General features: G+C 72.5%; 43 protein-coding genes and 1 pseudogene (1 of these 44 running past the window's edge). 16 read left to right on the top strand and 28 right to left on the bottom strand.

All coding sequences use genetic code 11. The features are described from left to right. Positions 1–118: 118 nt before the first annotated feature. Positions 119–1,558: a cytosine permease gene (locus ABEE00_RS27505; RefSeq protein ID WP_345748391.1), complete on the bottom strand. Its 1,440-nt coding sequence runs from the start codon at positions 1,556–1,558 to the stop codon at positions 119–121. Between the two features lie 194 nt (positions 1,559–1,752). Here ABEE00_RS27505 and ureA point away from each other — a divergent pair, with 194 nt between their 5' ends. From ureA to ABEE00_RS27520, 3 genes are all read left to right on the top strand, one after another. Then, a complete protein-coding gene (ureA, locus tag ABEE00_RS27510) occupies positions 1,753–2,505 on the top strand; it encodes an urease subunit gamma (RefSeq protein WP_345748392.1) in 753 nt (250 codons plus the stop codon). Continuing rightward, positions 2,502–4,232: an urease subunit alpha gene (locus ABEE00_RS27515; RefSeq protein ID WP_345748393.1), complete on the top strand. Its 1,731-nt coding sequence runs from the start codon at positions 2,502–2,504 to the stop codon at positions 4,230–4,232. The genes ureA and ABEE00_RS27515 overlap by 4 nt, the downstream gene beginning before the upstream one ends. 101 nt (positions 4,233–4,333) lie before the next feature. Further along, the gene (locus tag ABEE00_RS27520) at positions 4,334–5,374 is read left to right on the top strand and encodes an agmatine deiminase family protein (RefSeq protein WP_345748394.1); all 1,041 of its coding nucleotides are present in this window, start codon (positions 4,334–4,336) and stop codon (positions 5,372–5,374) included. 109 nt (positions 5,375–5,483) lie between these two features. On the opposite strand, the gene ABEE00_RS27525 is transcribed toward ABEE00_RS27520, so the two are convergent. Further along, positions 5,484–5,720 (bottom strand): hypothetical protein, encoded by a 237-nt coding sequence (locus ABEE00_RS27525; RefSeq protein WP_345748395.1) that lies wholly within the window; start codon positions 5,718–5,720, stop codon positions 5,484–5,486. A 150-nt stretch (positions 5,721–5,870) separates the two neighbouring features. On the opposite strand from ABEE00_RS27525, the gene ABEE00_RS27530 reads away from it, so the two are divergent. Together ABEE00_RS27530 and ABEE00_RS27535 are read left to right on the top strand one after the other, a co-directional pair. Continuing rightward, on the top strand, positions 5,871–6,833 hold the full coding sequence (locus tag ABEE00_RS27530; RefSeq protein WP_345748396.1) for an LLM class F420-dependent oxidoreductase: 963 nt from the start codon (positions 5,871–5,873) through the stop codon (positions 6,831–6,833). 69 nt (positions 6,834–6,902) lie between these two features. After that, a complete protein-coding gene (locus tag ABEE00_RS27535) occupies positions 6,903–7,517 on the top strand; it encodes a TetR/AcrR family transcriptional regulator (RefSeq protein WP_345748397.1) in 615 nt (204 codons plus the stop codon). Positions 7,518–7,596: 79 nt separating this feature from the next. Here ABEE00_RS27535 and cimA read toward each other — a convergent pair whose 3' ends face one another. From cimA to ABEE00_RS27560, 5 genes and pseudogenes are all read right to left on the bottom strand, one after another. Beyond that, positions 7,597–9,189 carry a citramalate synthase gene (cimA, locus tag ABEE00_RS27540; RefSeq protein WP_345748398.1) on the bottom strand — a complete coding sequence of 531 codons (1,593 nt, stop codon included), beginning with the start codon at positions 9,187–9,189 and terminating at the stop codon, positions 7,597–7,599. A 323-nt stretch (positions 9,190–9,512) separates the two neighbouring features. Then, positions 9,513–9,713 (bottom strand): DUF397 domain-containing protein, encoded by a 201-nt coding sequence (locus ABEE00_RS27545; RefSeq protein ID WP_345748399.1) that lies wholly within the window; start codon positions 9,711–9,713, stop codon positions 9,513–9,515. Then, a pseudogene (locus ABEE00_RS27550) lies at positions 9,710–10,500 on the bottom strand (helix-turn-helix domain-containing protein). Before ABEE00_RS27550 ends, ABEE00_RS27545 begins: the two are co-directional and overlap by 4 nt. A gap of 101 nt (positions 10,501–10,601) precedes the next feature. Continuing rightward, positions 10,602–11,699, bottom strand: coding sequence for a branched-chain amino acid aminotransferase (locus ABEE00_RS27555; RefSeq protein ID WP_345748401.1), 1,098 nt, complete (start codon positions 11,697–11,699; stop codon positions 10,602–10,604). Between the two features lie 223 nt (positions 11,700–11,922). Then, positions 11,923–12,963: a 3-isopropylmalate dehydrogenase gene (locus tag ABEE00_RS27560; protein WP_345748402.1), complete on the bottom strand. Its 1,041-nt coding sequence runs from the start codon at positions 12,961–12,963 to the stop codon at positions 11,923–11,925. Positions 12,964–13,129: 166 nt separating this feature from the next. Here ABEE00_RS27560 and ABEE00_RS27565 point away from each other — a divergent pair, with 166 nt between their 5' ends. Next, positions 13,130–14,755, top strand: a complete 1,626-nt coding sequence (locus tag ABEE00_RS27565; RefSeq protein WP_345748403.1) for a purple acid phosphatase family protein — start codon at positions 13,130–13,132, stop codon at positions 14,753–14,755. Between the two features lie 120 nt (positions 14,756–14,875). Here the strand turns inward: ABEE00_RS27565 and ABEE00_RS27570 are convergent, their stop codons facing one another. After that, positions 14,876–15,034, bottom strand: a complete 159-nt coding sequence (locus tag ABEE00_RS27570) for a hypothetical protein (RefSeq protein ID WP_345748404.1) — start codon at positions 15,032–15,034, stop codon at positions 14,876–14,878. 353 nt (positions 15,035–15,387) lie between these two features. Between ABEE00_RS27570 and ABEE00_RS27575 the strand changes: the two genes are divergently transcribed. After that, positions 15,388–16,053 (top strand): nitroreductase family protein, encoded by a 666-nt coding sequence (locus tag ABEE00_RS27575; protein WP_345748557.1) that lies wholly within the window; start codon positions 15,388–15,390, stop codon positions 16,051–16,053. Positions 16,054–16,107: 54 nt separating this feature from the next. Here ABEE00_RS27575 and pruA read toward each other — a convergent pair whose 3' ends face one another. Together pruA and ABEE00_RS27585 are read right to left on the bottom strand one after the other, a co-directional pair. Further along, on the bottom strand, positions 16,108–17,739 hold the full coding sequence (gene pruA, locus ABEE00_RS27580; protein WP_345748405.1) for an L-glutamate gamma-semialdehyde dehydrogenase: 1,632 nt from the start codon (positions 17,737–17,739) through the stop codon (positions 16,108–16,110). A 91-nt stretch (positions 17,740–17,830) separates the two neighbouring features. Further along, positions 17,831–18,757 (bottom strand): proline dehydrogenase family protein, encoded by a 927-nt coding sequence (locus ABEE00_RS27585; RefSeq protein ID WP_345748558.1) that lies wholly within the window; start codon positions 18,755–18,757, stop codon positions 17,831–17,833. A gap of 260 nt (positions 18,758–19,017) precedes the next feature. Between ABEE00_RS27585 and ABEE00_RS27590 the strand changes: the two genes are divergently transcribed. Continuing rightward, on the top strand, positions 19,018–20,232 hold the full coding sequence (locus ABEE00_RS27590) for a PucR family transcriptional regulator (RefSeq protein WP_345748406.1): 1,215 nt from the start codon (positions 19,018–19,020) through the stop codon (positions 20,230–20,232). 195 nt (positions 20,233–20,427) lie between these two features. Then, positions 20,428–21,777, top strand: coding sequence for an FAD-dependent oxidoreductase (locus ABEE00_RS27595; RefSeq protein WP_345748407.1), 1,350 nt, complete (start codon positions 20,428–20,430; stop codon positions 21,775–21,777). 141 nt (positions 21,778–21,918) lie between these two features. On the opposite strand, the gene serA is transcribed toward ABEE00_RS27595, so the two are convergent. From serA to ABEE00_RS27625, 6 genes are all read right to left on the bottom strand, one after another. After that, on the bottom strand, positions 21,919–23,508 hold the full coding sequence (gene serA, locus ABEE00_RS27600; protein WP_345748408.1) for a phosphoglycerate dehydrogenase: 1,590 nt from the start codon (positions 23,506–23,508) through the stop codon (positions 21,919–21,921). Between the two features lie 357 nt (positions 23,509–23,865). Next, entirely contained in the window at positions 23,866–24,864 is a 999-nt protein-coding gene (gene ilvC, locus ABEE00_RS27605) for a ketol-acid reductoisomerase (protein ID WP_345748409.1), read from the bottom strand. 83 nt (positions 24,865–24,947) lie between these two features. Next, on the bottom strand, positions 24,948–25,472 hold the full coding sequence (gene ilvN / locus ABEE00_RS27610; protein ID WP_345748410.1) for an acetolactate synthase small subunit: 525 nt from the start codon (positions 25,470–25,472) through the stop codon (positions 24,948–24,950). Between the two features lie 42 nt (positions 25,473–25,514). Beyond that, positions 25,515–27,389 carry an acetolactate synthase large subunit gene (locus ABEE00_RS27615; protein WP_345748411.1) on the bottom strand — a complete coding sequence of 625 codons (1,875 nt, stop codon included), beginning with the start codon at positions 27,387–27,389 and terminating at the stop codon, positions 25,515–25,517. A 207-nt stretch (positions 27,390–27,596) separates the two neighbouring features. Beyond that, on the bottom strand, positions 27,597–30,845 hold the full coding sequence (locus ABEE00_RS27620; protein ID WP_345748412.1) for a putative bifunctional diguanylate cyclase/phosphodiesterase: 3,249 nt from the start codon (positions 30,843–30,845) through the stop codon (positions 27,597–27,599). 399 nt (positions 30,846–31,244) lie between these two features. Further along, positions 31,245–32,207 (bottom strand): 2-hydroxyacid dehydrogenase, encoded by a 963-nt coding sequence (locus tag ABEE00_RS27625; RefSeq protein ID WP_345748413.1) that lies wholly within the window; start codon positions 32,205–32,207, stop codon positions 31,245–31,247. Positions 32,208–32,312: 105 nt separating this feature from the next. Between ABEE00_RS27625 and ABEE00_RS27630 the strand changes: the two genes are divergently transcribed. Beyond that, positions 32,313–33,347, top strand: a complete 1,035-nt coding sequence (locus ABEE00_RS27630) for an aldo/keto reductase (protein WP_345748414.1) — start codon at positions 32,313–32,315, stop codon at positions 33,345–33,347. An 87-nt stretch (positions 33,348–33,434) separates the two neighbouring features. Continuing rightward, complete coding sequence (locus ABEE00_RS27635; protein WP_345748559.1) at positions 33,435–34,544, top strand: PQQ-dependent sugar dehydrogenase; 1,110 nt, start codon at positions 33,435–33,437, stop codon at positions 34,542–34,544. Positions 34,545–34,556: 12 nt separating this feature from the next. Here ABEE00_RS27635 and ABEE00_RS27640 read toward each other — a convergent pair whose 3' ends face one another. The 5 genes from ABEE00_RS27640 to ABEE00_RS27660 form a co-directional block, all read right to left on the bottom strand. After that, positions 34,557–37,718, bottom strand: a complete 3,162-nt coding sequence (locus ABEE00_RS27640) for a helix-turn-helix transcriptional regulator (protein ID WP_345748415.1) — start codon at positions 37,716–37,718, stop codon at positions 34,557–34,559. A gap of 80 nt (positions 37,719–37,798) precedes the next feature. Next, positions 37,799–37,927: a hypothetical protein gene (locus tag ABEE00_RS27645; protein ID WP_345748416.1), complete on the bottom strand. Its 129-nt coding sequence runs from the start codon at positions 37,925–37,927 to the stop codon at positions 37,799–37,801. Positions 37,928–38,103: 176 nt separating this feature from the next. Then, entirely contained in the window at positions 38,104–38,769 is a 666-nt protein-coding gene (locus ABEE00_RS27650; protein ID WP_345748417.1) for a GHMP family kinase ATP-binding protein, read from the bottom strand. Continuing rightward, positions 38,699–41,122 (bottom strand): MMPL family transporter, encoded by a 2,424-nt coding sequence (locus tag ABEE00_RS27655; protein WP_345748418.1) that lies wholly within the window; start codon positions 41,120–41,122, stop codon positions 38,699–38,701. The genes ABEE00_RS27650 and ABEE00_RS27655 overlap by 71 nt, the downstream gene beginning before the upstream one ends. Before the next feature lie 189 nt (positions 41,123–41,311). Next, positions 41,312–43,423, bottom strand: coding sequence for a phosphocholine-specific phospholipase C (locus ABEE00_RS27660; RefSeq protein ID WP_345748419.1), 2,112 nt, complete (start codon positions 43,421–43,423; stop codon positions 41,312–41,314). A 216-nt stretch (positions 43,424–43,639) separates the two neighbouring features. Here ABEE00_RS27660 and ABEE00_RS27665 point away from each other — a divergent pair, with 216 nt between their 5' ends. Then, positions 43,640–44,371: a molybdopterin-dependent oxidoreductase gene (locus tag ABEE00_RS27665; protein ID WP_345748420.1), complete on the top strand. Its 732-nt coding sequence runs from the start codon at positions 43,640–43,642 to the stop codon at positions 44,369–44,371. Beyond that, on the top strand, positions 44,355–45,038 hold the full coding sequence (locus ABEE00_RS27670; RefSeq protein ID WP_345748421.1) for a cytochrome b/b6 domain-containing protein: 684 nt from the start codon (positions 44,355–44,357) through the stop codon (positions 45,036–45,038). Before ABEE00_RS27665 ends, ABEE00_RS27670 begins: the two co-directional genes overlap by 17 nt. Positions 45,039–45,047: 9 nt before the next feature. Here ABEE00_RS27670 and ABEE00_RS27675 read toward each other — a convergent pair whose 3' ends face one another. The 5 genes from ABEE00_RS27675 to gatC form a co-directional block, all read right to left on the bottom strand. Next, entirely contained in the window at positions 45,048–45,959 is a 912-nt protein-coding gene (locus ABEE00_RS27675) for a TIGR03620 family F420-dependent LLM class oxidoreductase (RefSeq protein WP_345748422.1), read from the bottom strand. Positions 45,960–46,151: 192 nt separating this feature from the next. Further along, the gene (gene gatB / locus ABEE00_RS27680) at positions 46,152–47,660 is read right to left on the bottom strand and encodes an Asp-tRNA(Asn)/Glu-tRNA(Gln) amidotransferase subunit GatB (RefSeq protein WP_345748423.1); all 1,509 of its coding nucleotides are present in this window, start codon (positions 47,658–47,660) and stop codon (positions 46,152–46,154) included. 62 nt (positions 47,661–47,722) lie between these two features. Continuing rightward, positions 47,723–47,968 carry a hypothetical protein gene (locus ABEE00_RS27685; RefSeq protein WP_345748424.1) on the bottom strand — a complete coding sequence of 82 codons (246 nt, stop codon included), beginning with the start codon at positions 47,966–47,968 and terminating at the stop codon, positions 47,723–47,725. Further along, complete coding sequence (gene gatA, locus ABEE00_RS27690) at positions 47,965–49,470, bottom strand: Asp-tRNA(Asn)/Glu-tRNA(Gln) amidotransferase subunit GatA (RefSeq protein ID WP_345748425.1); 1,506 nt, start codon at positions 49,468–49,470, stop codon at positions 47,965–47,967. The genes ABEE00_RS27685 and gatA overlap by 4 nt, the downstream gene beginning before the upstream one ends. Before the next feature lie 5 nt (positions 49,471–49,475). Continuing rightward, on the bottom strand, positions 49,476–49,772 hold the full coding sequence (gene gatC, locus ABEE00_RS27695; protein ID WP_345748426.1) for an Asp-tRNA(Asn)/Glu-tRNA(Gln) amidotransferase subunit GatC: 297 nt from the start codon (positions 49,770–49,772) through the stop codon (positions 49,476–49,478). 251 nt (positions 49,773–50,023) lie between these two features. On the opposite strand from gatC, the gene ABEE00_RS27700 reads away from it, so the two are divergent. From ABEE00_RS27700 to ABEE00_RS27710, 3 genes are all read left to right on the top strand, one after another. Further along, positions 50,024–50,725, top strand: a complete 702-nt coding sequence (locus ABEE00_RS27700) for a FadR/GntR family transcriptional regulator (protein WP_345748427.1) — start codon at positions 50,024–50,026, stop codon at positions 50,723–50,725. A 209-nt stretch (positions 50,726–50,934) separates the two neighbouring features. Continuing rightward, positions 50,935–52,221 carry an SLC13 family permease gene (locus ABEE00_RS27705; protein WP_345748428.1) on the top strand — a complete coding sequence of 429 codons (1,287 nt, stop codon included), beginning with the start codon at positions 50,935–50,937 and terminating at the stop codon, positions 52,219–52,221. A gap of 70 nt (positions 52,222–52,291) precedes the next feature. Further along, positions 52,292–53,872, top strand: a complete 1,581-nt coding sequence (locus ABEE00_RS27710; RefSeq protein WP_345748429.1) for an amidase — start codon at positions 52,292–52,294, stop codon at positions 53,870–53,872. A 345-nt stretch (positions 53,873–54,217) separates the two neighbouring features. On the opposite strand, the gene ABEE00_RS27715 is transcribed toward ABEE00_RS27710, so the two are convergent. Next, the gene (locus tag ABEE00_RS27715; protein WP_345748560.1) at positions 54,218–56,332 is read right to left on the bottom strand and encodes a putative bifunctional diguanylate cyclase/phosphodiesterase; all 2,115 of its coding nucleotides are present in this window, start codon (positions 56,330–56,332) and stop codon (positions 54,218–54,220) included. Positions 56,333–56,753: 421 nt separating this feature from the next. Further along, on the bottom strand, positions 56,754–57,671 hold the end of the coding sequence (ligA, locus tag ABEE00_RS27720; RefSeq protein WP_345748430.1) for an NAD-dependent DNA ligase LigA. It continues 1,299 nt past the right edge of the window; the window shows 918 of its 2,217 coding nt (coding positions 1,300–2,217); its start codon lies off the right edge, out of view; the stop codon is at positions 56,754–56,756.

Genomic DNA, 57,671 nt, shown 5'->3' on the forward strand with positions numbered 1-57,671 from the left:
GGACGGCGGGGCGGGGCCGGTGGGGCACGGGGGGCCCCCCTCTCCATGTGGCGTGGCCCTCTTGTGGGTGCCCGGTTGTCTCGCCGGGGCGCCGCCCCCCCCCCCCCCCCGGCAATGCTCAGCTCACCGGTTCAGCAACCGCTTTCTCGTCCCATACGGTATCCGGCCCCGGCCCCTTCGGCGGGGCGATCAGCACGTACAGCGCGGCGGTCACGGCGGCGGAGAGCAGGAAGCTGAAGTCGAGGCCGCCGAAGGTGTCCACCAGCGGCCCTGAGTAGAGCGGCGTGTCCACGGCCAGCAGTCCCACGGCCGAGCCGAGGGCCCAGGCGCCGGCGGCGCGCGGGTTCCAGCCGGCGCGGTACCAGTACCTCCCACCGTGCGAGCGGCGGTTCAGCACCTGGAGCGCGTCGGCGTCGTACCGGCCGCGGCAGCGTGCGTGGCCGATCAGCACGATGACCGCCCACGGCGTGCCCACGGCGGTGAGCAGCAGCACGAAGGAGGTCATGGCGTCCTGCGCGTCCCAGATGAAGTGGCCGCAGAAGACCAGCGCCGTGGACACCCCGCCCACCGCCCAGGTGGCCCTGGTCCGCGTCGTGTTCGGCACGATCGCGTCCAGGTCGAGGCCCATGGAGTAGAGCATCAGCCCCGCGTTGCCCACGGATCCGGCCGAGGCCGCGAGGAAGAGCGGCCCGAGGAACCAGAAGGGCGCCCCGGCGACCAGCGGCCCCGCGTAGTCGGTGCTCGCGTGCGCGGCGTACGCGGTGAAGGTGCCGAAGAGCTGCGGCACCAGGAGCCCGCAGACCAGGCCCACGCACGTGGCCAGGTGGACGCGGCGCGAGGTGTGCCGCACCGGGGAGACGTACCGCGTGTAGTCGCCGAGCAGGGTGATGAAGGCCATCGGCCCGCTGAGCCCGGCCGCGACGACGGACAGCAGCCAGGTCGGCCAGAAGCTTCCGAGCAGGTACGGGGTGCCGTGCAGCGGGGCGGTGGTGAAGTGCGGCGCGTACGCGAGGAGTCCGACGAGGAGCAGCGCGCTCATGCCGACCGTCAGCACCTTGGACAGCTTGAGCAGCAGCCGGTATCCGTACACGGCGCCGAGCGCGGTGGCCGCGGCGAGCACCGCGTACGCGAGCGCGTAGCCGGTGCCGGAGCGGATCAGGCCCGGCATGCCGAGCAGGCGTGCGGCCGAGGCGACCATGGCGTCGCCGCCGACCCACAGGGTCAGCGCGGTGTAGCCGAGCGAGAGCAGCAGCCCGATCACCGAGCCGAGCAGCCGCCCGCGCACGCCGAACTGCGCTCCGCTGCTGGTGGAGAGGTTGGTGCCGGTGCGCAGCGAGACCAGCGCGAGCGGCGCGACCAGCACGGTGCCGATCAGGGTGCCGAGCACCAGTGAGCTGGCCGAGGCCCAGAAGCCGAGCCCGAAGGAGACCGGCAGCCAGCCGAAGATGATCACGCCGAGCGCGAGGTTGGAGCCGAGCAGGAAGGTCACCACATCGCGGGGCCTGCCGGTGCGCTCCTTCTCGGGGATGGTGTCGACGCCGTGTTGCTCTGTGTGCATGCGCTGCACTCCCTTGTGCTGGGGCCGCGGGCCTGTACCCGGTCGCGAGCCCTGACGTTCTTAGAGCAGCGCTCAATGTGAACCAGTCGCGCTGGCGGGTCAATACTTCGCGCTCTTTCCTTGACCGTGCTTGACTCTTTGAGCAGCGTTCTAAAGCATGGGGCGGACACGTACAGGAAGGCGGGTGGAGCGGAATGCGGCTGACCCCGACCGAGCGCGACCGGCTGCTGATCTTCGGCACGGCCGAGCTGGCCCGGGCCAGGAGGGCGCGCGGGCTGCGTCTCAACGTCCCCGAGGCCACGGCGCTGATCGCCGACACGGTCTGCGAGGCGGCCAGGGACGGGCTGCGGCTCGCTGAGGCCGTGGCGGCGGCGCGGTCCGTGCTGGGCCCCGACGACGTGCTGCCGGGTGTGGCCGAGGTGGTCACGGAGGTGCAGGTGGAGGCGGTCTTCGAGGACGGTTCGCGGCTGGCGGTGGTGGAGTCGCCGATCGCCTCGTCACCGGATGCGGAAGCGCCCGGCGCCGTGCTGCCGCGCACCGGGCCGGGGCCCGGACCCCGTACGGACGCGGTCGCCCTGCACGTGCGCAACACCGCGGCCGTGCCGGTCAGCGTCACCTCGCACTTCCACTTCTTCGAGGCCAACCCGCGGCTGGACTTCGACCGCGCTGCCGCGTACGGCATGCGGCTGGAGATCCCCGCAGGATCCTCGGTGCGCTTCGACCCGGGCGGCGAGCGCGAGGTGCGGGTGGTGCCCATCGGCGGCGACCGCGTCGCGATCGGCTTCGCGGGCCTGGTCGACGGCCCGCTGGACGCGCCGGGCGCGCGGGACGAGGCGCTGCGGAGGGCCGCGGCCTGCGGCTATCTCGGCGTACGAGGAGGCACGGGAGCACGCGACGAGCAGGGCCCCCACGGCGGGACCGGAGGAGTCGAGGGAGCGCAGCCATGAGGACGCCGCACGGAGCACACCGCGAGAAGGACACGAGCGCGCCCGCCGACGCGGCCGAGTACGCGAAGGTGCACGGCCCGCGCACCGGCGACCGGGTGCGGCTGGGCGACACCGGTCTTGTCGTGCGCGTGGAGTCGGACGCGCAGCGCGAGGGCGAGGAGTTCCTGGCCGGATTCGGCAAGACCGCGCGCGACGGACTGCACCTGAAGGCCGCCTCCGTGCGCGAGACCTGCGACGTCGTGATCAGCAACGTGCTGGTGATCGATGCGGCGCAGGGCATCCGCAAGACCTCGGTCGGCATCCGCGAGGGCCGCATCCACGCGATCGGCCGCGCGGGGAACCCGGACACCCTGGACGGCGTGGACGTGGTCGTCGGCACCGGCACGTCGATCGTGTCCGGCGAGGGCATGATCTGCACCGCGGGCGCCATCGACACCCACGTGCACCTGCTCTCTCCCCGGATCATGGAGGCCTCGCTGTCCTCCGGGACGACGACGGTCATCGGCCAGGAGTTCGGCCCGGTCTGGGGCGTGGGCGTCAACTCGCCCTGGGCGCTGGGCCACGCCTTCGGCGCCTTCGACGCGTGGCCGGTCAACATCGGCTTCCTGGGCCGCGGTTCGTCCTCGCACCCGGCGCCGCTGGTGGAGGCCCTGGCCGAGGGAGGGGCATGCGGCTTCAAGGTGCACGAGGACATGGGCGCGCACTCCCGCGCCCTGGACACGGCGCTGCGGGTGGCCGAGGAGCACGACGTACAGGTCGCGCTGCACAGCGACGGGCTGAACGAGTGCCTGGCGGTGGAGGACACACTCTCGGTGCTGGACGGGCGCACCATCCACGCCTTCCACATCGAGGGCTGCGGCGGCGGTCATGTGCCGAACGTCCTCAAGATGGCGGGCGTCCCCAACGTCATCGGCTCCTCCACCAACCCCACGCTGCCCTTCGGGCGCGACGCGGTCGCCGAGCACTACGGGATGATCGTCTCGGTCCACGACCTCAAGCCGGACCTGCCGGGCGACGCCGCGATGGCCCGCGACCGCATCCGCGAGGGCACGATGGGCGCCGAGGACGTGCTGCACGACCTGGGCGCGATCGGCATCACCTCGTCCGACGCGCAGGGCATGGGCCGCGCGGGAGAGACCGTGCGCCGCACCTTCCAGATGGCGGCCAAGCTCAAGGCCGAGACCGGCCCCGTGGAGGGCGACGGTGACGGCGACGACAACGCGCGGGTGCTGCGCTACATCGCCAAGCTGACCCTCAACCCGGCCATCGCGCACGGCCTCTCGCACGAGGTGGGCTCCATCGAGGTCGGCAAGATGGCCGACCTCGTCCTGTGGGACCCGGCCTCCTTCGGCGCCAAGCCGCAGCTCGTCCTCAAGTCCGGCTTCCCCGCCTGGGGCGTCACCGGCGACCCGAACGCGGCGACCGACACGAGCCAGCCGCTGGTGTACGGGCCCCAGTTCGGCGCACACGGCGCGGCTCCGGCCGAGCTCTCGGTCGCCTTCACCGCGGCGGCCGCCGCCGAGCAGGGCGGCGACTCGATGCCCACCAGGCGCCGCCGCGTGGCGGTGCGCGGCACCCGCGGCATCGGCCCGGCCGACCTGGTGCACAACTCCCGCATCGGCGCGGTGGACGTGGACGAGCGCACCGGCCTGGTCACCCTCGACGGCGACCCGCTCCGCTCCTCCCCCGCGGACTCCGTGTCCCTGAACCGCCTGTACTTCCTTTGAATCCAGCACGGCCCGCGAAGCCAGCACGGCCTGTGAATCCAGCGCAGCCCGCGACCCGCAGGGGTCCGCACACCTCCACGACTCCCGAGGAGCCGCACACCATGAGCACACCCGCCCAGGACGGGTTCCGCATGCCGCCCGAGTGGGCGCCGCACGAGCGGACCTGGATGGCGTGGCCTTCGCCCAACCCCACCTTCGACTGCGCCGAGTCCCTGCGCGACGCCCAGCACGCCTGGGCCAGGGTGGCCCGCGCGGTACGCCGCTTCGAACCGGTCACCGTGGTCGCCCCGCCCACCGAGGCCGCCGCGGCCCGCGAGCTGCTGGGCGCGGACATCGACGTGGTGGAGCAGCCGCTGAACGACGCGTGGATGCGGGACATCGGCCCGACCTTCCTCACCGGCCGGGGCGGCCGCCTCGCCGCCGCCGACTGGACCTTCAACGGCTGGGGCGCCCAGGAGTGGGCCCGCTGGGACCTGGACGCCAAGGCCGGCGCGTACGTCGCCGATGCCGCCGGCGCCCGTACGTACGCCTCGCACCTGGTCAACGAGGGCGGCGGCATCCACGTCGACGGAGAGGGCACGGTGCTGCTGACCGACACCGTGCAGCTCGGGCCCGAGCGCAACCCCGGCTGGACCCGCGCAGAGGTCGAGGCGGAGATCCACGCGCACCTCGGCACCAGCAAGGCGATCTGGCTCCCGCGCGGCCTGACCGCCGACAACGGCACCTTCGGCACCCGCGGGCACGTGGACCTGGTCGCCGCGTTCGCCCGCCCCGGCGTGGTCGTCGCCCATGTGCAGCCCGACCCCGCGCACCCCGACCACGCGCTCTCCCGCACCAACGTGGAGATCCTGCGCGCCTCCACCGACGCGCGGGGCCGCCCCCTGGAGGTCGTCGAGCTGCCCGCGCCGACCGTGACCGAGGTGGACGGCGAGCCCGTCGACTACTCCTACGTCAACCACTACCTGTGCAATCGCGGCGTCGTGCTCTGCGCCTTCGACGACCCGATGGACGAGCACAACGCGGGCGTCTTCCGGCGCCTGTTCCCCGAGCGGACGGTCACCCTGGTCGACGCCCGCACGATCTTCGCGGCCGGCGGCGGGATCCACTGCATCACGCAGCAGCAGCCGCGTACGGACGGCTGAGCGCCGGGCCCGTACGGCCAGCAGCCCCCCGACCGGCCGGAAGGCCGTGCGGGGGGCTGCCGCGCTTCTACGCTTCCGCGCTTCGGCGCTGCGCTTCCGTAGTGGAGCGTCAGCCGTCGAAGCCGGCGTGGTCGAAGCCGCCGTCCTGGTAGTTGCCCGAGGGGCTGCCGAAGGCCGGGCCCTGGTCGGTGTTGCTGGTGTCACCGGTCACGATGTCCGAGCCGTTGATGCCGCTCCCGTCGTGGAAGCTGCCCCCGCCCGGCTCGTTCGCGATGGCGGTGGCGGCGCCACCGAGGACGGCCGTGGTGGCCAGAGCGGCGGCGGCGAGTGTGGTGCGAATACGCATTTACTCTCCTTAGTCGAGGTTTGTGCCCAAGCACTCTCTAGCCACATCACGGAGCGAGAAATCATATTTACTGTGCGGTCCACCCGGACGGCCCAGCCCCTACGGGAACACCCGTGTTATTCGCCCGGGTCTACGGGCAATCCGGGACATATGACTCTCTGGGGATACACGATGATGACCGAGCAGGCCGGACCCCGGCAGCTCGTGGACGACGTCGTCGGCGCCGAGCGCGCCGGCTTCGACTTCTCGGTGACCTCCGACCACTACTTCCCCTGGCTGGAGAGCCAGGGCCACTCCCCGTACGCCTGGTCCGTGCTCGGCGCCGCCGCGCAGGCCACCGAGCGCATCCCGCTGATGACGTACGTGACCTGCCCGACCTTCCGCTACCACCCGGCGGTGGTGGCGCAGAAGGCGGCGACGCTCCAGCTCCTGTCCGAGGGCAGGTTCCGGCTCGGCCTCGGCTCCGGCGAGAAGCTCAACGAGCATGTGGTGGGCGGCGACTGGCCCACCTCGGCCGTGCGCCAGGACATGCTCGGCGAGGCCGTCGACATCATCCGCGCGCTGTGGAAGGGCGGCTACGTCACCCACCACGGCGACCACTACGAGGTCGAGGCGGCCAAGCTCTGGGACCCGCCGGAGCAGGCGCCGCCCATCGGGATCGCCACCTCGGGCGAGCGGTCCTGCGCGCTGGCCGCCGAGAAGGGCGATGTGCTGATCGCCACCGAGCCCAAGTCCGAGCTGGTCGAGGCGTACCGGCGGCACGGCGGCACCGGCGCGCGGATGGGCCAGATCCCGGTCTGCTACGACCCCGACAGGGACGCGGCGGTGGCCAGGGCGCACGATCAGTTCCGCTGGTTCGGGCTGGGCTGGCGCGTGATGTCGGAGCTGCCGGCGCCCCCGGCCTTCGCCGGCGCCACCTCCTTCGTACGCGAGGAGGACGTGACCGGGACCATTCCGTGCGGCGACGACGTGGGCGAATTCGTCGAGAAGATCCGCCCGTTCGCGGACGCGGGCTTCACCGAGGTGGCGCTCGTGCAGATCGGCGGCGCGCACCAGCGGCCGTTCTTCGAGTGGGCGGAGCGGAAGCTGCTGCCGGCGCTGCGCGAGCTGTAACCGGCGCCCGTCGGTGCCCGCCTTACGGATATCCTGCTGGCCTGCGACGACGGAGGAGGCGAGCAGGCAGTGCCGGCACGCACCGGGGGAGGGCGACCGCGCCGGTCGGCGCAGCCGCGCGAGCGGCTGCTGGCCACCGCGATGGAGACGATCGCGGAACACGGCCTGGAGCGGCTGACGATGGCCGGGCTCGGCCGCCGCGTCGGGATGAGCAGCGGCCATCTCCTCTACTACTTCAAGAGCAAGGACGAGCTGCTGCTCCAGACCCTCCAGTGGAGCGAGGAGCAGCTCGGCGCCGACCGCCGCGCCGCGCTGGCCCGCCGGGTGCCGGCGCGGGAACGCCTGGACACCTTCGTCGACCTCTACCTCCCCGAGGGCCACCGCGACCCGGCCTGGGCGCTGTGGCTGGAGGTGTGGAACAGGTCGGTCACCGCCGACGACGAAGTGCGCGCCCGCCAGCTGGAGTTGGAGCTCGCCTGGCACCGCGACCTGGTGGCGCTGCTGGTGGAGGGCGCGACGCGGGGCGAGTTCCGCGCGGTGGACGCCGACGCGTACGCGACCCGGGTGCGGGCCCTGCTCGACGGCTTCGGCACCCACCTGGTGGTGGGGCTGCCCGGCACCGGCAGGGCCGAGGTGGACGGCCACGTACGGGAGTTCTTCGACGAGACCCTGATGTCCCGCTGACTTCCTCCCGTACGGGGCCGGGGCGCCGGTCCGTGGGCGGCCGTCGTCGTACGCGGCCGGGGGCGGCCGTCGTCCGGCGTTACTCGGGCGGGTTCACACCCGCGCGGAGCAGGCCGTACGTGTAGCCGTCGTCCAGCGCGTGCCAGGACGCGGCGATGACGTTGTCCGCGACGCCGACGGTGGACCACTCGGCCGAGCCGTCGCTCATGGACACCAGGACCCGGGTCGTGGACTGGGTGCCGTGGGCGCCCTCCAGGATGCGGACCTTGTAGTCCACGAGGGAGAGCTTGGCGAGCTCGGGGTAGATGCGCTCGAGCCCGGCGCGCAGCGCGCGGTCCAGCGCGTGCACGGGGCCGTTGCCCTCCCCCGTCGTGACCAGGCGCTCGCCCTTGGCCCACATCTTCACGGTGGCCTCGTTGGCCTGCTCGCCGTCGGGGCGCTGCTCGACGATGGTCCGCCACGACTCCACCTCGAAGAACCGCCGCGCGCCGCGCTGCACCTCGTCCCGCAGCAGGAGCTCGAAGGAGGCGTCGGCGGCCTCGTACGTGTAGCCCTTGAGCTCCTGCTCCTTGACCCGCTCGACGATCCGGCCGACCAGCTCGCGGTCCCCGGCCAGGTCGTAGCCGAGCTCCTTGCCCTTGAGCTCGACGGTGGCGCGGCCCGCCATGTCGGACACCAGCATCCGCATGGTGTTGCCGACCAGCTCGGGGTCGATGTGCTGGTAGAGGTCGGGGTCCACCTTGATCGCGGACGCGTGCAGGCCGGCCTTGTGCGCGAAGGCCGAGGTGCCGACGTACGGCTGGTGCGTGGACGGCGTCAGGTTCACGACCTCGGCGATGGCGTGCGAGATGCGGGTGGTCTCGCGGAGCGCGCCCTCGGGCAGCACGTTCTTGCCGTACTTCAGCTCCAGCGCGGCCACCACGGGGAAGAGGTTGGCGTTGCCGACCCGCTCGCCGTACCCGTTCGCGGTGCACTGCACGTGGGTCGCGCCCGCGTCCACGGCGGCGAGGGTGTTGGCGACCGCGCAGCCGGTGTCGTCCTGGGCGTGGATGCCGAGCCGCGCACCGGTGTCCGCGATCACGGTGCGGACCACGGCCTGCACCTGCGCGGGGAGCATGCCGCCGTTGGTGTCGCAGAGGATCACGACCTCGGCGCCCGCCTCGTGCGCGGCGCTCACCACGCGCTTCGCGTAGGCCGGATTCGCCTGGTAGCCGTCGAAGAAGTGCTCGCAGTCGACGAAGACCCTGCGGCCCTGCTCGCGCAGGAAGGCGACGGTGTCCCGCACCATCGCCAGGTTCTCGTCCAGCGTGGTGCGCAGGGCCTTCTCGACGTGCTCGTCGTGCGACTTCGCCACCAGCGTCACGACGGGGGCGCCGGAGTCGAGCAGGGCCCGCACCTGCGGGTCGGTCTGCGCCGGTACGCCCGCCCTGCGGGTGGAGCCGAAGGCGACGAGCCGCGCGTGCTTGAAGTCGATCTCCTTGGGGGCGCGCTCGAAGAACTCGGTGTCCCGCGGGTTCGCCCCCGGCCAGCCGCCCTCGATGTAGCCGACGCCGTAGTCGTCGAGGTGGCGGGCGATGGTGAGCTTGTCCGCTACGGAGAGGTTGATGCCCTCACGCTGGGCGCCGTCGCGCAGCGTGGTGTCGAAGACGTGGAAGGCGTCGCTACTGCTCATGTCTGGTGGCTCTCCTGGGTCAGTGGTTCCGGAAGGAATCGCTCCACTTGCCCCCATCTTCCCGCGCCGCCTCGCCCCCGGCCGTGGTGGGGCCAGAAAACGAAAAAACCCCTCGCGGGTGCGAGAGGTCTGCGCGCGGGTCTGGGACACGGTTTCCGTTCGCCGCCTGGGTCTGCGGCAGACGGTCACTGCGGACCGGCGCGCCTGCGGCCAATAATGGTGGCGTACGAGGGCACGGCTGGAGTCTTCCACACGGGGGGCACACCCCGTGACGCCCGTCTCACGATGCGGATGTGAGCTTCACGACAGGTGGGGCTTTTGCGTCACCGCGTACGCAATCGCCCGCCCTTGACTCCGCCGATGAACGCACCCCACGCATCCGCCCCGAAGACGACCTCGGGCCCCGCAGACCGCTTACTGTCCCGGACGGGGAGTACGCCGGGGAGGCCGTCGGCGACCTCGACACAGCTGTTGTCCGAGGACGCGCTGTAGCTGGATTTGCGCCACTGCAGAGTGCGGTTCACGAGTATCCCTCCTTCAACACCTTGCGGATCAGCGTCGCGGACGCGTGCGGGGACAACGCCTTGCCTTGCAGTCGCGAGTAGAGCACGGCGTACCGCGTCACTCTGTCAGGTTCCTCGAACATCTCCCCGGAGTGAATACCTTCGGTGTACGCGATGCGCTCCCCCCTCCGGACAGCACGGCCAGTTCCGTGCAGTCGAACGTGAGCACCTGGACCTCGCAGCGCGGCCTCTCCCCCAAGTCCAAGAGGCGCACGAGCTGTTCCCCCATGACCTCGGCGGAGCCGACGACCTTGTACAGCACCGATTCGTCGACGATCACGGAGAACCACGGGGGCTGCTCGCGGGACAGCACCTCCTGGCGGTCCATGCGGGCCGCCACCACTTCGTCCAAGGCCCCATCGGCGAACACCCGGCCGGCGGCCATCAAGTGCCGCGCGTAAGGCTCGGTTTGGACCAGGCCGGGAATCACCTGCCCGAACTCCTGGATCGAAAGGGCCTCTTGCTGCAGCACCATGAAGCGCTGCGCCCATTCCATGTACGGCGACCTGCTGATGAGCCGCCAAAGCTCCATCAGCACATCCGTCACTCCCAGCGCTGCTTCCAGGCGCTGGGTCAGGTCCTTGCCTGGCGGCACGGTGGCCAGTTCGACCTGGGCGATGCGGGCGTGCGAGGTGTACGCCTTTCTGCCCAGCTCCCCCTGCGTCAGTCCCGCCGCCTCGCGGAGCCTGCGCACCTTGCAGCCGAGCAGCGCGGCCACGCTCGCCGTGGGGTCGAGTTCCTTGGGCACGGGCCGAGGCTAGACCGCCGGAGGACGCCGGGTGACGGCGTGCGGGTGTCACACCCGGGGCGCGGGCCCCATGCCCGCGCCCCGTACAACAGTCTGTCCGCTCAGGCCAGCCTGTGCATCCAGCCGTGGACGTCCTCCGCGCGGCCCGTCTGGACGTTCAGCAGCGCCTCGCGGAGTTGCATCGTGATCGGGCCCGGCTCTCCGTCGCCGACCTTCCACGCGCCGCGGGCCGACTTCACGTCGCCGACCGGGGTGATCACTGCCGCCGTGCCGCAGGCGAAGACCTCGGTGAGGGTGCCGTCGGCGTTGCCCTGGCGCCAGTCCTCGGTGGAGATGCGGGCCTCGGCGGTCTCGTAGCCCAGGTCGGAGGCGATGCGCAGGAGGGAGTCGCGGGTGATGCCGGGGAGCAGGGTGCCGGTCAGCTCGGGGGTCACGATGCGGGCCCCGGAGCCCGACCCGTACACGAAGTACAGGTTCATGCCGCCCATCTCCTCGATCCAGCGGCGCTCGTTCGCGTCCAGCCAGACCACCTGGTCGCAGCCCTGCGCGGCGGCCTCCTTCTGCGCGACGAGGGAGGCGGCGTAGTTGCCGGCGCACTTGGCCTCGCCCGTGCCGCCCGGCGCGGCGCGCACGTACTCCTCGGACAGCCAGACCGAGACCGGCTTGATGCCGCCGGAGAAGTACGGGCCGGCGGGGGACGCGATGACCATGAAGGTGTACTCGTTGGCGGGCTTCACGCCGAGGCCGACCTCGGTCGCGAACATGAAGGGGCGCAGGTAGAGGGACTCCTCGCCGACGCCGGGCACCCACTCCTTGTCCTGCGCGACCAGCAGGTCGCAGGCCTCGATGAAGGTCTCGACGGGCAGCTCGGGCATCGCGAGGCGGCGGGCGCTGTTCTGGAAGCGGCGGGCGTTGGCGTCCGGGCGGAAGACCGCGACCGAGCCGTCCGGCTGCCGGTACGCCTTGAGCCCCTCGAAGATCGACTGGGCGTAGTGCAGCGTCATGTTGGCCGGGTCGATCTGCAGCGGCGCGTACGGCTGGAGCTGCGCGTCGTGCCACCCGCGGCCCTCGGTCCACTTGATCGTGACCATGTGGTCGGTGAAGTGGCGGCCGAAGCCCGGGCTGGCCAGCACCGCCTCGCGCTCCGCCGCGGGCAGCGGCTGGGCCGAGGGCTTGAGGTCGAAGTCGATTCCGGTCATGTGAGCGCGTCCTCCGCTGAGTGTGATGTCGGACCGCGCTCCCGTGCCCGCAGTACGTGGACGTCCGAGCGTTGCCTCATATCGCGGTCCCACGTTCGATTATCGCGCGCGGGAGGCTGCGCCGGGGCGGGCGGTCCTGGGTTCGATGGTCGCACCCGGCCGCCGCACAGCACAGCGGCCGGGCACGGGGCCCGGCCGCTGAGGGATCAGCGAGTGTCCGGGCCTAGCCGGATACTCGTACGGCGATGGCGTCGCCGATCTCGTCGGTGCTGCGGGTCGTGCCCGCACGCTCGGCGAGGTCCGCCGAGACGGCCTCCTCGATGCGGCCCGCCTCGGCCTCGTACCCGAGGTGCCGCAGCAGGAGCGCGGTGGAGAGCACCGTCGCGGTGGGGTCGGCCTTGCCGCTGCCCGCGATGTCCGGGGCCGAGCCGTGCACCGGCTCGAACATGGACGGGAACTCGCGGGTCGGGTTGATGTTCCCCGACGCGGCCAGGCCGATGCCGCCGGTGACGGCGGCGGCGAGGTCGGTGAGGATGTCGCCGAAGAGGTTGTCGGTGACGATCACGTCGAACCGCTCCGGGTCGGTGACCATGAAGATGGTCGCCGCGTCCACGTGCAGGTAGTCGGTGGTGACCTCGGGGTACTCCGCGCCGACCTTGTCGAAGAGGTTCTTCCACAGGTGGCCGGCGTGCACCAGCACGTTGTTCTTGTGGACGAGGGTCAGCTTCTTGCGGGGCCGGTTGTTCGCGCGCTCGAAGGCGTCACGGACGACCCGCTCGACGCCGTACGCGGTGTTCACGCTGACCTCGTTGGCGACCTCGTGCGGGGTACCGGTGCGGATCGAGCCGCCGTTGCCCACGTACGGGCCCTCGGTGCCCTCGCGGACGACCACGAAGTCGATGTCCGGGCGGCCCTCCAGCGGCGTCTCCGTGTTGGGGAACAGCTTGGAGGGGCGCAGGTTCACGAAGTGGTCGAAGGCGAAGCGGAGCTTCAGCAGCAGGCCGCGCTCCAGCACCCCGGAGGGCACGCCCGGGTCGCCGATGGCGCCCAGCAGGATCGCGTTGTGCTCCTTGAGCTGCTCCAGCTCGGCGTCGGTGAGGGTCTCCCCCGTCGCGTGCCAGCGCTTCGCGCCGAGGTCGTAGTGCGTGGTCTCCAGCTTCACGTCCTGCGGCAGCACCGCGGACAGGACCTTGAGTCCCTGGGACACGACTTCCGGGCCGATTCCGTCACCGGGGATCACTGCGAGGCTGATGCTGCGAGACATGCCGTGGACACTACTCCTCGTCCCAGGCCATGACACAACCCCGTCCATATTGCGGACGCCCGGACCGGTGGGCGTGTGGGCGAACGGACCGGCAGACGGGTGCAGTTCACCGCGTGTATGACGCAGATACTTCCCGTCGTCGCCGCCCGCTGCGACCTTGCAGGTCATGACGACTGCGCGCGATCTACCGAACATGGGGATTCCCGCCCGGCTCGCCGAGCGGATGACCATGGCCGAACAACACGCGTACCTGCGCGAGAAGTTGACCCGCAACAAGGTCTCGCGGCGCGGGGTGCTGCGCACCGGGAGCATCGTCGGCGCGGGCGCGCTGGGCGGCGCCGGCCTGGTGGCGGCGGGCGACGCGGCGATGGGCGCCCCGGAGTCAGGGCCAGGACCCGCGCCGGCCGCCTCCCCCACGCGCGAGGTGGACGGCGCGCTGGTCGCGCCCTTCGGCCGCCACCTGGCCTTCGGCGCCGACCCGAAGACCCAGATGCGGATCTCCTGGCAGGTCCCCTTCGCGGTGCGCAAGCCGTACGTACGGGTCGGGCTGCGGCCCTGGGAGCTGAGCCAGAAGATCGAGGCCGAGGTGCGGGAGCTCAGGACGCCCTCGCTGTCGAAGAAGCTCCCGGAGGTCGAGCAGTTCTACCTGCACGCCGCGCTGGACGGGCTGCGGCCCGGCACCACGTACTACTACGGCGTGGGCCACGAGGGCTTCGACCCCGCCTCGGCCGAGCGGCTCTCCACCATCGGCTCGTTCACCACGGCGCCGGCCGCGGCGGATGGCGCCTTCGTCTTCACGGCCTTCGGCGACCAGGGCGTCAGCTACGACGCGCTGGCGAACGACCAGCTCATCCTGGGCCAGAACCCGGCGTTCCACCTGCACGCGGGCGACATCTGCTACGCGGACGACGACGGCCAGGGCAAGGAGTCCGACCACTACGACGCGCGGGTGTGGGACCAGTTCCTCGCGCAGACCGAGTCGGTGGCGGCGCGGGTGCCGTGGATGGTGACGACCGGCAACCACGACATGGAGGCCTGGTACTCGCCGGACGGCTACGGCGGGCAGGCCGCGCGCTGGACCCTCCCGGACAACGGCCCGGACGCGAAGAAGGCGCCCGGGGTGTACTCCTTCGTCTACGGCAACGTCGGCGTGATCGCGCTGGACGCCAACGACGTCTCGTACGAGATCCCCGCCAACAAGGGCTACACGGACGGCGCCCAGACGCGGTGGCTGAAGCGGACGCTCAGGGAGATGCGCGATTCGGGGAAGGTCGACTTCGTGGTGGTCTTCTTCCACCACTGCGCCTACTCCACCAGCACGCACGCCTCGGACGGCGGGGTGCGCGACGCGTGGGTCGAGCTCTTCGAGGAGCACCGGGTGGACCTGGTGATCAACGGCCACAACCACGTGTACGAGCGCACCGACCCCGTACGCGGCGGGCAGCCCGGCAGGAAGCTGCCGGTGGGCGGCAGCACGGACCCGGCGCGGGACGGCACGGTGTACGTCACCGCGGGCGGCGCGGGCAAGAAACTCTACGACTTCCCGGTGCCCGACAGCTACGAGGGCCACGTGAAGGACCGCGACAGCGTGCGCACCTTCCACTGGACCGAGGACAAGGCCGAGAAGCCGGAGGAGGTCGAGTGGTCCCGGGTGCGCTACACGGGCTTCTCGTTCATCGGCGTACGGTCCGACCCCGGCGCGCAGGGCCGCTCACCGGCGCTCACGGTCACCGCGCTCGCGGAGAGCGGCGAGCGGGTGGATCACTTCGTGGTCGAGCGCCGGGCTAGCTGAGGCGGCTGGGGGTGCGGGGGTCGGCCCCCGCAGTGCCGCAGCGTGGTCGAGCGCCGGGCTAGCTGAGCGGGCTCAGGGGCTGAGCCGTCTCAGATGAGCCGTCTCAAGGGGCGGACAGGCTCAGTGGCCCGTCTCGCCGCCGTTGTCGCGGCGGTCCAGGGCGCGCTGGAGGGCGGCCGCCGCGTTGCGGCGGTCGTTCTCGCGGGCCGTACGGGCGGCGGAGAGGCGGCGGGCGCGGGGAGCTGAGGTGTGGGCGCGGCTGGTGGTCGCAGCAGTCATGGCGGTCTCCTTAACGCAGGCACGCACCGAAGGACGTGCGGAAGGGAGTGCAACGCGCCGGAAGGGGCGGGGACTTGGGTGCGGCAGGGGTCACCTGCTCCGGGCACCCGTCTCATCCGCCGGTCGCTGGTCGGAGCGAGACGTTCGGCTTCCTACAAAGGTAGAAGCCGAGGGCCATGATGTCTCCCCAATTACTTGGGCTTCCTACTATCTGAGACGAACGCCACTCGCGCGGCGATCGCCGCTCGCACCGCAGACGGCCGAGCCCGGCGTCCCTAGACTGCGCCGCCATGACTGATGATCAACAAGGGCCCGCGGCCCAAACCCCGGAACAGCCCGGCCTGTTCGAGACCATGTCGACGATGCGGGCCATGCGGCGGCTCAAGCCGGACCCCGTACCCGACGAGCTGCTGGAGCGGCTGGTGCAGGCGGCGGTGTGGGCGCCGAGCGGGTCCAACCTCCAGCAGTACCGGTACGTGGTGGTGAAGGACCGGGAGGTGATGGCGCGGCTGGCGCCGCTGTGGAGGCGGTGTGTGAACGCCTATCTGGGCTCGGCGGGCAAGGCCACGCCGCCGACCATGGACCCGGACGCCTACCGGCGGATGGTGGCCGCGATCGAGTACCAGCGTGACCACTTCGAGGACACTCCGGCCCTGGTCATCCCCTGCTACCGCTACCAGCAGCCGAAGGGGAGCCTGGAGGGGCTGCGCGCGATGAAGGACGCGCTGGGCGCGGGGGCGCTGCTGCGGCTGATGCGGAGCAACGTGTTCGGGTCGATCGCGGAGTCCTCCAGCATCTACCCCGGGGTGCAGAACCTGCTGCTCGCGGCGCGCGGGCTGGGGCTCGGGGCGACGATGACCGTCTGGCACCTGATGCTGGAGCGGGAGTGGAAGCAGGCGCTGGGGATTCCGCGGGAGTTCAACACCTTCGCGGTCATTCCGGTGGGGTGGCCGAAGGGGAGGTTCGGGCCGGTGAGCCGGGTGCCGGCGCGGGAGGTCATGCACGTCGACGGGTGGTGACGGGACGGGCCCGGCCCCCGTGGGGAGGCCGGGCCCGTGGCGCACGGAGTGGGCTCAGCCCATGTGCGGGTACGGGTAGTCCGTCGGGGCCACCGCGGTCTCCTTGATGGCGCGCGGGGAGGACCAGCGCAGCAGGTTGAACTTCGAGCCCGCCTTGTCGTTCGTGCCGGAGGCACGCGCGCCGCCGAAGGGCTGCTGGCCGACGATGGAGCCGGTGGGCTTGTCGTTGACGTAGAAGTTGCCGGCGGCGAAGCGCAGCTTCTCCGAGACCTTGTCGACGACGGCCCGGTCCTTGGCCAGGATGGCGCCGGTCAGGGCGTAGGAGGAGACGGACTCCATCTGGTCCACGACCGCGTCGAAGTCGCCGTCCTCGTAGACGTGCACCGCGATGATCGGGCCGAAGTACTCGGTGTGGAACACCTCGTCCTCCGGGTCCGAGCAGGTCAGCACGGTCGGGCGCACGAAGTAGCCGACGCTGTCGTCGTAGGTGCCGCCCGCGACGATCTCGCAGTTGCCGGCGGCCTTCGCGCGGTCGATCGCGGCCTTGTTCTTGGCGAAGGCGCGGTCGTCGATGACGGCCGACATGAAGTGCGACAGGTCGGTCGGGTCGCCCATGGACAGCCCGTCGACCTCGGCGGCCAGCTCCTCCTTGAAGCCGCTGTCCCAGATGGAGCGCGGGATGTAGGCGCGGGATGCGGCCGAGCACTTCTGGCCCTGGAACTCGAAGGCGCCGCGGGTGATCGCGGTCTTCAGGACGGCCGGGTCGGCGGTCGGGTGGGCGACGATGAAGTCCTTGCCGCCGGTCTCGCCGACGATGCGCGGGTAGGACTTGTAGCCCTCGATGTTCTCGCCGACGGTCCGCCACAGGTACTGGAACGTCTTGGTCGAGCCGGTGAAGTGCACGCCGGCCAGGTCCGGGTGCGGCAGCGCGACCTCGGAGACGTCCTTGCCGTCGCCGGTGACCAGGTTGATGACGCCCTTGGGCATCCCGGCCTCCTCCAGCAGCTCCATCAGCAGGATCGCCGAGTGGGTCTGCGTGGGGGACGGCTTCCAGACGACCACGTTACCCATCAGGGCCGGGGCGGTCGGCAGGTTGCCCGCGATCGCGGTGAAGTTGAAGGGCGTGATCGCGTAGACGAAGCCCTCCAGCGGACGGTGGTCCATCCGGTTCCAGACGCCCTTGGGCTGGATGGGCGGCTGCTCCTCCAGGATCTGGCGGCCGAAGTGCACGTTGAAGCGCCAGAAGTCGATGAGCTCGCAGGGCGCGTCGATCTCGGCCTGCTGCGCGGTCTTGGACTGGCCCAGCATCGTGGAGGCGGCGATCCGCTCGCGCCACGGGCCCGACAGCAGCTCGGCGGCCTTGAGGATGATCGCCGCGCGGTCGTCGAAGGACATCGCGCGCCAGGCCGGGGCCGCCGCGAGGGCCGCGTCGATCGCGTCCTGCGCGTCCTGCTTGGTCGCGGTGCCGTAGGTGCCGATGACGGCCTTGTGGTTGTGCGGCTGTACGACGTCGACACGCGCGCCGCCGCCCATGCGCTTCTCGCCGCCGATGGTCATCGGCAGCTCGATCGGGTTCTCCGAGAGCTCCTTGAGCTGCTGCTCCAGACGGGCGCGCTCGGGGCTGCCGGGCGCGTAGGTGTGCACCGGCTCGTTGTACGGGGCGGGGACCTGGGTCACAGCGTCCATGGCTGCCGTGCTCCTTCGGGTTCGGGTGCGGAGGTCTTACGGGGGTTCGTACGGGGTCGTGCGGGGCCTGCGGTGCGCGCGGCCTGGCGGGTCAGCCCTTGGTGGCCAGCGAGCGCAGGAAGAACGCCAGGTTGGCCGGGCGCTCGGCGAGACGGCGCATGAAGTAGCCGTACCAGTCCGTGCCATACGGGACATAGGTCCGCATCCGGTGTCCCTCGGCCACCAGCCGGTCCTGCTCCGCCTCGCGGATCCCGTACAGCATCTGGAACTCGTACTGGTCGGGCTTGCGGCCGGCGCGGTGCGCCAGCTCCTGCGCGATGGCGACCATGCGCGGGTCGTGCGAGCCGACCATCGGGTACCCCTCGCCGGCCATCAGGACCTTGAGGCAGCGCACATAGGCGAGGTCCACCTCGCGCTTGTCCTGGAACGCGACCTCGGCCGGCTCCTTGTACGCGCCCTTCACCAGCCGCACCCGCGAGCCCTCGCCGGCGAGCCTGCGGCAGTCCTCCTCCGTACGGAAGAGGTAGGACTGCAGCACGGCGCCGGTCTGCGGGAAGCGCTCCCGGAGCTTCCCGAGGATCGCCAGCGTGGAGTCGATGGTGGTGTGGTCCTCGGCGTCCAGGGTGACCGTGGTCCCCGCGGCGGCCGCGGCCTCGACGACCGGCAGCACGTTCTCGTACGCCAGGTCCTCGCCGCCGTGCAGCGCCTGCCCGAAGGCGGAGAGCTTCACGGACATCTCGGCGCGCGGACCCAGGTGCTCGCCGGACAGCGCCTCGGCCAGGGCCAGGTAGGCGTCCCTGTTGCGGAGGGCCTCGGCCCGGTCGGTGATGTCCTCGCCCAGATGGTCGAGGGTGACCTCGAGACCGCGGCCGGTCAGCGAGCGGACCGCGTCGAGGCACGGGTCGAGCTCTTCGCCCGCCACGAACCGGTTCACGACGGGGCGGGTAACCGGCGCGGCCGACACGGCGCGGCGGATGCTGTCGCTGCGCGCGGCGGCGAGAAGCACGGGACCCAGCACGGGCACCTCCTCGGATGTTCTTGTCATGGCAGAGAAGCCACCCAGAAGTTAAGGATCGCGCCGTCCCCGCCACCATCGACAGGTGTCACGCATCCGTGGCCCGTATCTCAGACAGCTGTATGAGAATGGTCCACTGATACCGAGGATGTACCTGAGGGTGCCGCCCTGGAAACAGCCGCGGAAGCCTCGTACCCGAACAGGCGGGGCACCTCGGCACATGCCGGGACGGGCCGGGACGGACAGGAGGCGGCACGAGCGCCATGCGCGAGGACTACCAGGCGCTGATCGACGAGGTCAGCACGCTGCTCGGGAAGGCGGCCACGCTGGAGGGCAGGGACTTCGGGCTGATCGCCTTCGGCGCCCACGAGGGCGCGGACGAGGGCGGCGGCGACCCCTCGCTCAGCCTCGACTCGGTGCGCACCCGCACCATCCTCCAGCGCAGGTCGACGGCCGAAGTGCGGGCCTTCTTCGAGAGCTTCGGCATCGCGCGCGCCACGGCCCCCGTACGCATCCCGCCCGACCCGGCGGCGGGACTGCACGGGCGGCTGTGCCTCCCGGTGCGGCACGGCGGGACCGTGTACGGCTACATCTGGCTGCTCGACGACGGCGAACTGGAGCTCACCGACCCGCGCTTGGACGCGGCGATGACGACGGCCGCCCGGATCGGCTCGCTGCTCGCGGGAGAGGCACGCGCCGGTGCGCGCCGCGGCGAGCTCCTGCGCGAGGCGCTGACCGGCCCGGCACGCGAGCGCGAGACCGCGATGGCCGAACTCCGCGGCGCCCTGGGCCCCTCGGGCACCGGACCCGTGGCCCTGGTGGCCGTGCTGCCCTGGACCCCGGCGGAGGGCGAGGAGCACTCGGGCGTCGCCGGCGTCCCCAATGTCGCCGCCGGCAGCGCCGTCGCTGAGGCGCGCGGCGGGACCGACGGCTATGCGGCGCTGGTGCGGCTGCGCTCGGCCGACGGTCTCGGCCCCGCGTGTACGGCGGCCGAGCGGCTGCTCAAGTCGCCCCAGTCACAGGGGCGTTCCCCCTCGGGAGGCCCTGAGGACGGCCGCGCGGGGGCGGGGGTGAGCGCGCCGCGCAACGGGCTCGGCGAACTGGCGGCCGCCTGGCGGGAGGCGACAGCGGCGGCAGCGGCGGCGCGCGCCGAGCCCCGGCTCGGGCCGGTCGCCGAGTGGACCTCCATCGGCCCGTACCGCCTGCTGTCCGCACTGCGCGCCGAGCACGGGGGCAGTGCGGAACAGGACCCCGCGGTGCACACGCTGCTGCGTCCGGCGCACCGCGAAATGGCGCGCACGGCCGAGGTGTTCCTCGACTGCGCGGGCCAGGCGGGGCGTACGGCGGCGGCGCTCGGCGTGCACCGGCAGACCCTCTACTACCGGCTGGCCCGCGTGGAGAAGCTCACCGGACTCGACCTGGACGACGGCGAGCACAGGCTGCTCCTGCACATGGCGCTCAAGTCGGCCCGGCTGTAGGGCGACTGCCGAGACTGCTCCGCGGCGAGACCGCGGCGACACCGCGGCGAACCGGCGAGGACCGCGCGGTGAGCCCCGGCGGAGCCCGGCGCGCCCCGGGCGCGCGCCGCGCCGGGAACGGCTTGGTTGCCCCCTGCCCCTCACCGCTGGTGTGCGCGATGATACGGAGCGCAGTCACCGGAGGAGGGGTTCACGTTGACGACCGAGGCCAGGGGCACTGCGGCGGCGGACGAGGCGGTGGTGGTGGGTGCCGGGATCTCCGGTCTGCTCGCGGCGCACGCGCTGGCCCGGCGCTTCACACGCGTGACGGTGGTCGAGCGGGACGAACTGCCCGACGGCGCGCCCGGGTTCCGCGCGGGAGTACCGCAGTCGAGGCACGTGCACGTGATGTGGTCGCGCGGCGTCCGGGCACTGGAGGAGCTGCTGCCGGGCATCGTCACCGAGCTCAAGGAGGCCGGGGCCGTCATGGTCGGCGCCCCGCAGGAGATGCGCTGGCTCTCCCCCGCCGCGTGGTTCGACGGCGTACGGGGCTCGCACTATCTGTCCGTCTCGCGCGAGGTGCTGGAGTCCACGCTGCGCCGCAGGATCGCGAGCCGGTCAGCCGTCACCTTCCTGCCCCGCCACGAGGTGATCGGCCTCGACCCGGCAGGGGACACGGGCGCGGTCGGCGGCGTACGGCTGCGCGAACGCGGCAGGGAAGGGCGGGAGTCCACGCTGCGTGCGGGGCTGGTGGCGGTCGCCGGCGGGCGCAGCTCCCGGGTCACGGAGTGGGTGCGGCAGCTCGGCTGTCCCGCGCCGCTGACCGAGCGGTTCGACGCGCACCTCGGCTACTCCTCGCGCTACTACAGGCCGCCGGCGGACACGGGTCCGTGGAAGGCGATGTACGTGCAGGGCAATCCGGAGCTGCCGCGCGGCGGCGTGATCGTCCCCATCGACGGCGGGCGGTGGCTGGTCACGCTCATCGGACAGGGCGAGCACAGGCCGCCGACCGAGGAGAAGGAGTGGCTCGCGTTCGCCTCCTCGCTGCGCTCCGAGGAGCTGGCCGAGGCGATCAGCGGTGCCGAGCCGCTGTCGGACGCGGTCTCCTACCGGGCGACGGCGAACGAATGGACCCACTTCGAGCGCGCGAAGCGCTGGCCGCGCGGGCTGCTGGTGACCGGGGACGCGCTGTGCCGCTTCAACCCCGTGTACGGGCACGGCATGACGGTCGCCGCGCTGCAGGTCCAGGTGCTCTCCCGCCGGATCGCGGCGCGCTCGCCCGCGGAGATCGCCGCACGGGCGCGGAAGACGCAGCGGGCCCTGGCGAAGTGCCCGCGCGCCGCCTGGGCGATCGCCACCGGGGAGGACTCCCGCTATCCGGAGACGGACGGGCCGCGCCCCGGCCGGCTCGCCAGGGTGCAGCAGGACTACATGGCACGGGTGCTGACCGCGGCCAACACCGACCCGGTGGTGGCCGAGGCGTTCTTCGCCGTGCTGTCGCTCAACCGCCGCCCCGAGACGCTGCTCGCACCGCGGATCGCGGCAAGGGCCCGCCGCCGCGCCTGACCGGGGCGCCGCCCTGCGCCGGCACACCGGCGTACGCCGCACACGCCGGGCCCGGTCCCGTACGACGGCGGAGTCGCGGACGACGGCGGGCCCGGCCGCCGCGGCAGCCGGGCCCGTCCGTTCCTTGGGGCGACCCGCGGGTCAGTCCGTCAGGTTGACGCTCTTCGCCGAGGTCGCGCCGATCTCGCCCTTGATCTCGGTGAGGGTCGGGGCGGGGATGGTGTCGTCGACGGTGAGGGCCACCAGGGCCTCGCCGCCCACCGTCGCGCGGGAGACCTGCATGCCCGCGATGTTGATGCCCGCCTCGCCGAGGATGCGGCCGACGGTGCCGACCACGCCGGGGCGGTCGCCGTAGCGCAGGAAGGCCATGTGGTCGGTGAGCTGGAGGTCCACGTCGTGGTCGCCGACGCCGACGACCTTCTGGTGGTTCTTCGGGCCCGCCAGGGTGCCGGACACCGAGATCTCCTCGCCGTTGGAGAGGGTGCCGCGCACGGTGACCATGTTGCGGTGCTCGATGGACTCGCTGGAGGTGGTGAGGCGGACCTCGACGCCGCGCTCCTGCGCGAACAGCGGGGCGTTCACATACGAGACGGTGTCGTCCACGACGTCCTCGAACACGCCCTTCAGCGCGGAGAGTTCGAGCACCTTCACGTCGTGCTGGGTGATCTCGCCGTACACCTCGACGTCGAGCCGCACCGCGACCTCGCCCGCGAGCGCGGTGAAGATGCGGCCCAGTTTCTCGGCGAGCGGCAGCGCGGGGCGCACGTCCTCGGCGATGACGCCGCCCTGGACGTTCACGGCGTCCGGGACCAGCTCGCCGGCGAGCGCCAGGCGCACCGACTTGGCGACCGAGATGCCCGCCTTCTCCTGCGCCTCACCGGTGGAGGCGCCCAGGTGCGGGGTGCACACGACCTGGTCGAACTCGAAGAGCGGGGAGTCGGTGCAGGGCTCGCTCGCGTACACGTCGAGACCGGCGCCCGCGACGCGGCCCTCCTTGAGGGCCGAGGCCAGGGCGGCCTCGTCGACGATGCCGCCGCGCGCGGCGTTGATGACCCGCACGTTGGGCTTGACCTTGTGCAGCGCCTCGTCGCCGATCAGGCCGAGCGTCTCCGGGGTCTTGGGGAGGTGCACGGTGATGAAGTCGGAGACCTCGAGCAGCTCGTCGAGGGAGAGCAGCTTCACCCCCATCTGCGCGGCGCGTGCCGGCTGCACGAAGGGGTCGTACGCCGCGACCTTCATGCCGAAGGCGGACATCCGCTGGGCGACGAGCACGCCGATGCGGCCCAGGCCCACGACGCCGAGGGTCTTCTCGCTCAGCTCGACGCCGGTGTACTTGCTGCGCTTCCACTCGCCGTTCTTCAGCGCCGCGTTGGCCTGCGGGATGTTCCGCGCGGTGGCGACGATGAGGCCGCAGGCGAGCTCGGCGGCGGTGACGATGTTGGAGGTCGGGGCGTTGACCACCATCACACCGGCCTTGGTGGCGGCGGGAACGTCGACGTTGTCGAGGCCGACGCCCGCGCGGGCGATGACCTTGAGCTTTCCGGCGGCTCCGATGGCCTCGGCGTCCACCTTGGTGGCGGAGCGGACCAGGATCGCGTCGACCTCGGCGATCGCGGACAGCAGTTCGCCGCGGTCCGCGCCGTTGCATTGGCGGATCTCGAAGTCCGGGCCGAGTGCGTCCACGGTGGCGGGCGAGAGCTCTTCGGCGATCAGTACTACGGGCTTGCTCACGTGGTCTCCAGTCCTGACGGATCACCTCCGCCGCGACAGAGCGGCGGAGCTCGACGGCCGAGTCCCGTACGGCCGTGAGAACGGTGGAGGGTCATCATCCCCGCACACCCCCGATGCGGGGCAGAGGGCACTCTCCCCGTGGGGCGCGCGCAGGGGGCAGACGCACGACGCTGTGAGCCTGTGACGCGCTGCATTGCTTGCGCTGTGCAGTGTATATAGCGACAGCCCTCAGGAAGAGGGGCCCTCAGAAATCGGTCACTCTCGTGCGGGGCCGGGTGCACATCAGTGCACCCGGCCCCTCTTGCGCGGAGTGTCCCGTTACGGACGCCTGTCCCGGCGCCCTTACGGGGTGGAGGCTCAGGCCTCCTCGTCGACCCAGCTCATGAGGCCGCGCAGCTTCTCGCCGGTCTTGGCGAGCGAGCCCTCGGCGTCCTGCTTCTTGTACTCGTTGTACTTCGGCAGGCCCGCCTTGTACTCGGCCATCCAGTTGGTGGCGAAGGAGCCGTCCTGGATCTCGCCGAGGATCTTCTTCATCTCGGCCTTGGTGCCGTCGTTGATGACGCGCGGGCCCGAGACGTAGTCGCCCCACTCGGCGGTCTCGGAGATCGACCAGCGCATCTTCTCCAGGCCGCCCTCGTACATGAGGTCCACGATGAGCTTCAGCTCGTGCAGGCACTCGAAGTAGGCGATCTCCGGCTGGTAGCCCGCCTCGACCAGGGTCTCGTAGCCGGCCTTGACCAGCGCCGAGGTGCCGCCGCAGAGCACGGCCTGCTCGCCGAAGAGGTCGGTCTCGGTCTCCTCGGTGAAGGTGGTCTTGATGACGCCCGCGCGGGTGCCGCCGATGGCCTTGGCGTACGAGAGCGCCAGGTCGAAGGCGCCGCCCGAGGGGTCCTGCTCGACGGCCGCGATGCACGGGACGCCGCGGCCCTCCTCGTACTGCCGGCGCACCAGGTGGCCCGGGCCCTTCGGGGCGACCATGCACACGTCGACGGTCTCCGGGGGCTTGATGAAGCCGAACCGGATGTTGAAGCCGTGGCTGAAGAACAGGGCGTCGCCGTCCTTCAGGTTCGGCGCGATGTCCTTCTCGTACACCTCGCCCTGGATCGGGTCCGGGACCAGCACCATGATGACGCTGGCCTCCTTGACCGCCTCGGCCGGAGTGGCGACCTTGAGCCCCTGCTCCTCGGCCTTGGCGCGGGACTTGGAGCCCTCGTGCAGACCCACCCGGACGTCGACGCCCGAGTCGCGCAGGGACAGCGCGTGGGCGTGGCCCTGGCTGCCGTAGCCGAGAACCGCGACCTTGCGGCCCTGGATGATGGACAGGTCGGCGTCGTCGTCGTAGAACAGCTCGGCCACTTCGGATATCTCCTCAGAAATCAATGGGGGTTGTGCGGCCCAACCTAGTCCGGCCGGGCGGGGTTCGGGGACCTCGGGGCGCCTCAGGCGGAACGCTCTATGGCACGCAGGCTCCGGTCGGTGATGGAGCGGGCGCCGCGCCCTATGGCGATGGTCCCCGACTGGACCAGCTCCTTGATGCCGTACGGCTCCAGCATCTTGAGCATGGCGTCGAGCTTGTCGCTGCTGCCGGTCGCCTCGATGGTGACGGCTTCCGGGGAGACATCCACGGTCTTGGCGCGGAAGAGCTGGACGATCTCGACGATCTGGGAGCGGGTCTCGTTGTCCGAGCGCACCTTCACCAGAACGAGTTCGCGCTGGACCGCCGAACCGGGTTCCAGTTCAACGATCTTGAGCACGTTGACGAGCTTGTTGAGCTGCTTGGTGACCTGCTCCAGCGGCAGGTCCTCGACCTGCACCACGATGGTGATGCGGGAGATGTCGGGGTGCTCGGTGACGCCGACGGCGAGCGAGTCGATGTTGAAGCCGCGGCGGGAGAACAGCGCGGTGATCCTGGCCAGGACGCCGGGGGTGTTCTCCACGAGGACGGAGAGCGTGTGCTTGGACATGGGGTTGGTGGCTCCTCTTCCGTACTGGTCCTCGTCGGCCCGTCAGTCTTCGTCGTTGTCGCCGAAGTCGGGGCGCACCCCGCGGGCCGCCATGACCTCGTCGTTGGAGGTGCCGGCCGCGACCATCGGCCAGACCATCGCGTCCTCGTGGACGATGAAGTCCACCACCACGGGCCGGTCGTTGATCGCGTTCGCCTTCTCGATCACCGCGTCGAGCTGCTCGGGGTCCTCGCAGCGGATGCCGACGCAGCCCATCGCCTCGGCCAGCTTCACGAAGTCGGGGACGCGCGTGCCCTGGCAGCGCTCCCCCTCTTCCCCGTCGTGCAGCTTGGTGTTGGAGTAGCGCTGGTTGTAGAAGAGCGACTGCCACTGGCGGACCATGCCCAGCGCGCCGTTGTTGATGATCGCGACCTTGATCGGCACGTTGTTGAGCGCCGCGGTGACCAGCTCCTGGTTGGTCATCTGGAAGCAGCCGTCGCCGTCGATGGCCCACACCGTGCGCCCCGGCTGCCCGACCTTGGCGCCGAGCGCGGCGGGGACCGCGTAGCCCATGGTCCCCAGCCCGCCGGAGTTCAGCCAGGTCGCGGGCTTCTCGTAGTCGATGAACTGCGCGGCCCACATCTGGTGCTGGCCGACGCCCGCCGCGTACACGGTGTCCGCCGGGGCGAGCTGCCCGATCCGCTGGATGACCTGCTGCGGGGAGAGCGAACCGTCCTCCGGCAGGTCGTAGCCCAGCGGGTAGGTGTCGCGCCAGCGGTTGAGCTGCGTCCACCAGCCCGGGTAGCCGGCCTTGGCCTCCTCGCCCGCGGCGCCCGCCTCCTGGTCGGCCTGGACGGCGACGATCAGGTCGGCCAGCACCTCGCGCGCGTCCCCGACGATCGGCACGTCGGCTGTGCGGTTCTTGCCGATCTCCGCCGGATCGATGTCGGCGTGCACGATCTTCGCGTACGGGGCGAAGCTGTCCAGTTTCCCGGTGACCCGGTCGTCGAACCTGGCGCCCAGCGCGACGATCAGGTCCGCCTTCTGGAGCGAGGTCACCGCGGCCACCGTGCCGTGCATGCCGGGCATCCCCAGGTGCTGCGGGTGGCTGTCGGGGAAGGAGCCCAGACCCATCAGGGTCGTGGTGACCGGGGTCTTGGTGAGCTCGGCCAGCACCTTCAGCTCGGCGGTCGCGCCCGCCTTGAGCACACCGCCGCCGACGTAGAGGACCGGGCGCTGCGCCTCGGCGATCAGCTTGGCGGCCTCACGGATCTGCTTGGCGTGCGGCTTGGTCACCGGGCGGTAGCCGGGCAGCTCGGTGGTGGTGGGGAAGTGGAAGACGGTCTGCCCCTGGAGCGCGTCCTTGGCGATGTCCACCAGGACCGGGCCCGGGCGCCCCGTGGCCGCGATGTGGAACGCCTCCGCGATGGTGCGCGGGATGTCGTCCGGGTCGCGGACCAGGAAGTTGTGCTTGGTGACCGGCATCGAGATGCCGCAGATGTCCGCCTCCTGGAAGGCGTCCGTGCCGATGGTGTGCGAGGCGACCTGCCCGGTGATCGCGACCATCGGCACCGAGTCCATGTGCGCGTCCGCGATCGGGGTGATCAGGTTCGTCGCACCGGGGCCCGAGGTCGCCATGCACACCCCGACCCGCCCGGTGGCCTGCGCGTAACCGGTGGCCGCGTGGCCCGCGCCCTGCTCGTGGCGCACCAGCACGTGACGGACCTTGACCGAGTCCATCATCGGGTCGTACGCGGGGAGAATCGCTCCGCCCGGGAGACCGAATACGGTGTCGGCTCCGACCGCCTCGAGGGAACGGATGAGGGACTGCGCGCCCGTCATCCGCTCGCCGGTGCCGGCCGGTGCGGCCTGCTGCTGGTTTCCGCCGTTACGGGCCCGCGGCTGCGGCTTGGGGGCCCCGGTGGCCTGCTCGGTCATCGCTGTCTCTTCCCGGAGAGTGAGGCGTGAGGTGAGGGTTCGAGAGGTGCTGGTGCAACAAAAAACCCCCCGTGCCGTGAGGCAAGCGAGGGGAGCGCGCCGCTGAGGTCGCGGGGTGATGTGTGACCCCGGTCAGCCGACGCGCTGTCCAAGTACGAGAATTCCGGTGCGCATGGCACTGACCTTCTCCCCGTCAAGTACCGGGTGTCAAGTGGGTGGGACGGGCGTCTCAGTATTCGAGCGCATCGGGGGAATACCGGCCGGTTCCCCCACCGTGGCCGGATCCGGCACTTCTCCCCCATCTCCCGCGGCGACCCACGGGGGCAGCGTCTCGCGCCCCTCCTTGTGCCGTACGGGCAGCGCCCCGGCGACCACGACGGAGCGGCCCTTGTGCTCCTCGGGTACGGGGTAGATGCCGCGGTTCAGCGCGTGCCGCAGACGGTGCTCGTCCAGCGCGCCGGAGAACACCGCGCCCTGCCCGTGCGTGCAGCCCAACTCGCGGAGCGCGCTGACCTGCTCGGGCAGGTCCACGCCGTCCGCCACGGAGGTCAGGCCGAGGTCGCCCGCGATGCGCAGCAGCCCCGAGGTGATCTTCCGCTGGCGCGGCGACTCGGCGAGGCCGTCCACCAGGCCGCGGTCCAGGCGCAGGATGTCCACCGGCAGCTTGCGCAGCGCCGACAGGGCCAGATAGCCGCTGCCGAAGCCGTCCAGCGCCAGGCAGACGCCCATCTTGCGGAGCGCGGCCAGCCGCATCTCCAGCTCGTCGAGCGGGATGCGCGGATCGCTGTCGGACAGCTCCAGTATCAGAGCTCCAGGGGGCAGGTCGTGGCTGCGCAGCATCGCCTCGACCGAACTCAGCGACAGCGAGCGGTCGGTGAGCCTGCGCGCGGGGAACCGCACGATCACCGGGACCGGGTGCCCCGCGCGGTGCCGGGCCGCGGCCTGCGCCGTCGCCTCCTCCAGCAGCCAGCGGCTCACCTCGGCCGCCTTGTCGCCCTGCGCGCGGTCGGCCGGACCGCCCTCGGCGCCCTCGGTGCGCAGGAATTCGGCCGGGGTGAAGAGGATGCCCTGCTGGGAGCGCCAGCGCGGCTGGGCCGCCACGGCGGTCACCTTGCCGCTCGCCAGCTCCACCACCGGCTGGTGCAATAAGGCGAACTCGCCGTCGTGCAGCGCGCTGCGCAGCCTGGTGGCCAGCTCGGTGCGCTTGACCACCTCGGCCTGCATCTGCGGTGCGTACAGCTCGACGCGGCCCTTGCCCGCCTGCTTGGCGCGATACATCGCCAGGTCGGCGTTGCGCATCAGGGCGCTCGGCGAGATGCCGGGCTCGGCGAAGGCGATGCCGATGGAGGCGGCCACCCGCACCTCGGTGTCGCCCTCGACCTTGTACGGCTCGGAGAGGGTCACCCGCAGGCGGTCGGCGATCTCGTGGATGCGCAGCTCGCGCTCGGCGTGCGCGTGCTTGCTGGGGTCGCTGTCGCCGAGGATCAGCACGGCGAACTCGTCGCCGCCGAGACGCGCGGCGGTGTCCCCGGCCCGCACCGACTCCTGGAGCCTGCGCGCGGCGTGCACCAGGAGCTCGTCGCCCGCCTGGTGGCCGACGGTGTCGTTCACCGCCTTGAAGCCGTCCAGGTCGATGTAGAGCACGGCGGCCTCGCTGTCGCCGCCGCGGCGCCCGGAGAGCGCCTTGCGCACCCGCTCGGTGAACAGGGAGCGGTTGGGCAGGTCGGTCAGCGCGTCGTGCGAGGCGTTGTGCTGCAACTGCGCCTGGAGGCGCACGCGTTCGGTCACATCGCGGCTGTTGAAGATCAGCCCGCCCTGATAGCGGTTGACCGTGGACTCGACGTTGAGCCAGTGGCCCGCGCCGTGCCGCACCCGGCACTCGATCCGGGTGGAGGACTCGCTCTCCGGGGCCGCCGCGAGGAACCTGCGCAGCTCGTGCAGCACCCGGCCCAGGTCCTCCGGGTGGATGAGGGAGGCGAGCTCGGAGCCCACCAGGGCGTCGCCGTCCCGTCCGTACACCCCAGCGGCGGCCGGCGAGACATAGCGCAGCACCCCGGTGGACGAGGCGATCATGATGACGTCGCTGGAGCCCTGCACGAGGGAGCGGAAGTGGTTCTCCTTCTGCGCGAGCTCCTGGGTGAGGGTGACGTTGTCGAGCAGCATGATGCCCTGGCGCACCACGAGCGCGAGGACCACGGTGCACCCCGTGAACAGCACCATCCGGTCGATGTCGCGGCCGTCCAGGGAGTTGTAGAGGATCCCCAGCGTGCAGACGGCCGCGGCCAGATACGGGGTGAGCGCGGCGAGCGAGCCCGCGATGGGGCGTCCCGGCAGCGCGGGGTGCCCGCTCCCGGGCCGCGGGGCCGCGGCGGGCGAGGGGTCGCCGGCGCGCAGCACCGCGTCGTGCGAGGCGGCCGAGGCCGCATACCGCAGGCTGCCGTCGGCGCGGCGCGCGGAGTCGCGGCGCCCCGCCTCACGCGAGGCGGCCCACGGCGCATACGCCAGCAGCAGCGAACCGGCGAACCAGCCCGCGTCCAGGAACTGCCCCGAGCTGTAGTGCTGCTGCATCAGCGGCGAGGTGAACAGCGCGTCGCACAGCACGGTCAGCGCCAGCCCGCCGATCGCGGTGTTGACCGCGGTGCGGTGCGCGGACGAGCGCCGGAAGTGCAGCGCGAGCACCATGCTGACCAGCACGATGTCCAGCAGCGGATAGGCCAGGTCGAGGGCGGCTCCGGCCACCGACTCGCCCTGCCCGTACGCGGTGTGCGCGAGGGCGAGGGACCAGGAGAGGGTGAGCAGCGAACCGGCGATCAGCCAGGCGTCCAGGCTCAGGCACACCCAGCCGGCGCGCGTGACGGGCCGCTTGGCCAGGACCAGTAAACCGATGATGGCCGGGGGCGCGAAGAGCAGGAAGCAGAAGTCGGCGGCGGAGGGGCGGGGCAGCGGCTCGTTGAGCACGAGCTCGTACCACCCCCAGATGGCGTTGCCCGCGGCGGCCATCAGCGAGGAGATGCCGAACAGCACCCAGGCGGGGCGCGCTCCGGAACGGGAGCGCGAGCCGGGCCTGCAGCGGGCCCGCGCGAACCACAGGCAGGAGGCGGCGGCCAGCAGCCCCGCGATCGCCAGCCCGAAGTCGCCCATGAACAGCGCGACCTGCCGGGAGCCCCAGCCCACAGCGGCGCCGACGGCATAGCCGCCGCAGAGCACCACGAGGGTCAGCTGCGGGACCAGGGCGGGGCGGCCTCGGCGGCCGCCGCCCTTGCTGCGCCCCGGCCTGCGGCGCGCGGCGGGACCGGGCTCGGGCTCGGCCCCGGGCGCGTCCACGGTGCCGAAGGGCGCCAGGAGTTCACGGGTTTCGCCGGGGCCCCTGGTGTCCCGTGCGGCGGGACGGGGGCCGTGCGGGAGGGTCCGGGTCCGATAGCGGCCCTGCTCGGGGACCGCGCCGTGCACACTCATCGCGCCCCCCGACGGGACGGGGGCTTCCCTGCGCACACCGGCCTCGGCGTGCGCCGCCTGCGCCCCTGCGAAGGCCGTCCCGCGGGCCGTGACACCGCCGCGGCCTGCGGCTTCTTGCGGTGCCGCCGGTGCTCCCCGCGAACGGGCCCGTGCTCTCCACGGAGCCCACGGCGGAGCCGGCGACCGATCCCGTACCGGGTCCGGAGGTTCGTCCATTGGCCGTGCATTCGCCCGCTGCCCCCCTCGTGTCCGGGTAACGCCCCCGTCGGGACGATACACCAGATCCGTCACTCAGGGACATAGTTACGATACGGACCGTGACGACCAGGGCCGTTGCGGGTGCACGGAGCGTCCTGCCGGGCCAAGGGCCGCTTACCGGCTGCCCGTTGGGCCGTCCGCTCACTCCGCGACGGCCACCGTGTGCGCGAGCTCCGCACCGGCCGCCCAGCGCTTCAGCTGCTCCCTGAGCAGCCGCTTGGCGCGGGGCAGGAACGCCGTGGTCGGGCCGCCCACATGCGGGGTGATCAGCGCGTTCGGTGCCTGCCAGAGCGGGTGCCCGGCGGGCAGCGGCTCGGGGTCCGTGACGTCCAGCGCGGCACGCAGCCTGCCCGAATCCAGCTCGGCCAGCAGGGACTTGGTGTCCACGACGCCGCCGCGCGCGACGTTCACCAGCAGGGCGCCGTCCTTCATGCGGGCCAGGAAACCGGCCCCGGCCAGGCCACGCGTCTCCTCGGTCAACGGGGTGCACAGGACCACCACGTCGGCGGCGGGCAGGAGTTCCGGTAGGCGCGCGAGCGCGTGCACGGGCCCGCGCGCGGACTCGCGCGCCGTGCGGGCGACCCGGGTGATCTCCTCGACCTCGAAGGGGAGCAGCCGCTCCTCGACGGCCGCGCCGATCGCTCCGTACCCCACGATCAGCACCGACTTGTCGGCGAGTGCGTCATATGTCCCGGGCGCCCAGCGCCCCTCGTCCTGCGCGCGGACGAAGCCGGGCAGGCCGCGCAGCGAGGCGAGGGTGAGCGTGAGGGCGAGCTCGGCCGTACTCGCGTCGTGCACACCGCGTGCGTTGCACAGCAGGGTCCCACGCGGCAACTGCGGGACCGCCGGGGCGACATCGTCGATGCCGGCGGTGAGGGTCTGCACCACCCGCACCTGCGTCATCCGCTCCAGCGGCCGTACGGAGACGGCCTGTCCCCTCATGTACGGCACGACGTAGAAGGCGCAGCGGGCCGGGTCGGCGGGGAACTCCTCGCCGCCGTCCCAGAAGCGGTACGTGAGCGAGCCGGGGAGCCCGTCGATCTCTTCGGGCGGGATGGGCAGCCAGACCTCGGAGGCGGTGTCTGCGGCGGGCGTGGTGACCATGCCGTCAGGCTATGCCAGAAGCGGAAGCCCGCGCTCCCGGTCCTGTGCTCCGGCTGTCGGAGGCACCCAGTAGTTTGGGGTCCGGTCAGGAGGGAGCTCTTCCAGGTGGAGCGCAGGACAATCGGTGCGGCAGCCCTCGAAGTGGGCGGGGTCGGCCTCGGCTGTATGCCGATGAGCTGGGCGTATTCCGCCTCCGAACAGGACGGCGAGGAGTCGCTGCGCGCGGTGCACACGGCGCTGGACTCCGGGGCGACGCTGCTGGACACGGCCGACATGTATGGGCCGTTCACCAACGAGCTGCTGGTGGGGCGCGTGCTCAAGGAGCGGCGGGGCGAGGCGTTCGTCTCGACCAAGTGCGGGCTGCTCGCGGGGGATCAGCACATCGTCGCCAACGGCAGGCCCGGCTATGTGAAGCGGGCCTGCGACGCCTCGCTGCGCCGCCTCCAGACCGAGACCATCGATCTGTATCAGCTCCACAGGGTCGACCCCGAGGTCCCGGTCGAGGAGACCTGGGGCGCGATGGCCGAGCTGGTCACCGCCGGCAAGGTGCGTGCGCTGGGATTCTGCGCGGTGGGCGCGCGGGCGGAGCGGCGTACGTCGACCGTGACAGGCGCTCCCGGGGGTACGCGGGCGCCGGGCGGCATGCACGAGACGACGATCAGGCGGCTGGAGCGAATACAGCAGGTGTTCCCGGTCAGCGCCGTGCAGGCCGAGCTGTCGGTGTGGTCGCGGGAGGCGCTGGACGGTCTGGTGCCGTGGTGCGAGGCGCGCGGGGTGGGGCTGCTGGCCGCGATGCCCCTGGGTAACGGGTATCTGACCGGGCGGCTGACCACGGGGGGCGGCTTCGAGCCGGAGGACATGCGGGCGCGGCATCCGCGCTTCACCGCGGAGATGATGGCGGCCAACCAGCCGATCGTCGCGGGGCTGCGGCGGGTGGCCGCGCGGCACGGGGAGTCGGTCACGGAGGCTCAGGTGGCGTTGGCCTGGGTGCTGGCCCAGGGGCGGCATGTGGTGCCTGTGCCGGGGGCCAAGAAGGTGCGGTGGGTTGTGGAGAACGCCGCGGCTTCCGAGCTGTTGCTGAGCGCCGAGGACATGAGCGAGATCTCTGCTCTGCCGCGTGCGCAGGGTTCCTGGGACTGAGTTCCGGGGCTTCGGCCCCGGACCTCCTGTGCGGGCGATGACAGCGGAGGGTTCCGCGCTCACCATAGGCACCCGGAGGTGGGGATTGTGTGGAAGCGGGTTGCCGGGGTCGGGCTTGTGGCTGTTCTTGCCGTGGGGTGCTCCGGGGGCGGGTCCGGGAAGAAGGAGGGCGGGGCGGCGTCCAGCCCTCCCCCACACTCGTCGGGGCCCTCGCAGGTGAAGGTGGAGCGCACCGTTGCCAGTGGGCTCAACTCGCCCTGGGGGCTCGTGCCGTTGGGCGGGGGTGATCTGCTGGTCTCCTCACGGGACACCGGGAAGATCCTGCGGGTGGACGGGAAGAGCGGCAAGAAGACGGAGCTCGGCACCGTTCCCGGGGTCTCGCCGGACGACGAGGGCGGGCTGCTCGGCATCGCGATGCGGCCGGGCGACGACCGTACGGTGTATGCGTACTTCACCACCGCGCCGGACAACCGCATCGTGCGGATGTCCTACGACGCGAAGAAGCCGCAGGGCCGGCAGCTCGGCACGCCGGACATCGTGCTCAAGGGCATCCCCAACGGCCCCATCCACAACGGCGGCCGCATCGCCTTCGGTCCGGACGGGATGCTGTACGCGGGGACCGGCGAGTCCGGCAGCCGCGGGCTCGCGCAGGACCGCAAGTCGCTGGGCGGCAAGATCCTGCGGATGACCCCCGAGGGGAAGCCGCCGGCGCAGGGCAATCCCGATCCGCGCTCCGTCGTCTACTCCTACGGGCACCGCAACGTCCAAGGGCTGGACTGGGACGCGGACAACAGGCTGTGGGCCTCCGAGTTCGGGCAGGACACCTGGGACGAGCTGAACCTCATCCGGCCGGGGCGCGACTACGGCTGGCCCGAGGCCGAGGGCAAGGCGGGCAAGCGCGGTCTCACCGACCCGGTCGAGCAGTGGAAGCCGGCCGAGGCCTCGCCGAGCGGGCTGGCCGTGGCGAAGGGCTCGGCGTGGATGGCGGGGCTGCGCGGCGAGCGGCTGTGGCGCATCCCGCTGAAGGGCGCCGAACCGGCCGGGAAGCCCAAGGCGTTCCTGAAGGGCGAGTACGGGCGGCTGCGCACCGTCGTGTCGGACGGCCGCGACGGCCTGTGGCTGGTCACCAGCGAGACCGACGGGCGGGGCTCGCCGGAGGACGGCGACGACCGCATCCTGCACCTCAAGGTTTCGTGATCGGGGACCCGTTCAGGACAGACCAGCGCGGTGCGCCAGCGCCGCCGCCTCGCCGCGTCCCGAGACCCCGAGCTTGGCGAGGATGCCGGAGACGTGGACGCTCGCCGTCTTCGGCGAGATGAACAGCTCCTCGGCGATCTGCCGGTTGCTGCGGCCCGCCGCGACCAGCCGCAGCACCTCGCGCTCCCGCCGCGTCAGCCCGAACTCCTCGGCGGGGGCGGATTCTGGGGCGGCAGGCTCGGGTTCCTCGACGGCGGCGGCGCCCAGGGAAATCCGCGCCCGCGCGGCGAGTTGGCGGATCTCCCGGAGCAGCGGCGCCGCGCCCAGCCGCTCCGCCGTGCCGCGCGCCAGGTCCAGCAGCTCGGCCGCGTACTCCCTCTCGTCCCTGCCGTGCCCGGCGTCCAGCAGCGCCTCCGCCTGGCCGTGCCGGGCCAGCGCGCAGGGGTACGGGCGCGCCAGCGCACCGTGGGCGGCGGCCGCGCGCCCCCACTCCCCCGGCGCTGACCGTCCCTCGGCGCGGCCGAGTTCGGCGCCGGTGAGCAGGGAGTACGCGGACCAGACCGGGGACGGGTGCGGCAGCCGCCTGGCCGTCTCGCGCAGCCGCGCGAGCAGCGCGTCCCTCCCGCTCCTCGCCGCCGGTACGCCGCGCAGCGCTGCCTCGCCGGCGGCCGCCGCGTGCAGCAGTGGCCAGCCGTGCCGGTGCATGCCCGGCGGAAAGCCCAGGTCGAGCTGCTCGGTCAGCAGCCGCCGCGCCTCGGCGACTTCGCCGCGCCGGTACGCCAGGGCCATGCCGTAGTGGCGGAGCGGGATCGCGGACTGCGGCGGCGTCCGTACGCCCGCCGCCTCCTCGGCGGTGGTGTACGCGGCGGCCGCGCGCCCCTCCTCTCCGCGCAACAGGTGCAGCCGCACCGCCAACAGCGCCGCCCACAGGCGGCGGTCGGGAGTGCGGGCCTCCGCCGCGGCCTCCCCCGCGAGGCGCCCGGCCTCCTCCCACTCCCCCAGTTCGGTGAGCGATTCGGCCTTGTTGACCAGCGCGAAAACGGCGTGCGCGGGGCGGCCGTGCGCGCGGGCCGTGCGGAGGGCGCGCTCGGCCGCGCCGATCGCCTCGGGGGAGCGGCCCAGCGACTCCAGCTCGGCCGAGATGTTGATGTCGGCGCGCGCCGCCTCCCCGAACTCGCCCTCGGCCAGCGCCTCTTCGCGCGCCGCCGCCATGTCAGCGAGCCCGCCCCGTACGTCGCCGGCGTCGGCCCGCAGCGTGCCGAGGGTGATCCGGGCGCGCAGGCCCGTGGAGGCGGCGCCGACGACGCGGGCGAGTTCCACGGCGCGCTCCGCCGTCTCCAGCGCCTCGGGCCCGGGGCGGTGCATCATGCCCCAGCCCGCCGCGCCCGCCAGCACCTCGGCGTGCACGGCCGAGGGCGGGAGTCCCCGCACCAACTCCTGCGCGCGGGCCACCTCCTCCCAGCCGTCGCCCCTGCCCAGGTGCTCGGCCAGCAGCGACCGCTGCACCCAGAACCACGCGGCGCGCAGCGGATCGACGCCGCCGTCGGACGCCTCTCCGCTCCCGCTCCGCACCGACCCCTCAGGCCCCAAGCCCTCCGGACCGAAGCCCTCCGCCCCGAAGCCGTCCAGCGCGCGCCGGCTCAGCGCCAGCGCCCGTTCGGGCTCGCCGCCGATGCGCGCGGCCACCACCGCCTCGGCGAGCAGATCCGTGAACGAGAGCGAGGCTGGGGCCTGTTGCGGTGCGCTGACCAGGTCTCCCGTACGGGATTCCGCCGCACGCTGCGGGCGCTCGGCTCGTACGGGATAGACCTCGGCGTGGTCCACGGGCCGCAGACCGGCGCGCACCTCATCGGGCACCTCGTGCCACAGCTCGATGGCGCGCTCCAGCAACTGGTGCTGCTCGGCGTACGCGTGCCGGCGGCGGGCCTCGACGGAGGCGGCGAGCACGGCGGGGAGGGCGCGCGCGGGTTCGCGGCCGTGGTACCAGTGGTGCGCCAGCAGCGTGCGGCGTTCCTCCGCCCGTACCAGCCCGGGTTCCTTCTCCAGCGCGCCCGCGTACAGGCGGCTCAGGCACGCCCCCTCGCCCGGCAGCAGGTCGGCGGCGACGGCCTCGCGGAGCAGCGCGTGGCGGAAGCGGTACCCCTCGCCGTCCTCGGTAGGCCGCAGGACATGGGCGCCGACCGCCGTTCGCAGCGCGGCCAGCAGGTCCTCCTCCGGGAGCCCGCACACGGCGGCCAGCAGGGGGTGCGCCACCCGGGAACCGCCCTGCGCCGCGGCCCGCAGCACCCGCTGGACCTCCTCGGGCAGCGCCTCGACGCGTACGAGCAGCAGGTCGCGGAGCGAATCGCTGAGGGCGCGGGAGGAACGGGCGTCCTGCGCGAGGAGTTCCTCGACGAAGAAGGGGTTGCCGTCCGAGCGCGCGAACACCTCGTCGACCAGGGCGGGTTCGGGCTCGGGTACGCCGCGGATGCCGGCGATCTGGGCGCGCACGGCGTCCCGTCCCAGCGGCGGCAGCTCGATCCTGGCGGCGCCGCGCAGCCGGTCGAGCTCGGCGAGGAAGGGGCGCAGGGGGTGGCCGCGGCCGGTCTCGTCGGTGCGCCAGGTGGCGAGGAGCAGCAGCCGCGCGGGGCGGAGCGAACGGTGCAGGTAGCCGAGCAGTTCGCGGGTCGAGCGGTCGGCCCAGTGCAGGTCCTCCAGGGCGAGGACGACGGTGCGGGAAGCGGCCAGGCGCTCCAGCAGCAGCGCGGTCAGCTCGAAGAGGCGGGCGCGCGCCTCCTCGCCCTCGCCGTCCAGGGGTGGTGCGCCGGAGCGCGGGGCCAGCTCGGGGAGCAGCCGCGCGAGCTCGCGTTCGCGGCCGCCCGCCGCCTCGGCGAGCGCGGCGGGGCCCAGGGTGCGGTGCAGATCGCGGAGCGCGGTGACGAACGGCGCGAACGGGAGCCCGTCGGCGCCGAGGCCGAGGCAGGCGCCGGTCGCGGTGACCGCGCCCCGCGCACGGGCGCCGCTCAGGAACTCCTCCAGCAGCCGGGTCTTGCCCACCCCCGCTTCGCCGCCGAGCAGCAGGGCCTGCGGACCGGCCTCCGCCGCGCGCGCCAAGGCGGCGTCGAGCGCGGCCAGTTCGCCCTCGCGGCCCGCGAAAACGGGGCTGGGCGCGGGGTGTCCGGTACGGAGGGGCACGGTGCCAAGAATGACACCGGGCACACGGGCGGGCACGGGTGCGGGACCGGGCGCGGGCACCGGTACGGGAGCGGGCGCCACTACCCGCGGGGGCTCCGCCGCGCGAGGGCCCGCCGCGCGAGCGCGTGCTCGGCGGCCGATCGCCGCAGGTCGGCGACGCGGAGGCGGGCCACCTCGCGGACGGTGTGCGGCGCGTGCACATGGGTCATCTCCAGCTCCCTGCAACGAAGTCGAGGCACCGCGGAGTGCGGTGCCTCGACTGTCGTGCGCGGGGAGGGAGCGCCACATCGGGCGACTGCCCTGTACGGGGCCGCGTGCGGCCTCAGATCGGGGGCCCGGGGTCCTCAGACGACCACGCCGGGCCGGGCCCGACCCCTTGCTGGCCTTACTGGCCGGGGATCTTGGGCGCGGGGGCGAACAGGTCGAAGAACATGCCGCCGCACACGACCAGCCCGATCACGCCGAGCAGCAGGCCGCCGAGGGCCACGGGGCGGGCCCAGCCGCCGCGGTGCGCGCGGCCGGCGAGCACGCCGAGCAGCACGCCGCCGACGAGCACGGCGGCCAGCGCGAACATGCCGTTGAACAGGGCGGTCATGTGCCAGGGGCCGCCGTACATGGCCTGGATCTGGTCGCCGCCACCGCCGCCGGGGCCGCCCATCTGGGACTCGATCTGGCCCATGAGCTGCTTGCGCGCCTGCATCTGCTCGCTGAGCGAGGTGCCGGTGATCGAGGCGAGGCCGAGGCCCGCGCTGATGATCGCGGCGGCGCCTGCGCCGAGGCCCGTACGGCCCGAGTCCTTCGGCTCGTCCTCCTCGTCGAGGACGTACTCCGGGTAGGCGCCGGAGGGCAGAGCCGCCTCGCGGTCGTCGTGCCGCGCGTCGTCCCCGTCGTCCTCGCGGTCCTGTGACCGGTCCTCGTCGCGGGCCGCCGTGTCCTTCGCGAGGGCGGTGGTCTCCTCCCGCTCCTCCTCGGCCTCCGGCCTATCGGCCTTCGCCTCGTCGGCGGCCTTCGCCGCCTTCTTGTCGGTCTTGGTGTCGCTCTCGGTAGCCATGGGGCCCGACCGTAGAGGCCATACCTGAATTTCCCATGAGAACCGAGGGACGCTGTTCCGGAATCGTGATGTCCGCGTTCGCGAGCCGCTCCCGAGCCCCCTCCGAAGCCCCTTCGGGAGCCGGTCCGGAAGCCGGTTCGGGCGGCTCGATGCTGAACCTCGGCAGCCGCTTCTCCAGCCATCCGGGAAGCCACCAGTTGGCGCCGCCGAGCATGTGCATCAGCGCCGGTACGAGGAGGGTGCGCAGCACGAACGCGTCCAGCGCCACGGCCGCCGCGAGCCCCGTGCCGAACATCGCCACGACCCGGTCGCCGCTCAGCACGAAGGCGCCGAACACCGCGATCATGATGACCGCCGCCGAATTGATCACCCGCCCCGTCTCGGCGAGACCGATGCGGACGGCGCGGGCGTTGTCCCCTGTGCGGCGCCACTCCTCGTACATCCTGCTGACCAGGAAGACCTGGTAGTCCATGGACAGGCCGAAGAGCACCGAGACCATGATCACGGGCAGGAAGGGCTCAATCGGCCCGCCGCCGCCCAGGGTGTCCCCGAGGCCGCCGAGTCCCACGTGCTCCAGCAGCCAACTGCCCCAGCCCCACTGGAAGAGCGCGACCACGATGCCGAACGAGGCGGCCACGGCGAGCACGTTCATCAGCGCCGCCTTGAGCGGTATGCCGACGCTGCGGAAGGCGAGCAGCAGCAGCGCGCAGCCCAGCGCGATCACCACCCCGCCGAACAGCGGCAGCTTGCCGAGGATCAGGTCGGCGAAGTCGTCCTGGCTCGCGGTGAGCCCGCCCACCTCGGTGCGCAGCCCGCTGCCCTCGGCGGCGTCCGGCAGCACCTGGGTGCGCAGCCGCTCCACGAGCTGCGAGGTCCGCTCGTCCTGCGGCGCGCTGTCCGGCACGACGGTGAGGGTGCCGGTGGTGCGGTCGGCGTTCAGCTCGCCCGGGGAGACGGAGGCCACGCCCGGGGTGCCGCGCAGCCGGTCCGGGAGCTCGTCGAAGGCGACCTCGGCGGCCGAGCCGTCGATCTTCGCGACGAGCGTCAGCGGCCCGTTCGAGCCGGGCCCGAAACCCTTCGCCATCAGGTCGTACGCGGCCCGGGTGGTCGATCCGGGGCTGCCGTTGCCCTGGTCCGACGTCCCCAGATGGAGCGCGCCGACGGGCAGCGCGAGCACCAGCATCAGCGCTGCGGCCAGCCCTCCGAGCACCCGTGGCCTGCGCCCCACGAAGGCGGACCAGCGCGCGGCCAGACCCCGCGGGGCGGCCAGGCCCCGGGGCGCGGCGCGCTCGTCCACGCCCTCCGGCGGCACGCTCCGGCGCTCCCTCCGGCTCAGCGCGCGCCGCCCGATCACCCCGAGCAGCGCGGGGAGCAGCGTGACCGAGGCGAGCACGGTGAGCGCGACGGTCAGCGAGGCGGCGACGGCGACCCCGTTGAGGAAGCCGAGCCGCAGCACCAGCATCCCGAGCAGCGCGATGCACACGGTCGTGCCGGCGAAGACCACGGCCCGCCCGGTCGAGCCGACCGCGCGGGCAGCCGCCTCCGGCACGGAGAGCCCGGACTTCAGCCCCGTACGGTGCCGGGTCACGATGAACAGCGCGTAGTCGATGCCCACGCCGAGGCCGATCAGGGTGCCCAGCATCGGCGCGAAGTCGGCGACCGTCATGAAGTGGCTGAGCAGCCCGACGCCCAGGGTCGCCGTGCCCACCGAGACCACCGCGGTGATCAGCGGCAGCAGCATCGCGGCGAACGAGCCGAAGGCGAGCAGCAGCACCACGGCGGCGACGGCCAGGCCGACGCCCTCGCTGAGGTGGCCGCTCACGCCCTCGGTGAGCGCGACGCCCGCGCCGCCGGCCTCGACCCGGAGCTTCTCGGGGCCGCCCTCGGCCGTCTTGGCCTCGGCGACGACCTTGCGCACCTCGGCCTTGTCGAGCTGGTCGGAGGGCTTGGTGAAGGTCACGGTCGCGTACGCGGTGCGCCCGTCGCGGCTGACCTGGCCCTCGCCGCCCTGCTCGTACGGGCTCTGCACGCCGGCGACCCCGGGCAGCCCCTCGATGCGGTCGAGGGCGCGGTGCACACGCTGTTCGACGGTGGCCGAGGTCACCCCGGCGCCGCCGTCCCCGGCTCCGCGCCCGGTGTGCCAGACCACGGTGTCCGCGTCTCCCGCCTGGTCGGGGAAGCCGGACTTGAGCAGGGCGGTCGCGCGGCCCGATTCGGTGCCGGGGGCCTCGTACTCCGCCGAGTAGGCGGAACCGGCGAGTCCCGCGCCCGTTCCGGCCAGCGCGAGGACGGCGAGCCAGAGGGCGATCACGAGGCGGCGGCGCCGCAGGCACCAGCGGGCAAGGGCGGTCACGGAGGCCGTCCTCCTCCCAGGTCGGGGCGTCGAGCGGGTCCGTCCCGGGAGGCGGGCGGGGGCCGAGCGCGGTCGTACGGGGGTGCGTCCGGTGCACGATTGCAGCCCGGGGTGATCCTTTGTGTTTCTTGTGGTGATGCCCACAAAAAGCACGCACCGGACGCATCGCCCCTGTACGGGGGAGTCCGCTCAGCCGGAAACGGATTCCTTGCCGTCCTCGATATGCCCCATCAGACGGCGCCGGAACGAGTCGTCCCCCTCCGCCGTCAGCTCCAGGTCGTACCAGCCGTGCGCATCCGCGGCCGGGTGCGCGACGGTGCGGCTCGCCCCTGCGGAGATCCGCAGGGTGCGCGGCTTGGCGTCGCCGTACGCCAGCGGGCGCAGGACCAGCGCGAGTTCCGCCCTGCCCGTGTTGCGCACGGTCAGGTGGATCTCCCGGCGGCCCGCGTCCACGCGAGTGGACACCCCGGCCGCGGCCGCCGGCCCGTCCGCGCTCCCCTTGAACTCGCGGCGGAATCCGTTCGGCCCGGTCAGCGCGAAGTCGTACGCGCCGTCCTTGACCGGCACCCGCACCTCGGCCCCGGACCCCGCCGCCACGTCGTGGTGCTGCGGCGCCTCGTACTCCTCCGTGTACGGGTAGAGCGCGAAGTGCACGCTCTCGGTGCCGTCGTTGCGCAGCGCGAGCCGGAAGGTCCCGGCCTTCGCGTCGAGCCCGCCGTCGGCGTCCGGCTGGTACGGGAGCGCGCGTGCGGGGCGCGTGCCCTTCTCCTGCTGCGGGAGCTTCTGATCGGCGGGCGGGCGCGGCTTCCAGCGGCGGGTGAACTCCGGGATCTCCCCCGGCTCCTCGACCTCCGGCAGCCTCCTCGTACGGGAGAAGTCGAACGCCGAGGTCAGGTCGCCGGTGACCGCCCGGCGCCAGGCGCTGATGTTGGGCTCGCGCACGCCGGTCCACTTCTCCAGGAAGCGGATCATCGAGGTGTGGTCGAAGACCTGCGAGCACACGTAACCGCCCACGGTCCAGGGCGAGATGACGGTCATCGGCACGCGCATGCCGAGCCCGGTGGGGCTGTCCTCCCAGAACTCGTCCTCGGTCCCCGGCGGCGGAACGGGCGGCGGCACGTGGTCGAAGAAACCGTCGTTCTCGTCGTAGGTGAGGAAGAGCGCGGTGCGCCGCCACACCTCGGGGTGCTTCCCCAGCGCGTCGAGGATCTTGTAGACGAGGGTGGCGCTCTGGATCGGCGAGGAGCCGCCGGGGTGCTCGCAGTCGGCCTCCGAGGCGACGATGTACGAGACCTCGGGCAGCTCGCCCTCTGCGACATCGTCCGCGAACTGCTGCGCGGTGCTGCCCGGTTCGCCGCGGAACAGCGCCCGGTCGAACGTACGGCGCTCGCGCGGGCTCATCGCCTTGAGCCCCTTCTGGAGCTGGGCGTCCAGCTCCTTGCGGCCCGCCTCGTCCGCGTCCTGGAGCTTCTTGTAATAGGCGGTCATGTTGGAGGCGCCGCTCACCCCGGCGAGCGCCTTCTTCATCACCGCCTTGTAGCTCGCGTAGAACTCCAGGTTGTTGTCGGTGAAGTTGTCCCACTCCTGGTAGACGCGGTAACTGTGCCCGGCCTTCTCCAGCCGCTCCGGGTACGTGGTCCAGTCGTAGCCGGGGTGGGTGTCCTCCGCGTAACAGTCGTTGTTGACCGCGCGCCCCTTGCCGCCCGGCTCGAAGCCGGTCCAGCCGCTCACCATGTGGTTGCGGTTCGGGCTGGTCGAGCTGTGGATGGAGGAGTGGTACGCGTCGCAGATCGTGAACGTGTCGGCCAGCTCGTAGTGGAGCGGCACGTCCTTGCGGTCGTAGTACGCCATGGTCGCCGCGGTCTTGGCGGTGACCCAGTTGTCCATCCAGCCCTTGTTCCAGGCGCGCTTGGCGCCGTTCCACGAATGGTCGAGCGCGCCGATGTACTGGAGGTCCTGCTTCTGCTTCTCCGCCGCCTCCCGCACGGAGAAGGGCAGCACACTGCCGATGCCGAGCAGTCCTGGCTGCTCGAACACGCTCTTCCCGCCGGGGAGTTGGACGGCGTTGCGGTCCCCGTAGCCGCGTACCCCGCGCAGAGTGCCCAGGTAGTGGTCGAAGGACCGGTTCTCCTGCATGAGGATGACCACGTGCCGGATGTCCCGCAGACCGCCGCCCGGCGCCGCGGGCTGCTCGGCGATCGCCTCGCGCAGCGAGGGCGGCAGCAGCGAGCCCGCCGCCGCGGCACCGGCGGCGCCCGCGCCCAGGGCGAGGGCGCGGCGGCGCGATATGTCCGTGGCCATATGAGCCTCCTGTGGGGAATGTGGAAAGCGTGGGAAACGTAGCGGCGGCCCGTGCACGCGATCAATCCTCCGGAGGTACGCGGGATGAACGGGGGTGCGGGCGTTCCTGCGCACGTACGCGGCGGCGGTGGCCGTTGGCCGGTTGGCCGGTGACGAAATGCTGACGTCCTCGCGCGAAGGCTGGTCCGCCGCCGGGGACCGTGCTCGACTCGGCGTGTGGGCAGGGAACGTGGAGAGGGCGACGGGCGCGGCACCCCCGTGGGGCGCCGGGTGGTGCTCGGCATGGCCTTCGCGGGTGTCGCCGGAATCGCCGCGGCACCCTCGCTGCAGCGTGCGTACGAGGGCACCGTGGGCGCCCTCGCGCAGCGCGACCCCACGGGGCTGAGCGGACTCGTCCCGGCGGGCGGCGGCTTCCGCTACTACTCCGTCGCCGCCTCGGTACCGCACCGCACCGCCACCGGCTATCGGCTCACCGTGGACGGCCTGGTGGAGCGCCCCGCCTCGTACACCCTCGCCCAACTGCGCGCGCTGCCGCAGACGCGGATCGTGCGGGACGTGCAGTGCGTGACCGGGTGGCGGGTGCCGGGAACGCCCTTCGAGGGCGTACGGCTCTCCCGGCTGCTGGACGCCGCGGGGGTGCGGCCGGAGGCCGGGGCCGTGCGCTTCACCTGCTTCGACGGCACCTACAGCGAGAGCCTCACGCTGGAGCAGGCGCGCCGCGGCGACGTGCTGGTGGCCCTGCGCATGCGGGACGGCCCGCTGCCGCACGCGCACGGCGGCCCGGCGCGCCTCTATGTCGCCCCCATGTACTTCTACAAGTCGGCCAAGTGGCTGTCCGGCATCACCGTCACCGAGCACGCGCGGCCCGGCTACTGGGAGCTGCGCGGCTACGACGTGAACGCCTGGGTCGGCCACTCGAACGGGCGCGACGATGCCCCGACGCTCTGACCTCCGCCGCGAACTCCCGGGCTCCGTACGGCGCTTCACCCGCGCCGAGCGCTGGGTACACAGGTGCACCGCCACCCTCATGGCGGTCTGCGTCCTCACCGCCGGCTTCCTCTACCTGCCGTTCCTCGCCGAACTCGTGGGGCGGCGCGCCCTGATGGTCCGGGTGCACGAGTGGTCGGGGATCCTGCTCCCCGCGCCGCTCCTGCTGGGCCTCGCCTCGCGTGCGCTGCGCGCCGACCTCACGCGGCTCAACCGGTACGGCCCGCACGACCGCCGCTGGCTGCGCGCGGCCCTGCGACGGCGCCCCCGCCTGTCGGGCCGCCCCGCGGGCAAGTTCAACGCCGGGCAGAAGCTGTACGCGGCGTGGATCGCGGGCGCCGTGCTGGTGATGACCGGCACGGGCCTGCTCATGTGGTTCACCCACCTCGCGCCGCTGGTGTGGCGCACGGGCGCGTCCTTCGTGCACGACTGGCTGGCGATGGCGGTCGTGGTGGTCATCGCCGGGCACGTGTGGATGGCGTACGGCGACCCCGAGGCCCGGCACGGCATGCGCACCGGCGAGGTCACCGAGGAGTGGGCGGAACGCGAGCATCCGCTGTGGGAGCACGGCGCGCGGGAGGGCGGAAGGAGGGAGAACGCTGGTTCTCCCTCCGACGGCGACGGCTGACGTACCGCCTCACAGCAAGGCCGCCCCCAGCTCCGCGAGCTGCCCCGCGCCCAGGTCTCCCTCCCCCGGCGCGACCAGCGGCTGGACCGCCACGTGATCGGCCCCGGCCTTGTGGTGCGCGGCCACCCGCCGCCGTACCGTCTCCTCGTCGCCCCAGGCCACCAGGGAGTCGACCAGCGCGTCGCTGCCGCCGTCGGCGAAGTCGTCCTCGGAGAAGCCGTACCGCCGCAGATTCCGCGTGTAGTTGGGGAAGCCGAGGTAGAACGCGAGGTGCGCGCGCGCCGCCTCGCGGGCCTTCGCGGGGTCGGACTCCAGCACCACCGCCTGCTCCACGGCGAGCAGCGCGCCGCCGCCCATCGCCTCGCGCGCGGACGCGGTGTGCTCCGGCGTCACGCAGTAGGTGAGCGCACCCGCGGCGCGCTCCGCCGCGAGCCCGAGCATCTTCGGGCCGAGGGCGGCGAGGACCCGGGGCGGGGGCCCGGTGGGCGGGAGCGCCGCGTGGAACTCGGCGGCGTCCAAGCCGTCCAGGTACGACCGCATCGCCGCGAGCGGCTTCTCGTACGTGTGCCCGCGCACCTCCACCTGCGGCGCGTGGCTGGCCCCGAGCCCGAGAACGAACCTTCCCCCGTGGGCCTCGGCGAGGGTGAGCGCCGCCGCGTTCGCCGCGGTGGCGTCGCGCACCCAGATGTTGGCGATGCCCGTGCCCACGGCCAGCCGCTCGGTCGCGGCGAGCAGCAGCCCCGCGTGCGTGAACGCCTCCTTGGTCGCGGCACCCTCGCCGAACCACAGCGCCCCGTACCCCAACTCCTCGACCCGCGCGGCGAATCGGCGCGCCTCCTCGGCGGGCGCCCGCAGCAGCGCGCCCTGGAACACCCCGACCCGTCCGAGCCGCGCCTTCACTCCCTCGTGGTCCTGCGACACGGTCGCCCACCCCTCCCTGATCCGGTGATCGCTTACAGCGAGTGCACCGTAACCCCGTACGCCCCCCGCACACGCGAAACGGCCGTCCTCCCAGGGGACTTGCCCCGGGAGAACGGCCGTTCTCGCACGCATCAGCGCAGCTCAGCGTGGTTCAACGCCACTCAGCGCCGGTCCACTCCGCGTGGAGGGCGCTCAGCCCTCCACCCCAAGCTTCTCCAGGATCAGCTCGCGCACGCGGGCCGCGTCGGCCTGGCCGCGGGTGGCCTTCATGACCGCGCCGACCAGCGCGCCGGCGGCCTGGACCTTGCCGCCCTTGATCTTCTCGGCGATGTCCGGGTTGCCGGCCAGCGCCTCGTCCACGGCGGTGTTCAGGGCGCCCTCGTCGGAGACGACCTTGAGGCCGCGCTTCTCGACGACCTCGTCCGGGCTGCCCTCGCCCGCGAGCACGCCCTCGATGGCCTGCCGCGCGAGCTTGTCGTTGAGCGAGCCCTCGGAGACCAGCGCGCAGACCCGCGCCACGCCCTCGGGCGTGATCGCCAGGTCGGAGAGCTCGACGCCCTCCTCGTTGGCGCGCCGGGCCAGCTCGCCCATCCACCACTTGCGGGCCGAGGCGGCGTCGGCGCCCGCGTCGGTGGTGGCCACGATGAGCCCCACCGCGCCGGCGTTCAGCACCGACTGCATCTCGTGCTCGGAGATGCCCCACTCCTCGCGCAGCCGGTTGCGGCGTACGCGCGGAAGCTCGGGCAGCCCGGCGCGCAGCTCCTCGACCCACTCGCGGGACGGGGCGACCGGCACCAGGTCGGGCTCGGGGAAGTAGCGGTAGTCCTCGGCGTTGTCCTTGATGCGGCCGGACGTGGTCGAGCCGTCCTCCTCGTGGAAGTGCCGGGTCTCCTGCACGACCTTCTCGCCCGCGCCGAGCACCGCGGCGTGCCGCTGGATCTCGAAGCGGGCCGCGCGCTCCACGCTGCGCAGCGAGTTGACGTTCTTCGTCTCGCTGCGGGTGCCGAACTCGGCGGTGCCCTGGGGGCGCAGCGAGAGGTTCACGTCGCAGCGCATCTGGCCCATCTCCATGCGGGCCTCGGAGACGCCGAGCGCCTTGATGAGCTCGCGCAGCTCGGCCACGTACGCCTTGGCCACCTCGGGGGCGCGGGAGCCCGCGCCCTGGATGGGCTTGGTGACGATCTCGATCAGCGGGATGCCGGCGCGGTTGTAGTCGAGCAGCGAGTGCGAGGCGCCCTGGATGCGGCCGGTCGCGCCACCGATGTGGGTGGACTTGCCGGTGTCCTCCTCCATGTGCGCGCGCTCGATCTCGACCCGGAAGACCTCCCCGTCCTCGAGCTGCACGTCGAGGTACCCGTCGAAGGCGATGGGCTCGTCGTACTGCGAGGTCTGGAAGTTCTTCGGCATGTCCGGATAGAAGTAGTTCTTCCGGGCGAAGCGGCACCACTCGGCGATCTCGCAGTTCAGGGCGAGGCCGATGCGGATCGCGGACTCCACGCCGGTCTCGTTGACCACCGGCAGCGCGCCGGGCAGTCCGAGGCAGACGGGGCAGACCTGGCTGTTGGCGTCGGCGCCGAGCGCCGTCGCACAGCCGCAGAACATCTTGGTCTTGGTGCCGAGCTCGACATGGACCTCCAGGCCCATGACGGGGTCGTAGGACTCCAGAGCGTCCTCGTACGACACCAGGTCAGTGACGGTCACGGAAACGTAAGCCTTTCTTCTTCCGCGTCGCGGGGGCAGCGTGCGGCGGCCGGGGCCGCCGGTCAGCCGTCCGCGAGGACGTCGTCGGAGTCCATCCGCCGCAGCTCGCGCACGAGCAGGGCGACGCCGGTGGCGATGGCGGCGGCCGACACGGCCGCGTCCAGCAGGCGCAGCTTGTCGCCCTCGCCGCGGGCCTCCCTCGCCTGCTTCGCGACGCTCACCGCGCCGAAGAGGGTGGTGCCGATGGACAGGTAGGTGCCGGGCTTGGACTTCTTAAAGTTCTTCGCCTTGTTCAGCTTGCCACTCACAGCGACGGTGCCTCCTCGAGCAACGGGTGACCCCAACGTGCCTGGTAGGCGGACTCGACGGCCGCACCGACACGGTAGAGACGGTCATCGGCCAGGGCGGGGGCGATGATCTGGAGCCCCACCGGGAGCCCGTCCTCGTCGGCCAGCCCGCACGGAATCGACATGGCGGAGTTGCCGGCCAGGTTGGACGGGATGGTGCACAGGTCCGCGAGGTACATCGCCATCGGGTCGTCGGCGCGCTCGCCGATCGGGAAGGCGGTGGTCGGCGTGGTCGGCGAGACGATCACGTCCACCTCGCCGAAGGCCCGCTCGAAGTCCCGCGTGATGAGGGTGCGGACCTTCTGCGCGCTGCCGTAGTACGCGTCGTAGTAGCCGGAGCTGAGCGCGTAGGTGCCCAGCATCACGCGGCGCTTGACCTCGTCACCGAAGCCGGCCTCGCGGGTGAGCGCGGTGACCTGCTCGGCGGAGTGCGTGCCGTCGTCGCCGACCCGCAGCCCGTACCGCATCGCGTCGAAGCGGGCCAGGTTGGAGGAGCACTCCGAGGGGGCGATGAGGTAGTACGCGGCGAGCGCCTTGGTGAAGGAGGGGCAGGAGAGCTCGACGACCTCGGCGCCCAGCTCCTTCAGCAGCTCGACGGAGTCGTGGAAGCGGGCCATCACGCCCGCCTGGTAACCCTCGCCGCTGAACTCCTTGACGACGCCGACCCGCAGGCCCTTCACGCTGCCGCCCTGCGCGCCCTCCTTCGCCGCCGCGACCACGTCGGGCACCGGCTGGTCGATGGAGGTGGAGTCGCGCTCGTCGTGCCCGGCGATGACCGAGTGCAGCAGCGCGGCGTCCAGCACCGTGCGGGCGCAGGGTCCGCCCTGGTCCAGCGAGGAGGAGAAGGCCACCATGCCGTACCGCGAGACCGCGCCGTACGTGGGCTTCACGCCGACCGTGCCGGTGACCGCGGCGGGCTGCCGGATGGAGCCGCCGGTGTCGGTGCCGATGGCGAGCGGGGCCTCGTACGAGGCGAGGGAGGCGGATGAGCCGCCGCCCGAGCCGCCCGGAATGCGGGTGAGGTCCCAGGGGTTGCCGGTCGGGCCGTACGCGCTGTTCTCCGTCGAGGACCCCATGGCGAACTCGTCCATGTTGGTCTTGCCGAGGATGACGACGTCGGCTTCCTTGAGCTTCTTCGTCACCGTCGCGTCGTACGGCGGGACCCAGCCCTCGAGGATCTTGGAGCCGACGGTGGTCGGCACGCCCTCGGTGGTGAAGATGTCCTTGAGCGCGAGCGGGACGCCGGCCAGCGGGCCGAGCTCCTCGCCGCGTGCGCGCTTCTCGTCGACCTCCTGCGCCTTGGCCAGCGCGCCCTCGCGGTCGACGTGCAGGAAGGCGTTGACCTTCTCGTCGACGGCCGCGATGCGGTCCAGGTGTGCGGTGGCGACCTCGACGGCGGAGAGCTCGCCGGTGGCGATCTTCTCCGCGGTCTCGGCCGCGGTGAGCTTGGTCAGGTCGGTCACGTCGGTCACTCCTCACCCAGGATCTGCGGCACCTTGAAACGCTGCTGCTCCTGGGCCGGGGCGCCGGCCAGCGCCTGCTCCGGGGTCAGGCCAGGGCGCACCTGGTCGGGGCGCATCACATTGGTGAGCGGCAGCGGGTGGGAGGTCGGCGGTACGTCCTCGTCGGCCACATCGGAGACGGCGGCGACCGCTCCGATGATCTCGTCGAGCTGTCCGGCGAAGTGCTCGAGCTCTTCGTCCTTCAGCTCCAGACGCGCCAGCCGGGCGAGGTGGGCGACCTCCTCGCGCGAGATGCCAGGCATGCAGCGATCCTCTGGGGGTGTGAGTTGGGCTTTCCGCCCCAATCCTATGGGGCCTCCCATCCTATGAGGACGGCCGCCGCCCACGGCGCCCCTTTTCCGGGCGGCGGGCGGCTCGCGCGCACACCTGGCGCGATATCTTGGCGGGCCGCCGTCAGGGGTCAGGGGGGATTCCGGTGAGCTCCGGTCACGACAGCGCGGGAGAGAGTACGGACGCGAGTGCGGATACGGGCGCGGGTGCGGGTGCCGGGCCGTTGCGGCCCGTGACCAGGTCCCGGCTGTACGAGCAGGTCCTCGCGCGGCTGCGGGAGCACGCCGCGGCCGCGGGGCTGCGACGGGGCGACCGGCTCCCCTCCGAACGGGAGCTGGCCGAGCGGCTCGGCGTCAGCCGCTCCTCCGTGAAGCAGGCGATCGTGGTCCTCGAAGCGCAGGATCTGGTCGAGATCCGGCACGGCGGCGGCACCTATCTGCTCAAGGACGGTCTGTACGCGGCCGCCGAACCGGTCGCGGCGCTCGCCGAACGCCGCAGGCGGCTGCCCGACGTACTGGACGCGCGCGAGGCCCTGGAGACCAAGCTCGCGGAACTCGCCGCCCTGCGCCGCACCGAGGAGGACCTGCGCGCGATCACCGCGGCCCTGGAGACCATGCGGGCGGAGAAGGAGTCGGGCGGGAACGGCGAGGAGGGCGACCGGCTCTTCCACGCGGCCGTCACGGCGGCCGCGCACAGCGAGCTGCTCGCCGAGTTCATGCGCGGGATCGCGGGGCCCATCGCCGAGAGCCGCCACGAGTCGCTGCGCGAACCGGGCCGGCCCGCGACCTCGCTCGCCCAGCACACCGCGATCGCCGGGGCGATCGGGGCCGGTGACGCGGTGGGCGCCGCCGCGGCCATGCGGGAGCACCTGGAGACCGTACGGCAGGTGCGGCTCATGGACTGGCAGCCGGACGCGGAGGGGTGACCGCCGGCGGCTGCGGCCCCGCCCCGCCCGCGTAACGCGCCCGCCACCTGCGGCACTTCGCTCCCCCAGGGCCCCAACTGCGCCTCGCGTCACGACCATTGACAGCGGTCCCACCCGCGCCGAAAGTGGACCAGCCAGTGAGCCACCCCGCGCCGTGCCCCGCCGTGCCGCGGAGTGCGGCCGGACCGGCGTACGAGGAGGCGGGCACCGTGTCACCGGAGCTGATATCCATCGCGGCGCTGGTCGCGGCCTTCGCGCTGGCGACCGTGCTGTCGGTGAACATGGGCGTGCTGGCCTTCGCCGCCGCCTTCCTGGTCGGCCGCCTGGCCGGCGGGCTCAGCGACGAGGAGATCTTCTCGGGCTTCCCCGGCGACCTGTTCGTGGTGCTGGTCGGCGTCACCTACCTGTTCGCGATAGCGCGCGCCAACGGCACGACGGACTGGCTGGTGAACCGCTCCGTACGGCTGGTCGGCGGGCGCATCGCGGTGATCCCCTGGGTGATGTTCGCGATCGGCGCCGCGCTCACCGCCATCGGCGCGGTCAGCCCCGCCGCCTGCGCGATCGTCGCGCCGATCGCCCTCGACCTCGCGCACCGCTACCGCATCAGCCCGCTGCTGATGGGCGCCATGGTGGTGCACGGCGCGCAGGCGGGCGCGTTCTCGCCGATCAGCGTGTACGGCACGATCGTGAACGGCGTGGTCGCCAAGAACCACCTGCCCGGCAGCCCGCTGGTGCTGTTCCTGGGCACGCTGGTGGTCAACACCCTGATCGCGGTCGTCGTCTACGTACTCTTCGGCGGGCTGAGGCTGCGGCGCGGCGCGGGCGTGCCGGACAGCGCGGGCAATGCGGGGACGGGCGCAGACGCCGATGCGGGGGCCGACGCTCCTGCCCCGGAAGCCGGGCGCCTCACCCGGGACCGCGCGCTCACCCTCCTCGGGCTCGGCGTGCTGGTCGCCGGGGCGCTCGTCTTCGACCTCGACGTGGGTCTGCTGGCGCTCACCATCGCCGTGGTGCTCGGCCTGGTCTCGCCCTCCACCAGCCGCAGAGCGCCGTCCGAGGTGGCCTGGCCGACCGTGCTGCTGGTCTGCGGCGTGCTCACGTACGTCGCCGTGCTGGAGACCATGGGCACCATCGACTACGCCGGGCACGCCGTCGCCGGGGTGGGCATCCCGCTCCTCGCGGCGCTGCTGCTCTGCTACATCGGCGCCGTGGTCTCCGCCTTCGCCTCCTCGACCGCGCTGCTCGGCGCGCTGATCCCGCTCGCCGTCCCGTTCCTGCGGGACGGGAGCGTGGGCGCCGTGGGGATGGTGACCGCGATCGCCGTGGCCGCGACGGTGGTGGACGTCAGCCCGTTCTCCACCAACGGCGCGATCGTCCTCGCCAACACCAGGAGCGCCGAACGGGACGCCGTGTACCGGCAGTTGCTGCTCTACGGGGGCGCCGTGGTGGCCGTGGTCCCCCTGTTCACCTGGCTGGCCTTCGTCCTCCCGGCGTGACGCCCGGCCCTGCTCCCGGCCCTTCGCCCCGTACCCGGTCGACGTTCCGCACCCTCGGAAGGAGCACCGCATGCCGCAGGACGCGAGCCGCAGGAGCTTTCTCGGTACGGCGGGCGCGCTCGGCGCCGGGCTCGCCGTCGGCGCGCCGGGCCCGGCCGCGGCCGCGGGTGGACCGGGCGCCGCCGTACCGGGTACGGAGAACGCGGAGTCCCCGCACCCCAAGGAGCCCCGCATGACCCCGCACTCCCCCGTACCCGGCCCCGAGCCCGAGGGCGCGGCGGCCCTCGACGCGCTGGCGCTCTCCCGCGCGATCAGGCGCCGCGAGGTGTCCTGCGCCGAGGTCATGACCGCGTACCTCGACCACGTCGAGCGCGCCAACCCGCGCGTGAACGCGCTGGTCGGGCTGCGGGACCGGGAGTCCTCGATGGCGGAGGCCGAGGAGCGCGACCGGCAGCTCGCGCGCGGCGAGTACCTGGGCTGGATGCACGGCCTCCCGCACGCCGTGAAGGACCTGGCGGCGGCCGAGGGCCTGCCCTGGACCGAGGGTTCTCCGCTCTACAAGGACCGCATCGCGGACCACGACGACCTGCACGTACGGCGCATCAAGGCGGCCGGCGCGATCGTCATCGGCAAGACCAACGCGCCCGAATGGGGACTGGGTTCGCAGACGTACAACCCGGTCTGGGGCACCACGGGCAACGCCTACGACCCGGAGCGCACGGCGGGCGGCAGCAGCGGCGGCGCGGCCTGCGCGCTGGCGACGCGGATGCTGCCGGTCGCCGACGGCAGCGACTACATGGGCTCGCTGCGCAACCCGGCCGCCTTCAACAACGTCTACGGCCTGCGCCCCACCTGGGGCCGGGTGCCCGCGCCCGGGTTCGTGGCGCAGCTCGGGGTGGCGGGCCCGATGGCCAGGACCGTTCCCGAACTCGCCGCGCTGCTGGGCGTGATGGCGGGGCCCGACGCGGGCTCCCCGCTGGGCCTCCCGGACGACCCGCGCCTCGGGGAGCGTCCTGAGCGCCGGGACTTCTCCGGTACGCGGATCGCCTGGGCCGGCGACTGGAACGGGCGGCTGCCCATGGAACCCGGCGTCCTCGATGTGTGCGAGCGGTCCTTCGGGCCGCTGCGCGCGCTGGGCTGCGAGATCGAGGAGGCGCTGCCGGACTTCTCCCTCGACGAGATCTGGCAGACGTTCCTGACCTGGCGCTGGTGGGACAACCTCAGCCTGAACGCGCTGTACGAGGACCCCGCGAAGCGGCGTCGGCTGAAGCCCGAGGCGGTGTGGGAGGTCGAGCACGGGCGGGAGCTCGGCGCGCTGGACGTCCAGCGCGCGGTGGAGGCGCGTGACCGGTACTACGCGTCCGTGCTGCAGCTCCTGGACACGTACGACTTCGTCCTGGCGCCCTCGGCGCAGGTGTTCCCCTTCGACAAGGCGGTGCACTGGCCCGGGGAGATCGCTGGGCGTGCGATGGACACCTACCACCGCTGGATGGAGACGGTCGCTCCCTGGTCCCTGACGGGCCTCCCGTCCCTGGCCATGCCAGCCGGCTTCGACGCCCGGGGCCTCCCGATGGGAGTCCAGGTGATCACCCGCCACGCGGGAGAACGCGACCTGTTGCAACTGGCCCTGGCGTACGAGACCGCCCGCTGAAAACCGCCGACGGCCCCCGTACGGGGTTGCTTCCCGCTGCGGCGGGATTCGGGTGGGTGGTTGCGCCCGACTGGTGAGTTACGGCCCGGCCTACGACGCTCCGCGCCTCCGGCCGAGCCTCGCTCTGGTCTGCGGCGTCCCCGGATGACGCACGAACGAGCCGTCGCGCCACGCTGCTGGGTCCGCGCCCCGCGTCTCGCTGCGGGCAGCGGCTTCCGTGCGGGCCTCTCTACTCCCTACGAGCTGTGGGCATTCGTTCCGCAGGGGCGGAACGGGTGGGCACAGCGGACCGCAGCCCCAAGCGCCAGCGCCCCCGCACCCAACGGGGCCCGGGGCGAAGCCCCGCTACTCCGCCGTGGCGGACACCGACGTGCCCGCCTCGGGACTCCAGGCGCGGACGCCGTTCCCGTTGACCCCGTCACCGGGCGCAACCCCATTCCGCGCCCGGAGCCAAGCCGTCGTCTCGCCGGGCGGCATAGCAGCGGCCACCAACCACCCCTGCACCGCGTCACACCGCAGATCCCGCAGCCGCTCCCACGTCTCGTCGTCCTCGACGCCCTCGGCGACCACCAACAGCCCCAGGGAATGGGCGAGATCGACCGTGCAGCGCACGATCTCCGCGTCCTCGGTGTCCACCGCCAGCCGCGCCACGAAGGACCGGTCGATCTTCAACTCGCTGACCGGCAGCCGCCGCAGGTGGACGAGGGACGAATACCCGGTACCGAAGTCGTCCAGCGACATCTTCACGCCGTGCCCGGTCAGCCCGGCCAGCGTGTCGGCCGCCTGCTGCGGGTCCTCCAGCAGCACGTGCTCGGTGATCTCCAACTGGAGCGCGCCCGCCGGAACCCCGTGCCGCGCGAGACGAGCGGCGATCGCCCCGGCGAAGCCCGGCGAATACACGTCACGCGGCGAGACGTTCACCGCGACCGGCACGGTGAGCCCGGCGGCGCGCCAGCGCGCGATCTGCGCGAGGGCCGTCTCCAGCACGTACTCGGTCAGCCGCGGCATGAGACCAGACGTTTCTGCAATCGCGATGAACTCGTCCGGAGGGACCCGGCCCCGCTCGGGGTGCACCCACCTGACCAGGGCCTCCAGGCCCGCGACCGCGCCGTCGAAGCGGACCTTCGGCTGGTAGTGCAGCTCGACCTCGCCCGCGTCCAGCGCGCGCCGCAGGTCGGCCAACAGGCCCAGCCGGTCGGGGGTGTTGCCGTCCCGCGTCGCCTCGTACACCTCGACGCCGGAGCGCTCCCGCTTCGCCTCGTACATCGCCACGTCGGCGCGGCGCAGCAGGCCCTCGGCCTCGCGCGCGTGCTCGGGGAAGACCGCGACGCCCGCGCTGGCCTCCAGCACCAGCGTCAGGCCGTCCAGGTCGAGCGGCGAGCTCAGCGCGGAGACCAGCGCCCTGGCCACCCGCTGCGCGCTGGTCGTGGAGTCGGCGACCGGCAGCAGCACGGCGAACTCGTCGCCGCCGAGCCGCGCGGCCTCGGCGCCCCGGGGCAGCGCCGTGCGCAGGCGCTCGGCTATCTGCAACAGCAGCCGGTCGCCCGCGAGATGGCCCAGGGTGTCGTTCACCGAACGGAACCGGTCCAGGTCGATCAGGACCAGCGCCGCGCGGTCGCCGGTGCGGTCGGCCTCGTCCAGCGCCGACCACGTACGCTCCAGCAGCCACTGCCGGTTGGGCAGCCCGGTGAGCGGGTCGCGGAGCTGCTCCTCCGCGCGGATGCGGGCGATCCACAGCGTGGAGTCGAGCGCGATCAGGGGCACGGCGAACAGCGGGAGCAGCAGCGGCATCGCGTCCGCCACCACCGCGATCAGCGGCGAGATGCCCAGCAGCGCGAGGCCCACCATGCCGTGCCGGAGCAGCCCGGTGCGCACCGCCGTGGGCACCCCCGCGCCGCGTGGCGGGAAACCACTGGTGCGCGGGTGGAAGCAGAACCACAGCAGCACCCGCGTGACGAGCAGATACGCGGCGGCGCCCAGCACCACGGCGGGCACCGCCCACAGTCCCCACGTCTCCGGTCTCCAGGGCGACTCCACCGTGGGACGGCAGCCGAACGCGGTGAGCACCAGGGCCGCGGCCCCGATGCCGAGGATGTCCACCGCTCCGTGCACCACGGCCTGCCGCCAGTGGTGCCGGCGCGCTGCGCCGACCAGCAGCACCACCGAGAGGCTGACCAGCACGGCGGGGACCCAGCCGAAGAGCAGCAGGATCGCCAGGGTGAGGGTGGCGCCGGAACCGGTGCCGCTCCACCATCTGTCCCTGCCGAGCGCCACCAGGTGCCCGACGATGATGCCGGTGAGGACCGCGAAGGACCAGCCGACCGCCGAGTCGGGGAACAGCGCGTTCCCCCCGCTCAGCACCCGGAAGACGCCGACCGCGAGGGCGAGGCCCGCGACGGCCACGACGGCGGCCGGCAGCCCCGGCACCCGCAGTGCGGCGGCACGCTGAAGCCGGGACATCTCCTCGGCGCCCGCACCGGACGTGCTCGTGCTCGTACCCATCGCTTGATATGTGCCCGTGGCAGTGGGCGAGTACGTGCCCGATCGCGCAGAACCCTTGCCGCCACGCATACGCCGCGCCCCCGCGGAGGACAGGCGGGAGTACAAGGGGCGCCCGCCCCCGGGGGTTTCCTGCATGCCCGTCCCTCTCGCTGCCGTTCACTGGCGGCGCCCGTCCTCGCCACGACAGGCTCCGTCTTCAACAGTAGGCCGCACACGGCTGCCAGGGGCAGCGATCCGCCGGTGTAGCACCGATGCGATCCGGCCGATATTGGCCAACTCACCTACGGTGTACGGGCGATGTGATAGTCCCGTGAGGAACCGGGAACGGAACAGCGGCGCAGACGTGCGGAATCGGTGCCGCACGCCGCGCCGCCCCCGCTCACTCCGCCGCGTCCTCCGGCGGGTTGACGGCGCGCTCCCTGGCCGCGTCCGGACCCTCGTCCAGCAGAACGGCGAGGCCGTCGTCGTCCAGAATCGGCACCTTCACCTGGACCGCCTTGTCGTATTTCGAGCCGGGATTGTCACCCACGACCACAAAACCGGTCTTCTTCGAAACCGACCCGGTGACCTTGGCGCCCCGCTCCTGGAGCGCGGCCTTGGCGGCGTCCCGGGTGTACGTCGCGAGGGTGCCGGTGACCACGACCGTGATCCCCTCCAGCGGGCGCGGCCCCTCCTCGCCCGTGGACTCCTCCTCCATGCGCACCCCGGCGGCCCGCCAGCGCTCCACGATCCGGCGGTGCCAGTCCTCCGCGAACCACGCCTTGAGCGAGGCCGCGATGGTGGGCCCGACGCCCTCGGTCGCGGCGAGGGTCTCCTCGTCGGCCTCGGCGATCCTGTCCAGCGAGCGGAACTCGCGGGCCAGCGCCTCGGCCGCCACGGGCCCGACGTGCCGGATCGACAGGCCGGTGATGATGCGCGCGAGGGGGCGCTCCTTGGCCGCCGCGATGTTCTCCAGCATGGCCGTGGCGTTCTTGCGCGGGGTGCCCTGCTGGTTGGTGAAGGGCGTGGCGATCTTCTCCTCGCCCGTCTCCGGGTCCCGCTTGGGCAGACCGCTGTCCTGGTCGACCACGTACGCCTTGATGGGGAGGAGGTCCTCGACGGTCAGGTCGAAGAGCCCGCCCTCGTCCTTGAGCGGCGGCTCGGAGGGCTCCAGGGGCTGGGTGAGCGCGGAGGCCGCCACGTACCCGAAGTGCTCGATGTCCAGGCACTTGCGCCCGGCCAGATAGAACAGCCGCTCCCTCAACTGCGCCGGACAGGAGCGGGCGTTGGGGCACCGGAGGTCGATGTCGCCCTCCTT

The organism is Streptomyces odontomachicola (assembly GCF_039605595.1).
Lineage (GTDB): Bacteria > Actinomycetota > Actinomycetes > Streptomycetales > Streptomycetaceae > Streptomyces.

Coding starts and splice junctions, on each gene's coding strand:
- ABEE00_RS27505 (WP_345748391.1), bottom strand. CDS start 1,558: ATGCACACAGAGCAACACGGCGTCGACACCATCCCCGAGAAGGAGCGC.
- ureA (WP_345748392.1), top strand. CDS start 1,753: ATGCGGCTGACCCCGACCGAGCGCGACCGGCTGCTGATCTTCGGCACG.
- ABEE00_RS27515 (WP_345748393.1), top strand. CDS start 2,502: ATGAGGACGCCGCACGGAGCACACCGCGAGAAGGACACGAGCGCGCCC.
- ABEE00_RS27520 (WP_345748394.1), top strand. CDS start 4,334: ATGAGCACACCCGCCCAGGACGGGTTCCGCATGCCGCCCGAGTGGGCG.
- ABEE00_RS27525 (WP_345748395.1), bottom strand. CDS start 5,720: ATGCGTATTCGCACCACACTCGCCGCCGCCGCTCTGGCCACCACGGCC.
- ABEE00_RS27530 (WP_345748396.1), top strand. CDS start 5,871: ATGACTCTCTGGGGATACACGATGATGACCGAGCAGGCCGGACCCCGG.
- cimA (WP_345748398.1), bottom strand. CDS start 9,189: ATGAGCAGTAGCGACGCCTTCCACGTCTTCGACACCACGCTGCGCGAC.
- ABEE00_RS27555 (WP_345748401.1), bottom strand. CDS start 11,699: ATGACCGGAATCGACTTCGACCTCAAGCCCTCGGCCCAGCCGCTGCCC.
- ABEE00_RS27560 (WP_345748402.1), bottom strand. CDS start 12,963: ATGTCTCGCAGCATCAGCCTCGCAGTGATCCCCGGTGACGGAATCGGC.
- ABEE00_RS27565 (WP_345748403.1), top strand. CDS start 13,130: ATGACGACTGCGCGCGATCTACCGAACATGGGGATTCCCGCCCGGCTC.
- ABEE00_RS27570 (WP_345748404.1), bottom strand. CDS start 15,034: ATGACTGCTGCGACCACCAGCCGCGCCCACACCTCAGCTCCCCGCGCC.
- ABEE00_RS27575 (WP_345748557.1), top strand. CDS start 15,388: ATGTCGACGATGCGGGCCATGCGGCGGCTCAAGCCGGACCCCGTACCC.
- pruA (WP_345748405.1), bottom strand. CDS start 17,739: ATGGACGCTGTGACCCAGGTCCCCGCCCCGTACAACGAGCCGGTGCAC.
- ABEE00_RS27590 (WP_345748406.1), top strand. CDS start 19,018: ATGCGCGAGGACTACCAGGCGCTGATCGACGAGGTCAGCACGCTGCTC.
- ilvN (WP_345748410.1), bottom strand. CDS start 25,472: ATGTCCAAGCACACGCTCTCCGTCCTCGTGGAGAACACCCCCGGCGTC.
- ABEE00_RS27615 (WP_345748411.1), bottom strand. CDS start 27,389: ATGACCGAGCAGGCCACCGGGGCCCCCAAGCCGCAGCCGCGGGCCCGT.
- ABEE00_RS27620 (WP_345748412.1), bottom strand. CDS start 30,845: ATGAGTGTGCACGGCGCGGTCCCCGAGCAGGGCCGCTATCGGACCCGG.
- ABEE00_RS27625 (WP_345748413.1), bottom strand. CDS start 32,207: ATGGTCACCACGCCCGCCGCAGACACCGCCTCCGAGGTCTGGCTGCCC.
- ABEE00_RS27645 (WP_345748416.1), bottom strand. CDS start 37,927: ATGACCCATGTGCACGCGCCGCACACCGTCCGCGAGGTGGCCCGCCTC.
- ABEE00_RS27650 (WP_345748417.1), bottom strand. CDS start 38,769: ATGGCTACCGAGAGCGACACCAAGACCGACAAGAAGGCGGCGAAGGCC.
- ABEE00_RS27660 (WP_345748419.1), bottom strand. CDS start 43,423: ATGGCCACGGACATATCGCGCCGCCGCGCCCTCGCCCTGGGCGCGGGC.
- ABEE00_RS27670 (WP_345748421.1), top strand. CDS start 44,355: ATGCCCCGACGCTCTGACCTCCGCCGCGAACTCCCGGGCTCCGTACGG.
- gatC (WP_345748426.1), bottom strand. CDS start 49,772: ATGCCTGGCATCTCGCGCGAGGAGGTCGCCCACCTCGCCCGGCTGGCG.
- ABEE00_RS27710 (WP_345748429.1), top strand. CDS start 52,292: ATGCCGCAGGACGCGAGCCGCAGGAGCTTTCTCGGTACGGCGGGCGCG.
- ABEE00_RS27715 (WP_345748560.1), bottom strand. CDS start 56,332: ATGTCCCGGCTTCAGCGTGCCGCCGCACTGCGGGTGCCGGGGCTGCCG.